The sequence below is a fragment of the Anabaena sp. FACHB-1237 genome, from assembly GCF_014696225.1.
Lineage (GTDB): Bacteria > Cyanobacteriota > Cyanobacteriia > Cyanobacteriales > Nostocaceae > FACHB-1237.
In genome coordinates, this window is record NZ_JACJPV010000001.1 from 57,672 (window position 1) to 115,342 (window position 57,671).

General features: G+C 34.4%; 45 protein-coding genes, 1 tRNA gene, 1 other RNA gene and 1 pseudogene (2 of these 48 cut by a window edge). 25 read left to right on the plus strand and 23 right to left on the minus strand.

The features are described 5' to 3' along the window. A protein-coding gene (locus H6F32_RS00305; RefSeq protein ID WP_190367347.1) for a DNA methyltransferase crosses the window boundary here: on the minus strand, nt 1–1,345 show its 5' portion. 143 nt of this gene lie to the left of the window's left edge; only the first 1,345 of its 1,488 coding nucleotides appear in the window; its start codon is at nt 1,343–1,345; its stop codon lies off the left edge, out of view. A 191-nt stretch (nt 1,346–1,536) separates the two neighbouring features. Between H6F32_RS00305 and H6F32_RS00310 the strand changes: the two genes are divergently transcribed. After that, nucleotides 1,537–2,928, plus strand: coding sequence for an NB-ARC domain-containing protein (locus H6F32_RS00310; RefSeq protein WP_242031003.1), 1,392 nt, complete (start codon nt 1,537–1,539; stop codon nt 2,926–2,928). Between the two features lie 304 nt (nt 2,929–3,232). After that, nucleotides 3,233–3,343 carry a hypothetical protein gene (locus H6F32_RS00315; protein ID WP_242031004.1) on the plus strand — a complete coding sequence of 37 codons (111 nt, stop codon included), beginning with the start codon at nt 3,233–3,235 and terminating at the stop codon, nt 3,341–3,343. A gap of 51 nt (nt 3,344–3,394) precedes the next feature. Here the strand turns inward: H6F32_RS00315 and H6F32_RS00320 are convergent, their stop codons facing one another. From H6F32_RS00320 to hemF, 3 genes are all read right to left on the minus strand, one after another. Then, a complete protein-coding gene (locus H6F32_RS00320) occupies nt 3,395–4,606 on the minus strand; it encodes an HhoA/HhoB/HtrA family serine endopeptidase (RefSeq protein WP_190367348.1) in 1,212 nt (403 codons plus the stop codon). Between the two features lie 253 nt (nt 4,607–4,859). After that, entirely contained in the window at nt 4,860–5,228 is a 369-nt protein-coding gene (locus H6F32_RS00325) for an STAS domain-containing protein (RefSeq protein ID WP_190367349.1), read from the minus strand. 280 nt (nt 5,229–5,508) lie between these two features. Beyond that, a complete protein-coding gene (hemF, locus tag H6F32_RS00330) occupies nt 5,509–6,549 on the minus strand; it encodes an oxygen-dependent coproporphyrinogen oxidase (RefSeq protein WP_190367350.1) in 1,041 nt (346 codons plus the stop codon). 416 nt (nt 6,550–6,965) lie between these two features. Between hemF and psb29 the strand changes: the two genes are divergently transcribed. Together psb29 and mutT are read left to right on the plus strand one after the other, a co-directional pair. Continuing rightward, nucleotides 6,966–7,652: a photosystem II biogenesis protein Psp29 gene (gene psb29, locus H6F32_RS00335; protein ID WP_190367351.1), complete on the plus strand. Its 687-nt coding sequence runs from the start codon at nt 6,966–6,968 to the stop codon at nt 7,650–7,652. A gap of 115 nt (nt 7,653–7,767) precedes the next feature. Next, nucleotides 7,768–8,181 (plus strand): 8-oxo-dGTP diphosphatase MutT, encoded by a 414-nt coding sequence (mutT, locus tag H6F32_RS00340; RefSeq protein ID WP_190367352.1) that lies wholly within the window; start codon nt 7,768–7,770, stop codon nt 8,179–8,181. An 81-nt stretch (nt 8,182–8,262) separates the two neighbouring features. Here the strand turns inward: mutT and H6F32_RS00345 are convergent, their stop codons facing one another. After that, entirely contained in the window at nt 8,263–8,829 is a 567-nt protein-coding gene (locus H6F32_RS00345; RefSeq protein WP_190367467.1) for a Uma2 family endonuclease, read from the minus strand. A gap of 447 nt (nt 8,830–9,276) precedes the next feature. Continuing rightward, nucleotides 9,277–12,249, minus strand: a complete 2,973-nt coding sequence (gene pruA / locus H6F32_RS00350) for an L-glutamate gamma-semialdehyde dehydrogenase (protein WP_190367353.1) — start codon at nt 12,247–12,249, stop codon at nt 9,277–9,279. Between the two features lie 205 nt (nt 12,250–12,454). On the opposite strand from pruA, the gene H6F32_RS00355 reads away from it, so the two are divergent. From H6F32_RS00355 to H6F32_RS00385, 7 genes are all read left to right on the plus strand, one after another. Next, nucleotides 12,455–12,688 (plus strand): hypothetical protein, encoded by a 234-nt coding sequence (locus tag H6F32_RS00355; RefSeq protein ID WP_190367354.1) that lies wholly within the window; start codon nt 12,455–12,457, stop codon nt 12,686–12,688. Nucleotides 12,689–13,393: 705 nt separating this feature from the next. Beyond that, complete coding sequence (gene gap, locus H6F32_RS00360; protein WP_190367468.1) at nt 13,394–14,413, plus strand: type I glyceraldehyde-3-phosphate dehydrogenase; 1,020 nt, start codon at nt 13,394–13,396, stop codon at nt 14,411–14,413. Between the two features lie 228 nt (nt 14,414–14,641). Then, complete coding sequence (gene pyk / locus H6F32_RS00365; protein ID WP_190367355.1) at nt 14,642–16,072, plus strand: pyruvate kinase; 1,431 nt, start codon at nt 14,642–14,644, stop codon at nt 16,070–16,072. Between the two features lie 118 nt (nt 16,073–16,190). Continuing rightward, nucleotides 16,191–17,192 (plus strand): transaldolase, encoded by a 1,002-nt coding sequence (locus H6F32_RS00370; protein ID WP_190367356.1) that lies wholly within the window; start codon nt 16,191–16,193, stop codon nt 17,190–17,192. A gap of 532 nt (nt 17,193–17,724) precedes the next feature. After that, nucleotides 17,725–18,510: a hypothetical protein gene (locus tag H6F32_RS00375; RefSeq protein ID WP_190367357.1), complete on the plus strand. Its 786-nt coding sequence runs from the start codon at nt 17,725–17,727 to the stop codon at nt 18,508–18,510. 170 nt (nt 18,511–18,680) lie between these two features. After that, on the plus strand, nt 18,681–20,522 hold the full coding sequence (gene ftsH3 / locus H6F32_RS00380) for an ATP-dependent zinc metalloprotease FtsH3 (protein WP_190367358.1): 1,842 nt from the start codon (nt 18,681–18,683) through the stop codon (nt 20,520–20,522). Between the two features lie 402 nt (nt 20,523–20,924). Continuing rightward, entirely contained in the window at nt 20,925–21,284 is a 360-nt protein-coding gene (locus tag H6F32_RS00385) for a DUF6464 family protein (protein WP_190367359.1), read from the plus strand. Nucleotides 21,285–21,622: 338 nt separating this feature from the next. Here the strand turns inward: H6F32_RS00385 and fmt are convergent, their stop codons facing one another. Next, complete coding sequence (gene fmt / locus H6F32_RS00390; protein WP_190367360.1) at nt 21,623–22,627, minus strand: methionyl-tRNA formyltransferase; 1,005 nt, start codon at nt 22,625–22,627, stop codon at nt 21,623–21,625. A gap of 1,235 nt (nt 22,628–23,862) precedes the next feature. Here fmt and H6F32_RS00395 point away from each other — a divergent pair. From H6F32_RS00395 to H6F32_RS00405, 3 genes and pseudogenes are all read left to right on the plus strand, one after another. Continuing rightward, nucleotides 23,863–25,191, plus strand: coding sequence for a hypothetical protein (locus H6F32_RS00395; protein WP_190367361.1), 1,329 nt, complete (start codon nt 23,863–23,865; stop codon nt 25,189–25,191). Nucleotides 25,192–25,637: 446 nt separating this feature from the next. After that, nucleotides 25,638–25,709, plus strand: a tRNA-Gln gene (locus H6F32_RS00400). A gap of 122 nt (nt 25,710–25,831) precedes the next feature. After that, nucleotides 25,832–26,577, plus strand: a pseudogene (locus tag H6F32_RS00405) (endonuclease V). On the opposite strand, the gene H6F32_RS00410 reads toward H6F32_RS00405, so the two are convergent. Next, nucleotides 26,496–26,660 carry a hypothetical protein gene (locus H6F32_RS00410; protein WP_190367477.1) on the minus strand — a complete coding sequence of 55 codons (165 nt, stop codon included), beginning with the start codon at nt 26,658–26,660 and terminating at the stop codon, nt 26,496–26,498. The pseudogene H6F32_RS00405 and the gene H6F32_RS00410 overlap by 82 nt on opposite strands. A 119-nt stretch (nt 26,661–26,779) precedes the next feature. On the opposite strand from H6F32_RS00410, the gene H6F32_RS00415 reads away from it, so the two are divergent. Both H6F32_RS00415 and H6F32_RS00420 read left to right on the plus strand, forming a co-directional pair. Continuing rightward, on the plus strand, nt 26,780–29,002 hold the full coding sequence (locus tag H6F32_RS00415) for a tyrosine-protein kinase domain-containing protein (RefSeq protein WP_190367362.1): 2,223 nt from the start codon (nt 26,780–26,782) through the stop codon (nt 29,000–29,002). Between the two features lie 151 nt (nt 29,003–29,153). Further along, nucleotides 29,154–30,299, plus strand: a complete 1,146-nt coding sequence (locus tag H6F32_RS00420; RefSeq protein ID WP_190367363.1) for a SpoIID/LytB domain-containing protein — start codon at nt 29,154–29,156, stop codon at nt 30,297–30,299. Nucleotides 30,300–30,363: 64 nt separating this feature from the next. On the opposite strand, the gene H6F32_RS00425 is transcribed toward H6F32_RS00420, so the two are convergent. The 4 genes from H6F32_RS00425 to H6F32_RS00440 form a co-directional block, all read right to left on the minus strand. Then, entirely contained in the window at nt 30,364–31,602 is a 1,239-nt protein-coding gene (locus H6F32_RS00425) for a hypothetical protein (protein ID WP_190367469.1), read from the minus strand. Between the two features lie 359 nt (nt 31,603–31,961). Beyond that, on the minus strand, nt 31,962–32,774 hold the full coding sequence (locus tag H6F32_RS00430) for a carbon-nitrogen hydrolase family protein (RefSeq protein ID WP_190367364.1): 813 nt from the start codon (nt 32,772–32,774) through the stop codon (nt 31,962–31,964). Nucleotides 32,775–33,288: 514 nt separating this feature from the next. Then, nucleotides 33,289–33,918 carry a biopolymer transporter ExbD gene (locus H6F32_RS00435; RefSeq protein ID WP_190367365.1) on the minus strand — a complete coding sequence of 210 codons (630 nt, stop codon included), beginning with the start codon at nt 33,916–33,918 and terminating at the stop codon, nt 33,289–33,291. Continuing rightward, the gene (locus tag H6F32_RS00440) at nt 33,908–34,669 is read right to left on the minus strand and encodes a MotA/TolQ/ExbB proton channel family protein (protein WP_190367366.1); all 762 of its coding nucleotides are present in this window, start codon (nt 34,667–34,669) and stop codon (nt 33,908–33,910) included. Before H6F32_RS00440 ends, H6F32_RS00435 begins: the two co-directional genes overlap by 11 nt. A 398-nt stretch (nt 34,670–35,067) precedes the next feature. On the opposite strand from H6F32_RS00440, the gene H6F32_RS00445 reads away from it, so the two are divergent. Next, complete coding sequence (locus H6F32_RS00445; protein ID WP_190367367.1) at nt 35,068–35,382, plus strand: YkvA family protein; 315 nt, start codon at nt 35,068–35,070, stop codon at nt 35,380–35,382. 251 nt (nt 35,383–35,633) lie between these two features. On the opposite strand, the gene H6F32_RS00450 is transcribed toward H6F32_RS00445, so the two are convergent. From H6F32_RS00450 to H6F32_RS00470, 5 genes are all read right to left on the minus strand, one after another. Further along, nucleotides 35,634–38,846 (minus strand): glycoside hydrolase family 15 protein, encoded by a 3,213-nt coding sequence (locus H6F32_RS00450; protein WP_190367368.1) that lies wholly within the window; start codon nt 38,844–38,846, stop codon nt 35,634–35,636. A gap of 341 nt (nt 38,847–39,187) precedes the next feature. Further along, the gene (locus tag H6F32_RS00455; RefSeq protein ID WP_190367369.1) at nt 39,188–42,250 is read right to left on the minus strand and encodes an Eco57I restriction-modification methylase domain-containing protein; all 3,063 of its coding nucleotides are present in this window, start codon (nt 42,248–42,250) and stop codon (nt 39,188–39,190) included. Between the two features lie 242 nt (nt 42,251–42,492). Beyond that, complete coding sequence (gene aroH, locus H6F32_RS00460; RefSeq protein WP_190367370.1) at nt 42,493–42,894, minus strand: chorismate mutase; 402 nt, start codon at nt 42,892–42,894, stop codon at nt 42,493–42,495. A 103-nt stretch (nt 42,895–42,997) separates the two neighbouring features. After that, nucleotides 42,998–43,819: a signal peptide peptidase SppA gene (gene sppA, locus H6F32_RS00465; RefSeq protein WP_190367371.1), complete on the minus strand. Its 822-nt coding sequence runs from the start codon at nt 43,817–43,819 to the stop codon at nt 42,998–43,000. A 265-nt stretch (nt 43,820–44,084) separates the two neighbouring features. Then, nucleotides 44,085–44,381 carry a hypothetical protein gene (locus H6F32_RS00470; RefSeq protein ID WP_190367372.1) on the minus strand — a complete coding sequence of 99 codons (297 nt, stop codon included), beginning with the start codon at nt 44,379–44,381 and terminating at the stop codon, nt 44,085–44,087. A gap of 343 nt (nt 44,382–44,724) precedes the next feature. Between H6F32_RS00470 and H6F32_RS00475 the strand changes: the two genes are divergently transcribed. Continuing rightward, nucleotides 44,725–45,501, plus strand: a complete 777-nt coding sequence (locus H6F32_RS00475) for an MlaE family lipid ABC transporter permease subunit (RefSeq protein WP_190367373.1) — start codon at nt 44,725–44,727, stop codon at nt 45,499–45,501. A 255-nt stretch (nt 45,502–45,756) separates the two neighbouring features. Here the strand turns inward: H6F32_RS00475 and H6F32_RS00480 are convergent, their stop codons facing one another. After that, entirely contained in the window at nt 45,757–46,140 is a 384-nt protein-coding gene (locus H6F32_RS00480) for a type II toxin-antitoxin system VapC family toxin (protein ID WP_190367374.1), read from the minus strand. Between the two features lie 90 nt (nt 46,141–46,230). On the opposite strand from H6F32_RS00480, the gene H6F32_RS00485 reads away from it, so the two are divergent. The 4 genes from H6F32_RS00485 to H6F32_RS00500 all read left to right on the plus strand — a co-directional run bounded on the left by H6F32_RS00485 (nt 46,231) and on the right by H6F32_RS00500 (nt 49,585). Continuing rightward, nucleotides 46,231–46,818 carry an AAA family ATPase gene (locus H6F32_RS00485; RefSeq protein ID WP_190367375.1) on the plus strand — a complete coding sequence of 196 codons (588 nt, stop codon included), beginning with the start codon at nt 46,231–46,233 and terminating at the stop codon, nt 46,816–46,818. Further along, nucleotides 46,815–47,312 carry a hypothetical protein gene (locus H6F32_RS00490; protein ID WP_190367376.1) on the plus strand — a complete coding sequence of 166 codons (498 nt, stop codon included), beginning with the start codon at nt 46,815–46,817 and terminating at the stop codon, nt 47,310–47,312. Before H6F32_RS00485 ends, H6F32_RS00490 begins: the two co-directional genes overlap by 4 nt. A gap of 13 nt (nt 47,313–47,325) precedes the next feature. Next, entirely contained in the window at nt 47,326–47,877 is a 552-nt protein-coding gene (locus H6F32_RS00495; RefSeq protein ID WP_190367377.1) for a nucleotide exchange factor GrpE, read from the plus strand. A 124-nt stretch (nt 47,878–48,001) separates the two neighbouring features. Beyond that, complete coding sequence (locus H6F32_RS00500; protein WP_190367378.1) at nt 48,002–49,585, plus strand: Hsp70 family protein; 1,584 nt, start codon at nt 48,002–48,004, stop codon at nt 49,583–49,585. 275 nt (nt 49,586–49,860) lie between these two features. On the opposite strand, the gene nagZ is transcribed toward H6F32_RS00500, so the two are convergent. The 5 genes from nagZ to H6F32_RS00525 form a co-directional block, all read right to left on the minus strand. Beyond that, a complete protein-coding gene (gene nagZ / locus H6F32_RS00505; protein WP_190367379.1) occupies nt 49,861–50,916 on the minus strand; it encodes a beta-N-acetylhexosaminidase in 1,056 nt (351 codons plus the stop codon). A 534-nt stretch (nt 50,917–51,450) separates the two neighbouring features. Then, entirely contained in the window at nt 51,451–52,746 is a 1,296-nt protein-coding gene (locus H6F32_RS00510; protein ID WP_190367380.1) for a pitrilysin family protein, read from the minus strand. Between the two features lie 530 nt (nt 52,747–53,276). Beyond that, nucleotides 53,277–53,460: non-coding RNA, 6S RNA (ssrS, locus tag H6F32_RS00515), on the minus strand. A 216-nt stretch (nt 53,461–53,676) separates the two neighbouring features. Beyond that, on the minus strand, nt 53,677–54,810 hold the full coding sequence (locus H6F32_RS00520) for a 5-(carboxyamino)imidazole ribonucleotide synthase (RefSeq protein ID WP_190367381.1): 1,134 nt from the start codon (nt 54,808–54,810) through the stop codon (nt 53,677–53,679). After that, nucleotides 54,801–55,289: a pentapeptide repeat-containing protein gene (locus H6F32_RS00525; protein WP_190367382.1), complete on the minus strand. Its 489-nt coding sequence runs from the start codon at nt 55,287–55,289 to the stop codon at nt 54,801–54,803. The genes H6F32_RS00520 and H6F32_RS00525 overlap by 10 nt, the downstream gene beginning before the upstream one ends. Before the next feature lie 486 nt (nt 55,290–55,775). Between H6F32_RS00525 and H6F32_RS00530 the strand changes: the two genes are divergently transcribed. From H6F32_RS00530 to trpE, 3 genes are all read left to right on the plus strand, one after another. Next, nucleotides 55,776–56,096 (plus strand): hypothetical protein, encoded by a 321-nt coding sequence (locus tag H6F32_RS00530; RefSeq protein WP_190367383.1) that lies wholly within the window; start codon nt 55,776–55,778, stop codon nt 56,094–56,096. A 165-nt stretch (nt 56,097–56,261) separates the two neighbouring features. Further along, nucleotides 56,262–56,678: a photosystem I reaction center subunit II PsaD gene (locus H6F32_RS00535; protein WP_190367384.1), complete on the plus strand. Its 417-nt coding sequence runs from the start codon at nt 56,262–56,264 to the stop codon at nt 56,676–56,678. A 139-nt stretch (nt 56,679–56,817) separates the two neighbouring features. Then, a protein-coding gene (gene trpE / locus H6F32_RS00540) for an anthranilate synthase component I (protein ID WP_190367385.1) crosses the window boundary here: on the plus strand, nt 56,818–57,671 show its 5' portion. Its footprint extends 658 nt past the window's final position; only the first 854 of its 1,512 coding nucleotides appear in the window; the start codon lies at nt 56,818–56,820; the stop codon falls past the right edge of the window.

Here is a 57,671-nt window from a genome sequence, read left to right on the forward strand (position 1 = left end):
TTTGAGTAAAGTATTTATTTTGATAAAATCCGGCTTTTTTAGCTGTGTTAATCATATCTTTAGTTGGATTTTCTAAGGTAATAAATATAGCAATACTGGCATTTTCTAAAGTCATTGTTCCTAATAAGTCTCTGATATCTTTTGATTGAACTTTACCTGATTTGACTTGAAAAATAATTTTTTCTTGTTTACCTTGATCTCCATTAAAATAAGCTGTTCCATCAATACCTTGATCTTTTCCTTTTTTGGTATTAATTACTGCGCGATTATTACTATAGGTTAAAATTGCCCATTTTTCAAATTCCTTACGAGTTCTATCGTCTTGTTTTTGTGCTAGGGCGATCGCGCTTTCCAAATCTTTAGGAATACCATGTAAGTTAATATTAGTTAAAACTTCTTTACCGAAAGTATCTTCTAATCTTCTTAAGATTAAACTTATACTTTGATAAGTAATATCTATTCCGATCCATTGACGATTTAATTTTTGAGCAACTGCAACGGTTGTACCACATCCGCAATAAGCATCTAATATGATATCATCTCCATTAGAACTTGCTTTAATTATTCTTTCTAATAATGCTTCTGGTTTTTGGGTAGGATATCCTAATCTTTCTCTACTAGAAGGCATTATAGGCTGAATTTCAAACCAATCTTCAGGATGTTTTCCCTTATCATTTTGTTGATAATTATCATATACTTTATCACCTCTAAAAGCTCTAGCTTTATATTTTAATCTTTCTTCACTATCTCCAGAATAAGGAATGCGAATATTATCAACATTAAAATAATAAATTTTTCCTTTAGAATACCTAAAAATAATATCATGTTTTCGTGCAAAATCTTTTTTAGGAACACCACCGCCACGATAACACCAAACAATCTCATTTAAAAAATCACCCCCTTGAGCGCAAAAAATTGCATCTAAAACTAATTTTAAATAATGACTAGCATTAGGATCACAATGTAAATAAAAACTCCCGGTTGACTTTAAAACTCGATGAATTTCTGTAATTCTTAAAGTCATACTAATTAAATACGCTAGTAAACTTCCCTTACCTAAAACATCAGTTAAACCATTAATTAAACTAATACATTGACGAGTAAATTTACCATCATAATTAGACAGAATTTCATCTAAACCATGATTAGCATGATTATCCCAAGTCCAAGTATCAATAAATGCTTGAGCTTGTGCCTTATCTTCTTGGCCAATATTATTATAAATTTGGTTATAATTACGCTTAGAATTAAACGGCGGATCAATATAACATAAATCTACCGATTCATCCTTGATATATTTGCGTAAATTTTCTAAATTATCACCATAATAAAGTTGATTAGCCATAGTTCTTATTCCATTAAATCCCGCATTTTATTGGTAAAATAAACCATTTTTACTCACTATGCGATGACAAAAGTTCGGATTTTTACGGCTGTTTTTACGGCTGTTTTTGACAAAATACCCATACAAAAAGCTAAAAAGTTCGGAAAAATCGGGATCAAATTAAGTTATAATAGTTGTCACCTTTACCCTATATGGCTTTTATGAATGTAACAGAAGTTTTACAATTTGTAGATCAGTTGGTTTTTGAACGTACTGGAAAACACTTAGATGATGTACAAAAAGCAGTAATTGAAGGTTCTTACAAAGGACAAACCTATCATGAGATTGCAGAAAATAATCATTTTAATAAAAGTCATGTGGGAGAAATAGGAGGAGAATTGTGGAAATTTTTATCTACCACATTAGGTGAAGATATTAAAAAAACTAATGTTCGTTCTACTTTTGAAAGATTACAAATAACAGCATTACCAATTATTATACAAAATAACAATAAGCAAAATAATAATCATACTTTTAATTTTAGTGTGCTTAATTCAGATCAAGCTATTCAAAAATATCAAGAAAAGGATACAGATACTAAATCTCAATCAGTTTACCACGATTTGACCTTAGCACCCCAAATCATCAAATTTCATAACCGAGAAACTGAATTACAAACCCTTTCTAAGTGGATATTAAATCAAAATATCTCTTTAATCTCAGTATTAGGATTATCAGGAATAGGTAAAACAACTTTATCTAGGAAATTTATTGATTTAAACTTAGATAAATTTGAAGTAATCATTTGGAAAAGTTTAAAATATCCTCAATCTTTAAACTCATTAATTACTGATTTATTAAATACTTATCAACAAAAATATGAAGAAACTCTACAAGCAAATCTAAAACAATTATTTGATATATTGATACAAAAAAGATGTTTAATCATTCTTGATAACATAGAAACTATCTTTACTAATGGCCAATTTGCTGGACAATATCAACCAGAATATCTGGATTATCAAAAGTTCTTTAAGATGATCACAGAAATAAATCATCAAAGTAGTGTTATGTTAATTAGTCAAGAAAAATGTCCTGAAATGAACTGTTTATATCAACAATTAAATCTAAGTCAATGTTTAGAATTATCAGGTTTAAATGATATTAATATTTTAGATAATATAGGTTTAAAAAATCAAGATAGTTGGTTACAACTTATTCAAATTTATGAAGGTAATGCTACTTACTTAAAAGATATTGTTATTTTAATTCAAGATGTTTATGATGGTGAAGTAACTGAATTTTTAGCAGAAAATAGCTTAATTATTACTCAAAATATGCAATCTCATTTTCACGATTTATTTAACAGACTATCAGCAATTGAAAAACAAATAATTTTAGAGTTAAGTAAATTAAATCAACCTATATCAAGAGATGACTTAAAACAAAATTTATCCTTATCTTCTGTGGAATTTGTTAAAGGTTTACAATCTTTACAACAACGGTATTTAGTAACGAAAATTAAAGAAGATAAAATCTTGTTTAAATTGTCTCCAGTTTTTAGACAATATGTGATCATCACAGGTGCTACAGGAAGTCCCTAAGAAAGTTGAATTAGCTGTTGATAGATGGTTAAAAAGTGATGTTAATGGTAAAAAATCAGGTAGCCCCAGATTTAAAGGTGCGGGGCAATACAAAACATTGACCTTTCCTCAATTCAAGCAACATCATTTTATCAACAACAGAATTACACTGTCTAAAATAGGTGATAAGCTAATGTGCAGCACTCACTGTATAATTAAAAAACCTGAAGTTACAGTAGCACAAGCATCTTGCTTGTATTAATTATTCAAGTTAAAGGCACAACAGCTTATTAAAGTAATAGTCAAAAAACCGCTATCTCAAAGAATGCACAATTGCCCTGTGTGTCATGCTAGTTTGTGCAGGGATTTGAATGGGGCTATAAATATCAAGAACCGTGGGAGACACGGTTTTAAAGCTCAGTCAATGTCTTCATAGAAGAGTGACTGAGAAGCCCACACTCACCTGAAAGGGAGTGTGTGGAGTGTGTCACGAAATGTCTTTAAGTTCCGCAGTACGTACTGATAAAACTTGTGTTTGATTTCCTCTTTGTATTTTCACTTGCAAGTTTTGTCCTAAAACACTATCTTCTACTACTGACTGTAATTGTTCAGCACTAGTAATGGACTGATTATCAACTTGTACAATTACATCACCACGACGGATACCTGCTTTTGCTGCTGGAGAATTTGGTACTACCCGCATGATTAAAACTCCTTTAACTTCGGGAATTTCAAACATGGAGTTAGGATCATCATTATTCTGTTTAGCTAATTCTGGTGTTAATGTCACCATTTGTACACCTAAATAGGGATGGGCGACTTTTCCATCTCGTTGTAATTGAGTAGCAATATTTTTAGCTTTATCAATGGGAATGGCAAAACCTATACCCATCGCATCAGCACGAATTGCTGTATTAATACCAATTACTTCCCCTTTGCCATTTAATAATGGTCCGCCCGAATTTCCAGGGTTAATAGCTGCATCTGTTTGAATAAAGTCTAAACGTTTATCACTGATTCCTACCTGTGCGCTAGACCGTTTTAATGTACTAACTATACCTAATGTTACAGTATTATCAAATCCTAATGGGTTGCCTACTGCGATCGCCCAATCTCCCACTTGAACATTTTTAGAAGATCCTAAAGGTGCTACTGGTAAATCATTACCTGCATTGATCTTAACCACAGCTAAATCTGTGACTTCATCAATACCTTGAACTTTACCTTGAAAAGTGCGACCATCTTTAAGTCTGACTGTAACTTTATCAGCTTTATCCACAACGTGAGCGTTGGTTAATATTACCCCACTTTTATCTAGTATAAACCCAGAACCTAATCCACGTAACTGTTCTGTTGGTGACTGTTGGGGTATATTTTCGCCAAAAAACCGCCTAAAAAATGGATCATCCATAAAAGGATCATTGCGACGGGTTACGGTTCTTTCTGTATCTATTCTTACTACCGCCGCACCTACACGATTTACTGCGGCTGTTACAAAACTGTCACTACTAACTATGGACGCAGCTTTAGATGGTTTTTGTGCAACTGTTGTTGATACTTCATTAGCCAATAATGGACCTGGTTCTGCGGAGGAGGGTAGAACTCGCAGTGAGCTAACAGTTAACACAGCACCTAGTACAACTGCTAAAATGTGGGTACTAACTTGTTTTAGGGAGCGGGGTAGTTTGGCAAATCGCATAATCATAACCTAATGTAAAATGGCTAAAGTAATGGTCAAAAAAAGTTAATGATTCTGTGGGAGTAATTACCAATTGATCTATATTATTTTTACAGATAATCTCAATGATGAATAAGTTGCTGATGATCGGTAATTACTAATTTTGAATTAGTGATATAGCGGTATTGGTATGATAGCTGCTATATCCAAATTACTTCACTTCTTGCAGATTAATTTCCAGATTGTTCTCCATTTTCCCATTAGCTATAATTATTTATAAAAATTGTTTTTTAGGAGTTGTTTGTAAAACCTGTTCTTCGGTTTCAAATATTTCAAATACTGTATCCATCATGGTTACTTCAAATACTAATTTTGCTTCAGGATGAATATTACAAATGCGGAAACTTCCTTTAAATTTATCAGCGTCACGCATTCCCGCTATTAAGGAGGTTAAGCCTGAACTATCAATGAAGTTAACTTTACTTAAGTTCACCACTACATGGGATGTATGTTTAGAAATACATTCTTGCAATTTTAGGCGAAATTGCCAGGCTGTGGTAATGTCTAAGCGTCCTTCAGGTGTTAATACCATGATGGTGTCACCATCCTTGGTTGTACAGGTTTTTTGGTCTATCTTGATCACTGAGCCTCTGTTATTTTTGTATATAAGTTTATTAATTTATTAGCAGTCAATATTTGACTATGTTTGACTATATTTTTGTGATTTAAACTCAATACTACTAATATAAAAGTCTTGAGTGTGAAAATATCAAAAATCCATAAAAATCGTTAAAAATCAGTAATAAACAATGAAAAATCAATAGAAAAAAATACAAAACAACAAGTCAAAAGCCTTTACTTGGAATACTTTTGACTTTTGACTTTTGACTTTTGACTTTTGACTTTTGACTTTTACATTCTTTCTAGGCTGGAGTATAGTTTATCCAATCTTGAGGTTTAAGGAAAGTCTCATACAACTGGGCTTCTGGTGTATTTGGTTCGGGTTGAAAACCATATTCCCAACGTACTAGGGGGGGTAGTGACATTAAAATTGATTCTGTACGACCGTTGGTTTGTAAACCAAAGATTGTACCTCTATCATACACTAGGTTAAATTCTACGTATCTACCCCGACGGTATAATTGGAAGTTACGTTGGCGATCGCCATATTCCATTTTATGACGTTTTTCTACTATGGGAACATAAGCTGGTAAAAATGCTCTACCACAGTCTTCTACTAAACTAAATATTTGTTCCCAGGTACGAGGTTCGGGTTCTCCTACTTGGTTGCTATAATTAGCTGCTGGTCCTTTAGGATCTGGTCCACGATAGATAGTACCTTGGCCGTCTTGATAGTCTAGGAATATACCTCCAATACCTCTAGTTTCTTGGCGATGTTTCAGATAAAAGTATTCATCACACCAACGTTTAAATATGGGATAATATTCTGGATGATGTTGATCACAGGTTTGTTTTAAAGTTTTATGAAAATGAATGGCATCTTCAGCAAAGGGATAGTAAGGTGTTAAATCTATACCGCCACCAAACCACCATACTGGACCTGCTTCAAAATAGCGATAGTTTAAATGTACTGTAGGTACATAAGGGTTGCGTGGATGCAATACTAAGGATGTACCAGTGGCATAAAAACCATGTCCTTCTGCTTCTGGACGTTGTACGAGGATGGAAGGGGGTAAATGAGAACCCCAAACCTCTGAAAAGTTTACTCCTGCTTGTTCAAAGATTGTACCATCACGCAGTACACGCGATCGCCCACCACCACCTTCAGGACGTTCCCAGCTATCTTGATGAAATGTACCGCTACCATCTAATTTTTCTAAACTTTGAGTAATTTCATCTTGTAAAGTTTGCATAAATTGGCTAACACGAGATTTAGCGTTAGCTGGAGGCAAAAAATGAGATGATTCTTTTGTAAGAGTGGGGGTTTGCAAGTTGGTTGACATAGATTCCCGAACCTAAAGTAACAATTTTCGAGCGGATAGGATTTTTGTGTACAATCTGTCAAGATTAAACATGATAGCTATTCTTGACTAGTCAGATTTCAAATATATAACCTCAAAGAAATTAGAAGGATGAGAGGGGTAAAGGGTAATGTTGATAGTTTTCCTAACTGACACCTAACTTACCTGCACAAGTCCAATTTTCAACTGTAGTAACTGAGGTTAAAGATCCTTAAATATCTGAACTACTGTAAATTGTGCCTTAAATGGGGATGTAGTTGTATATTTGTTAAGTTTATTTACGATTTTTGTTAAGAGTCAGAAGAAAGAACTTCCTCCTCCGCACTCAGGAGAAAGACCTATCATCTATCACCTATTCCCTGTTACTATAAATAATAAGTTTCGTTAATATTTTTTGCGTGAATAACGTCCGTACTGTATCTGATACAAAAAAAACCTTTTACTCCCTCCATACCCGCCCTATTAATACTATTTACCGTCGGGTTGTGGAAGAGTTGATGGTAGAAATGCACCTACTGTCAGTCAATGTAGATTTTAGTTACAATGGGATTTATGCTTTAGGCGTTGTTACTGCTTTTGATCGTTTTATGGATGGCTACCAACCAGAACGAGATAAAGAATCTATTTTCAACGCTATTTGTCGGGCTGTAGAACAAGATCCTCAACGTTATCGAGAAGATGCGTCGAGATTACAAAGTATAGCAGCTAGTTTACCAGGTCAGGATTTAATTGCTGGGTTGACACAATCAGCAACTTTACAAAATCAGGATTTGCAGGATCAACTACAAGGCATTATTGCCAATGCTAACTTTAAATATAGTCGCTTGTTAGCTATTGGTTTGTTTTCATTGTTAGAAAAGGCAGATCCAGAAATTGTCAAGGATGCTCAACAGCGTGCTGATACATTAAAAGCGATCGCTAATGGTTTACATCTATCCGAGGATAAACTAAGTAAAGATTTAGAATTGTATAGTTCTAATCTGGAAAAGATAGCGCAAGCATTAATTGTAATGGAAGATATACTTTCTGCTGATCGCAAAAAACGAGATAAGCGTCAACAGGAATTAAATACTTCTGCTAGTTAGGTAATATTCAGGTTGAGATCCCCGACTTCTTTAAGAAGTCGGGGATCTGACTATTTACTGTTATAATTGTTTATTACTTCCAGGATATCTACACTTATTTAATTATCTATTAATCATGAATCAAAAATCTAGTATTCCGCATAAAATTATTGGTGTTGCTGTTATTAGTAACGACAAGAATCAAATTTTAATTGATCGTCGTCTTCCTCAAGGTACAATGGCAGGGTTATGGGAATTTCCTGGGGGGAAAATTGAACCAGGGGAAACTATAGAAGAATGTATTGAACGGGAAATTTTAGAGGAATTAGGAATTAAGATTAAAGTGGGGGAACATTTGATTACTATTGATCATACTTATGAACATTTACGAGTTACTTTAAAGGTATATCTTTGTGATCATTTAATGGGTATTCCTCAAACTATAGAATGTGCGGAAATTCGCTGGGTAATGGTGGATGAGTTGGATAATTTTACTTTTCCAGCAGCGAATATAGAAATTATTGCGGCTTTGAAAAAGAGTAAAGGATAGGTATAATTTATCCGAGAATACCCGATTTGCTAAAGAATGCTAAAGAATTATGTTAGAAGTTGGAGATGTTGTTATGTATCCTTAATCAAAAATTTGGGATACTTGCAAATTTAGCTCATTAAATTGTGGAGATATAACTAAATCATCACCGGAGAAAACACCAATTTCATTATAAATCTCATTGATTAATTCTAATACTAATATAGTGCGATTTTGTGGATCAACAATCCAATATTCAGGAATACCACAATCTTGATATTGTAAACGTTTAGCAATAAAATCTCTATCTCTTTGTAATTCTCCAGGACTAACTACTTCAACTACTAATAAAGGTGGTAACATTGATAAACGAATTGTGTTACGGTTTGCTAATTGTTTAATATGTTCTTCTCTAATAATAGTTAGATCAGGATAACGGTTTCTAGGTTCTCCTCTTACTTCTAATTCCAAACCATGTCCCCGCACTCTTTTATAACCTAATAGTGATCCAAATTGAATTAATAAAAATGTGGCAATTTGCACATTAATTCCTGATTCTGGTGGCATTTCAATTAACTCCCCATTAAACAATTCATACAATTTATCTGTACCATCATCATAAGATAGATATTCTTCAAAACTTTGAAATTGATGTTTAACTTGTAGCATCATGATTACTCCGTTATTTTGAGTATAAGCAATTATAAATTGCGATTACAGCTAGTTATACTATAACACTGAACTATGGTTAATAATAATTGCGATCGCTTTTGTTGAATCTGATGAACTTGAATTTTTGTTTTCGTGGGAAGAAGATCAATCTTTAGTTACTGTCTAATTATCCAGAAAGGTAAAACTAATATTAAAAGTAAAGTCAACTTGTTTTCATTATCTTTTTCTCTGAACAATATTAAGTATAATTGTAGCTTTCTTGGTACACAAAGTCAATTACAGCAGATTCCTTTGTTATGAGGTAGAGTCAAACTTCTTGGTTTTTAACTCCTAATACTATGATATCGGGAAGTGCTGTATATCCCCAATCTCTTAAAAAAGTCGGGGATTTTTATACATTTATAAATGTATCGGGTTTAGCAGTGCTAAACCCCTACGAATTAATTATTCATTACCTTCTATCGGTGCAAAACCTTGACGTTGAATATTCTCCGTAATATGTCGCGGTTCTAAAAACTGTAATAAATAATCTGGTCCTCCTGCTTTTGAACCTACTCCAGAAAGTTTAAACCCACCAAACGGTTGACGCGCTACAATTGCTCCGGTAATAGTACGATTAATGTACAAATTACCAACTTCAAATTCTGCTTGCGCTTGTTCTATATGGGATGGTGTGCGAGAATATAATCCTCCTGTTAAGGCGTAATTGGTAGAGTTGGCAATTTCTAAAGCCTGTTGAAAATTATCTGCTTTAATTACTGCTAAAACTGGTCCAAATATTTCCTGTTGAGCGATCGCTGCATCTCCAGGAACGTCAGAAAAGATCACAGGTCCGATAAAATAACCTTGGGCTGGTGCATCTATCTGTAACGCCAGTGTTGCTTCTTGTTTTCCTTGTTCAATATATTCTAAAATCCGTTTCTGTGCCTGATCATCAATCACTGGTCCTACTTGGGTACTTGGTAATTCTGCTTCACCAATATTTAAAGATTTTGTCGCTTCTACTAATCTCTCCACAAATGTGTCATAAATTGGTGCAAGGACAATTACTCTCGAACAAGCTGAACATTTTTGTCCACTATACCCAAAAGCAGACTGTACAACTCCCATCACAGCTTGGTCTAAATCAGCACTTTCATCAATGATGATGCCATTTTTGCCTCCCATTTCCGCAATCACCTTTTTCAGATGCTTTTGACCAGGTTTTAATATGGACGCTTCTGCGTAAATTCTACATCCTACTTCCTGCGAACCTGTAAAAGCTATGACATGGGTATCAGGATGATTGACTAAATAAGCACCGACTTGAGAACCTTTACCGGGAACGTATTGAAATACACCTTTAGGTATTCCTGCCTCTATTAAGATATCTGTGAATTTTGCCGTGATCACAGTCGAGGTTTCCGCAGGTTTTAAAATTGTACAATTCCCGGAAACTAAAGCAGATACAGTCATTCCGCAAGCAATAGCAAGAGGAAAATTCCAGGGAGAAATAACCACCGCAATTCCTTTAGGCTGATAAATATACTTATTAGTTTCTCCAGAAACATCATAATTTATACCTTTGTCTAACCTTTCCATTTCCTCCGCATAATAGAGACAAAAATCTATAGCTTCGGATACTTCTGCATCAGCTTCTTTAACTGGTTTACCAACTTCTAATACTATCCAGGCTGATAATTCAGTGCGTTTAGCTTGCATTAATGCCGCAGCTTTACGTAAAATATCCGCCCTTTGTTTAACTGGAGTTTTCTTCCAAGCAGGAAAAGCAGCTTTAGCCGCCTTCATAGCTAACTCAGCTTGTTCAATACTTGCCAGTCCAATTTTACCAATTACTTGAGTAAATTTTGAAGGGTTTACAGAATCAATAATTGTCTCTGTATTCACATATTCCCCATTAATAAATGGTAAATGTAATTGTCCTAATTGTTGACGTACCTTAGCAAAAGCTGTATGAGACTTTTTCCGCTCCTCCTCAATTGCATAATCTGTATCAGCAACACCCTTAAACCCCTCATCCCCGCGACTCTGCGCCTCTGCGTGAGACATCAGAGGAGGCGCTAATAACTCATCCACGGGACGATTTTCTAAATTTTGCCGTAAAAAAGAACTATTTGCCGTATTTTCTAATAATCTGCGAATTAAATAGGCCATTCCTGGCAATAAATCACCATAAGGACAGTAAACCCGCACTCTGTAACCCTTGTCAACTAAACCTTTAGCGATTTTATCCCCCATACCATATAAAACCTGCATTTCTACGCAACGACGCGGAATTTGCAGCTTTTCGGCGATCGCTATAACTTTAGCTTGCGATCGCACGTTATGACTACCTATGGCAGAATACACATATTGATGATTTTCTAGCAATATTTGGGTAATTGTTTCAAAATTTGCATCAGTGGCAGACTTATCATTATAAACTGGTTGCGGCCAATGTTTTTGATTTGCTTTGATAGTTTCTTGATCCCAATAAGCACCTTTAACTAAACGAATTGTCAAAGGATAACCGCGTAATTTTAACCAAGCGATAATATCTCTAGCATCTTGTTCACTATCGCGTAAATAGGCTTGAATTGTCATACCTATATCTGTACGCTGTCTAAATTCTTCTTCTAAGAGTATTTTCTTGAGAATATTGAAAGTAATATTTTTATAGGCGTATTGTTCCATATCAAAATGAACTGCTGCGCCTAATTTTTGAGCGTGACGTAGTAAAATACGAATGCGATCGCTCACTTTCTTTTCGCTACCTTCTGCATCTAAAGGATCGAATTGGGAATAGAACGCGGTTAACTTTACTGAAACCTGTACTTTAGGAATACTTACGGCATCAGCTTCATCAATAGCGGGAATAGAGGACCAATTTTTAGAAGCTGCTACCAATTGGGTGATTAAATCCAGGTATCTTTGTAAATAGGATTCAGCCTCAGTTTCAGTAATTACCGCTTCTCCCAATAAATCAATAGTGAAAGACATCTTTTCTTTTCTGAGCTTTTCCACCGTTTTAATCACTTGGGAGATATTTTCCCCAGCAATATATTTATGTGCTAAAGTTTGCACAGCAGTCTCCACAGTAGTAGCTGCTACCTGTGCAGCCATAGAATCAGGATGAGCAAAATTTAACAATGCCTTCAGTGCTGATGGTAATTCTACGGAATCATCGCCTAAATATTCTTGCAAATGTGATGCAATTTCTGATTTACTATGAAGAGCAGGAAGTGTATCTATAAATCGGAATAATTGTACTCGTAAACCGGGGTTACTCATGGCCCAGGCTAAAAGTTTATCATCCCAGCGCATTTGGTCACGCAAAGAAGCAAAAAAAGATTGTTTCTCTTGTGTGGATATCAGCAATTGTTTAGCAATTTCCTGGGTTTTAGATTCGTAATTGCTGGTTTCTATTTGTAATACCATAAGTTTTTTAGTCTTTTAAGTCTTTTTGTTAGTAGTTTTAAAGTTCCATTTTTCTGGAGAAATGGGAAATGATGGTGTAAAAATGTCTTAGGGTGCTAATTTTAAGCATTTAGTAGAGCTAGTTTTTAAGTATTAGCTGATATTTGAATGCTGAATACTGTTATTTTTAACTTATTGATCTTGCAATTGTAAACAATCTCCAGTAATGATTGTGAAAGTGGTAGTTGTGAAAATTGAGAAAAAATTACAAAAATTAGGTCTACTATGGTTGGTGACATTTGTTAACTGGTTAGTAAGTTGTACAGAACAACCTACAAAGAACAATTGGCATTATGGCGCAAAAAAGCAAGATCCGGGAATTGTTTATGCATTTACAAAAGAAGCTGGTTTACAAAGAATTTGCTATATCATTGCTAATGATAGTCAGAATAGTTACTAAAAATATAGTCAAATATTTCTAGCTTGGTAAGGCCCTAAACCTTACAGGGCTAACTACAAGCCTCTAAGGTTGAGTTTCTATCAAAGATAGACTCACCAACTACTTTTCTTAGTCCGCTAAACTAACTAAAATTTTAGCAGGTGAAATAACACCAAAAATCAATTTATAAGCTAATGTGCAGCACTCACTGTATAATTAAAAAACCTGAAGTTACAGTAGCACAAGCATCTTGCTTGTATTAATTATTCAAGTTAAAAGCACAACAGCTTACTCTGCTAGAAGAAATGAAATCAAAGCAGCATTATAGCAATCTTAATTAAAATGTGAGAAAATACGGTCATCACCTTTGTGCCTTATGGAACGAATGGTTACGACTATGAATTACGATCAATATATCACTTCAACGGAAAAATCAAACATTATAGGGTATTAAAAATATCTTTTCTTAATTACGTATTTTATCATTAATAATTGAGGATTGCTGTAATTAATTTTGCATTAGTACTTAATTAACAACATTGAAAATCAGGACTTACAGGATTGTATCCATAAAAATCCTAACATTCACCATCACTTAATTACCCAAACCTTAAATTTTGCTTGTTAAATCCACAATATGCTGATTTTTCCTGTAAGAATCAGCTAAGTCAGATGACAATTAGCCCATTATTCCTCATTAGATTCATTACTACAGGAGATTTAACTTTGGCTAAATTAAAAGTAGCTATTAATGGTTTTGGTCGCATCGGTCGTCTAGTTCTACGCGCCGGAATAGATAACCCCAATATTGAGTTTGTTGGCATTAACGACCTAGTTCCACCAGATAATCTTGCATACCTATTAAAATACGATTCTACTCATGGCAAACTAAAATCCAACGTAGAAGCGAAAGAAGATGGGATGGTTATTGACAGCCATTTTATTCCTTGTGTATCTGTGCGTAATCCCGCAGAATTACCTTGGGGTAAACTAGGAGTAGATTATGTAGTAGAGTCTACAGGCTTATTTACTGACTTCGCGGGTGCAGAAAATCATCTTAAAGCTGGTGCAAGAAGAGTTATAATTTCCGCACCTACAAAAGATCCTGAAAGAGTAAAGACAATGGTGGTAGGTGTTAACCATCAAGACTTTGATCCTAGCAAAGATGTGATCGTTTCTAATGCTAGTTGTACTACAAATTGTCTCGCCCCCATCGCTAAAGTCATTCATGACAATTTTAGTTTAGCTGAAGGCTTAATGACTACAGTTCACGCTATGACAGCTACACAACCTACAGTAGATGGTCCAAGTAAAAAAGATTGGCGTGGTGGACGTGGTGCAGCGCAAAATATTATTCCTTCTTCCACAGGTGCAGCTAAAGCTGTAGCCTTAGTATTACCTGCATTAAAAGGTAAATTAACAGGTATGGCTTTCCGTGTTCCTACTCCTGATGTATCTGTAGTTGACTTAACCTTTAAAACTACAAAAGCCACCAGTTACAAAGAAATTTGTGCAGCTATGAAACAAGCGGCAGAAGGTGAATTAAAAGGTATTCTCGGTTACACTGATGCAGAAGTAGTTTCCACAGACTTTCAAGGAGATGCCCATTCTAGCATTTTTGATGCCGGCGCAGGAATTGAATTAAATGCTAACTTTTTTAAAGTTGTTTCCTGGTATGACAATGAATGGGGCTATTCTAATCGTGTCATTGATTTAATGTTATCTATGGCACAAAAAGAAGGGTAAATAATTGATAATTGACAATTGATACAGCAATTTACAGCTAGATGAGGTAAATATTTTACTGTGGTCATTTATCTATTATCATTTACCTCATTTAATTCTGTAATTAATTAAATGAAATTTGTTGTAGTTTTCAATTCTTGATTCTCAACTCTCAATTGTCCATTGTCAATTATATAGGGCTTAACGGGGTGCTTTTACCTTACCGTTATTCCCTATCTGAAAATATTTATGCGTCGCACCAAAATTGTTTGTACCGTTGGTCCTGCTACTTGCACTCCCGAAAAGTTAGAGGCTTTAGTAAAAGCTGGCATGAATATGGCACGCTTAAATTTTTCCCATGGTGCTTATGAATTTCATTCTCAAACTTTTCAAAATTTGCGACGCATTAGTGATAATCTTAAACAACCGATCGCTATCATGCAAGATTTATGTGGTCCAAAAATTCGCTTGGGCAAATTACCACCAGAAGGTATAATGTTAACCACAGGCCAAGAGGTGACATTTTTATTACAGGATAAGGGAGAAAATATTAATGAAATTCCCCTACCTTTACCTACTTTATTTGCCATGATGCGAGTTGGTGAGCGTATTTTAATTAATGACGGTCGGGTAAAATTAACTGTAACTAGTAGGGATGCGGATAAAATTCGGGCTGAGGTAAACATCGGTGGGTTAATTTCTTCCCACAAAGGTGTAAATTTACCAGCTACTCCTTTACCTGTCAGTTCTATTACAGAAAAGGACTTGATGGATTTACGTTTTGGCATTCAATTGGGTATAGACTGGGTAGCAGTTTCCTTTGTGCGATCGCCCCAAGACTTAGAACCTGCACAACGCATGATTGAAGGTGCAGGCGCGGATATTCGCATCATTGCAAAAATTGAACGCCCAGAAGCAGTAGAAAATCTTGACGAAATTCTTAAAATAGCTGATGCTATTATGATCGCCCGGGGTGACTTAGGCGTAGAAATGCCTATTCATCAAGTTCCCCTGATTCAAAAAGATATCACTCACCGATGCAATTTAGCTGGTAAACCTGTGATTACCGCCACGCAAATGTTAGAATCCATGATCAGTGCTCCAGATCCCACCCGCGCTGAAGCAACAGATGTGGCCAACTCCATATTAGATGGTACAGATGCCATCATGTTATCTGCAGAAACTGCCACCGGAGAATATCCCATTGCGGCGGTACAAACTATGCACAATATCGCCCTAGAAACGGAAAAAGCCCTGGAAGAAGCAGATAGACATTCTTGGAGTGATAGTGCCGGTAGTTTAACAGTAACAGAATCCGTAGCCCAAGCAGTTTGTCGCATCGCCTATGAAACCGGCGCTAAAGCTATTCTTTGTAATACTAGTTCAGGAAGTACCGCTAAACTAGTGTCTAAATATCGTCCCAGTACCCCCATTGTCGCCTTAACTTCCGAACCTACAGCCTATCGTCAAATGGCCTTATCTTGGGGTGTACAACCTTTATTAATTCCTCCGGTTCACACTGCTGAGGAAATGTTTACCCATGTAGTGAATACAGTAGTGGAACGTGGTTGTGTTCAAAAAGGTGACAAGGTGGTAATTACATCTGGTGTACCAATTGGTATGTCTGGTACAACAAGTTTAATTAAAGTGCATTCTATTGGACAACCTATCACTGCCTAAAAGTCTAGAATAGATGACAATTCTCTGTCTGATAGCGTAGCATGGCGCAAGCCATATTCGCATTTTTATCTGTAACCTATTCCCTGTCACCTAATTAAGCCTATTTTTGGAGTATTTTATGTCTAAGAATTTATTAGAACAATTGCGAGAGGTAACTGTTGTAGTTGCCGATACTGGCGATATTCAAGCAATTGAAAAGTTTAAGCCTCAAGATGCTACCACAAATCCTTCTTTGATTACAGCCGCAGCCCAAATGCCAGAATATCAGGATATTGTGGATCAAACTTTGATCCAGGCTAAAAAGGATGCTGGAAATAAAGCTAGTCAAGCGCAAGTGGTATCTTTAGCTTTCGATCGCTTGGCTGTTTCTTTCGGCTTAAAAATCTTGCAAATTATCCCTGGTCGAGTTTCTACAGAAGTTGATGCTCGTCTATCTTATGATACAGATGCTACTGTTGCTAAAGCTAGAGATTTAATTGCCCAATATAAAGCTGCTGGTATTGGTAAGGAGCGCGTCTTAATTAAAATCGCCGCTACTTGGGAAGGTATTAAAGCTGCCGAAGTATTGCAAAGGGAGGGTATTCACTGTAATTTAACTCTCTTATTTGGTATTCATCAAGCTATAGCCTGTGCTGAAGCTAAAGTTACTCTCATTTCTCCCTTCGTCGGCCGCATTCTCGACTGGTATAAAAAAGATACTGGCCGTGATAGCTATCCCCCATCGGAAGATCCTGGTGTATTATCTGTAACTAGAATTTATAACTACTACAAAAAGTTTGGTTATAAAACCGAGGTCATGGGCGCTAGTTTCCGTAACATCGGGGAAATTACTGAATTGGCAGGTTGTGATCTATTAACTATTTCTCCTGGCTTACTTACTGAGTTGCAAAATTCTACTGCGGCACTACCTCGCAAACTAGATGCGAATAATTCCGCTACTATGAGTATTGAAAAAATTACCATTGATAAGGCAACCTTTGATCAGATGCACGCTGCTGATCGTATGTCTTCTGATAAACTCGCAGAAGGTATTGATGGTTTCACCAAGGCTTTAATTACTTTGGAACAATTACTGGCCACAAGATTAGCACGTTTAGAAACTGAAATGGTAACAGCTTAAACGATCAGGGGGTTTCTACCATCATCCTCAGTAGCGTTATTAACGTTAAACTAGTTTTGATTGATTCCTTTGGCTAGGGATTAATTATTGGCGATCGCCCCATTTTTGTACTATCTTGCTTGGTACTCTATCTAGGCGATCGCTTTTTTCCACAATTATCCTTATTTGATAACTTAAACTTATATTTTATCTAAAAAATAATAAGTTTTTTTAAAGAAAAATCCTATTTTTGATGTTGTACTGGGGTTGTAATCTGGTATGATAGTCGTATTATAAATAATGGATTATACAGACATAAACTTTAGTGCTGATATTTCCATTATAAAAGTATCAGTTCCAGGAGAAAAAGTCAAGGGGTTGCAACCAAAAAAATGAAAATTTTTGTAAATTTATTTTGTAAATTTATATTGTTTTTGAGATGCTTAAAAATTTATTAACTCATAAATTTATGTAAGGTTTTAACAATGTTAAATCTCTACATACTCCTGAATCTTCTGACTCCTATTGAAAATATTCAAGAATCAAATTAACTATGTTACTATCCCGTGAAGCTATAATTACTCCCATAGTAGCTTTGACTTGTATGGTTAGTGTTAGCTTATTACAAGTACCAAAACTACAAAAACTTTTAGTTAGTCAAGAGTCAAGTTCCATTGAAGAACTAAAAAAAGATGAACAAAAAGAAAGTTTACGCTTAGAATTATTAGAGACACTACCCAGCTTCACCTATAAAAACCTAATTTCCGATTGGGTATATATAGACTTTCTGCAATACTTTGGAGATGACCAAGTTAGAGATAAAATAGGGTACAGTATTAGTCCAGAATACTTCGATATTATTCTCACCAGAGATCCCCGCTTTTTAGAAGCATATCTGGGGTTGTCCGTGAGTACCTCCCTATATGCAGGAATGCCAGAAAAAACTATTTCCATCATGGAGAATAATCTTAAGTCCTTATCACCCCGACTACCGCCCAGATCCTACTATATATGGAGATATAAAGGTACAGACGAACTATTATTTATGGGCAATGCTCAAAAAGCATCACAATCATTTTCACAAGCTGCTAATTGGGCTAGTACCTATAATGACGAAGAAAGTAAAAACGTAGTATCTATTTCCCGACAAACCGCCGCATTTCTGAGTAAAAACCCTGCTAGTAAAGCAGCACGAGTAGCAACATGGACAATGGTTTTACAGAATAAACTAGATGAAAAGACTCAAAAACGAGCCATCAAAGAAATAGAAGCATTAGGAGGGCAATTGATCAAGCGACCTGATGGCAGTTATGGTGTTACATTACCAGAACAAGACTGATGGAGTGATCTGCAAGTGATCAGCAGGTGTGGAAATCTCGTCCATACCTATCATCATAGTGAAGAAATTTGGGATTATCTTAAAATAAGTTAATATAATTCTCATAACAGCCACTCTCTCAAAAAAAGCTACGCTCAAAAATATCAAAAATATTAGGAGAACAAACCTCGGTGAATAAAAAATGGAGAAATACAGGACTATACGCGCTATTGTTAATAGTAGTGATTGCATTAGGAACAACATTCTTTGAAAAGCAACCACAAACTCAAGAAACATGGCGTTATAGTCAATTTATTCAAGAAGTAGAAAAAGGTAGCGTGGAAAAGGTCAGCTTAAGCCCAGACCGTTCTACAGCACTAGTAACACCTAAATATGAACCCAATAAGAAAATTGTCACTTTAGTCAATGATCCAGACTTAATCAATACCTTAACAGCTAGAGGAGTGGATATTTCCGTTCTTCCCCAAGCGGATGAAGGTATGTGGTTTAAAGCTCTGAGTGGGTTATTCTTACCTGTGTTACTATTAGTAGGATTATTTTTCTTACTGCGTCGCGCTCAAGCAGGACCTGGTAGTCAGGCCATGAACTTTGGTAAGTCTAAAGCTAGAGTGCAAATGGAACCACAAACACAAGTTACCTTTGGGGATGTGGCAGGTATTGACCAAGCTAAATTAGAATTAAACGAAGTTGTAGACTTTTTAAAGAATGCCGATCGCTTTACTGCCATTGGTGCGAAAATTCCTAAAGGTGTACTGTTAGTTGGACCTCCAGGTACAGGTAAAACTTTACTAGCTCGCGCTGTAGCTGGAGAAGCCGGAGTACCATTTTTCAGTATTTCTGGTTCTGAGTTTGTAGAAATGTTTGTGGGTGTAGGTGCGTCCCGTGTCCGTGACCTGTTTGAACAAGCAAAAACTAATGCTCCTTGTATCGTCTTTATTGATGAAATTGACGCAGTAGGTCGTCAAAGAGGTGCTGGTTTAGGAGGAGGTAACGACGAACGGGAACAAACCCTCAACCAGTTATTAACTGAAATGGATGGTTTTGAAGGTAATACTGGTATTATCATCATCGCAGCTACAAACCGTCCTGATGTATTGGATGCGGCTTTATTACGTCCTGGTCGTTTTGATCGTCAAGTAGTAGTTGATCGTCCTGACTATTCTGGACGCAGTGAAATATTGAGAGTTCATGCGCGTGGTAAAACCCTATCTAAAGATGTGGACTTGGATAAAATTGCCCGACGTACTCCTGGTTTTACAGGTGCAGACTTATCAAACTTGTTGAATGAAGCCGCTATTTTAGCAGCACGTCGGAATTTAACCGAAATTTCTATGGATGAGATTAATGACGCTATTGATCGTGTATTAGCAGGTCCAGAGAAGAAAGATCGGGTAATGAGTGAAAAGCGTAAAACCTTGGTAGCTTATCATGAAGCGGGTCATGCTTTAGTGGGTGCATTAATGCCTGATTATGACCCAGTACAAAAAATTAGTATTATTCCTCGTGGACGTGCAGGTGGTTTAACTTGGTTTACTCCCAGTGAGGACCGCATGGATACAGGTTTATACAGTCGTGCGTATTTAGAAAATCAAATGGCCGTAGCTTTAGGTGGTCGTCTTGCTGAAGAGATTATCTTTGGTGAAGAAGAAGTTACTACAGGTGCTTCTAATGATCTACAACAAGTAGCTAGAGTAGCAAAACAAATGATTACTCGCTTTGGAATGAGCGATCGCTTAGGACCAGTTGCTTTAGGTCGTCAACAAGGTAATATGTTTCTGGGTAGAGATATCATGTCAGAACGAGATTTCTCTGAAGAAACTGCTGCTGCAATTGATGAAGAAGTACGCAAATTAGTAGATACTGCCTACAGTCGAGCTAGGGATGTACTAGTTAGCAACCGTCACGTTTTAGATCAAATAGCACAAATGTTGATTGATAAAGAAACCGTAGATGCAGAAGAATTGCAGGAAATTCTCGCTAACAATGATGTGAAAATGGCAGCTTTCGCCTAGTTTTAGCTAAATAAAATCCGCTAAAATTATCAGATCCCCGAACTCTTGAATTCGGGGATCTTTTTGTGATAATTGAGCCCGGTTTTCCTTTGTAGCACGTTCATCACCAGTCAGCAGAACTTGGCCATCTTGAGTACACCAACGTAACCAATTATCCTGTTTTCACCGGCTAACATCTGGAATATCATAATCCTCAACATCATCAACATTGATTAAAAGTTGTTCAACCATGATTTTACCCATTCATTAAGAGGGTTGTTTATAGATTAACTTATTTGAGTGGATAGTATATGACCTAAACTTGATCAGATTTTAGCTGCAATTAATTGGTTAATTAGCAAAATGTTTGATATCATAACCACTTAACAATAATATTCTCAATAATTAATATCAAATTCAATCATGGAAATATCCAATTTACCCACAGAGGTAATTTTAACAAACTCCCGTCAGTCACTAGGAAAATTACAACTTGACTGGATACCACAACCAGGAAATTATCTTGATGTTGACGGTAAAACATACACAGTTTTAGAACGCCGTCATCGCTATCAATTAAAATTAGGACGTTATCATTTACATGATATTGCTATTTACGTACAAAAAGTCACCTATCCCTTAGAAAAAAGCCTATTTGCTGGACGTTGGGTAATTGGTGATGCTACTTGTAATTATAACGCTCACTCGGAAATTATCCGTTGCGCTGTCAACCCAGAAGGTCCTTGTAATTCTTGTAAATATTATGAAAGGAATAATAAATAATATTAACTAATAGTAAATAATAATGTGCATTAATAAAAAAAATCTAATTCTATTAGGACTTACGCAAGTGTCACACTAAAAAATCTGTTGTAGTTGTAGGATACGTCAGATATCAAAAATCTGTTTATTTGCAAGATTTATACTCTCTGACGTAGTTGATGAGCTTGTCGAACCACACCCTACGAATGTTTCATCTGCGTAAGTCCTGCCTATATGGGATGCAAATCACATATACTCTATCTATACTCTATCAATTTTCAATGATTAGGTGCGATCGCTAATGATAAGATTTCTGTAGTGTGGGCATCTTGCCCCCTAATACCATACTTGATCGAGTATTAATTTTCTATTGTCAATTTTTCCCCCAACACTAAACGACTACCATTGACAAAATCCCATCCTGAATAGGGACGTTTTCCAGTTAGTTGGACTTCTAATAGTAGCAATAAACCTAATCCTGTTTGTACTACCGCTCCCACTCCTTTAATAATAGCGACTATTTCACCAGGTTCACCAGAAATAGTTGACAAATTAGCCGTTTTATGTATTTTATCTTGTAATTGTTGTGGTAATGCCTGGATATATTCAGTTTCTAGGGGAATAGTGGCCATGATTTTTAGTGGTTGGTTGCGAAACCTAGTTACACAATGAGGATAAAATCCTCTAATTTGATTATGTAATGCGATCGCAGTTCTCCACCAGTCTAAATTATAATCATTCTTAGTAATCAAAGATGCGTAAGTTGCTAAATTATGATCCTGGGAAATCCCTGTTATTTCCTGATTCTCTAATTTTAAAGCAGTTTCTATTAATAAGTCTGCACCAATCACAGCTAACCTATCTGCTAAAGTTTCGGCGTTATCTAGTGGATTAATAAATGTAGTGGCTTTTAGCAACATATCCCCTGTATCCATACCCCTATCCATTAACATGGTAGTAATCCCTGTTTCTGCTTCTCCATGATACAAACACCATTGAATAGGTGCTGCACCTCGGTATTGGGGCAAAATGGAACCATGTACATTCACACAACCAAACTTAGGCATATTTAATATCTTTTGAGATAATATTTGCCCATAAGCAACCACTACAAAAATATCCGCTTCTAGTTGTTTAAGTTTAGTCAACGTTTCCACATCTTTTTTAATTCTTTCTGGTTGCCATACTGGTATATGATGATTTATAGCCAGAATTTTTACAGGTGAAGGTGTCATTTTATTGCCGCGTTCTCGGCGTTTATCCGGTTGAGTAACAACAGCAGATACTTGAAAATTCTCATCTTGAATTAATCTTTCCAACGTAGGAACAGCAAAATCAGGAGTACCAAAAAAAACTATTTTCATTAAGTTTCATTAAGGGTTAGTAGTAAATGATCAGTAATATATGAACAATTAAGACTAGATCAGTTCTTAATTGCTGATAATTGACAACACCAACAATCTTAATCAAATATTCTTCAATATTTTTTCTCTGCGAGGGATAATTTTAGAAGTTTGATGGTATATTGTTGAATGTTAGTTAAATTTTAGCAAAACTGTCTAAGATCATTGCCCTAAAATAGTTTACTACCTTGCACTGAAAAAACAAAGTGTATAATTTGTATCTACCAATAGTAATTTCAAAAATCAAGTTGTATAGTTTGCTACTAAATAACTTTTGTAGAATTAAGTCCAAGTTAATTAGACTGAAGTGGGATTTTTTTGTTTTGTAAAATTGTGTAAGATATTCAAGGGGATTAGTGAGTGGGAGGAAAAATATATTAAAAATATATTAATATTTACAGAATTTCTTTATTATTTAGGACTTACGCAAGATTGGACTGAACACCTGATTCTTGCGTAGAGGTAGTTCCCGAATTACCCCTACTTTAGTTCTGTTTTGTGTCAGTCCTGTTATTGATCATGTGTTAAGCTAGGTTAAACTTTTAGAAAACAAACAGTTTTTGATCTTGAGCAGCAAAGAGTATTTTTTCTTATGAAATGAATACCTAGTGTATAACTAGTACAGCTTGGCGTAAATAAACTAACCATTCTAAATCGTCCAAAAGCCTACACTGTCTTCGTTTTGACTTTTGAATGCATGACCTACGTCCTGTGGTACTAAGCCCAGTATATTGAGTATAATGGATTTATAAACACGAACTCTGTTCATGATCGCTAAATTATCAAGTCTAAAGTACCTAATCATAATTATTGAATAAGCTAGTTTTGCTCATCTTGACTATTATTCATACTAGTGATGGTCTGTAGTCAACTATTTTATTCAATAGACATTTCCAAGAATTAAAATCTTATTACAGTAGATAAGGCTTATAGTCTGATTTCTACAAAATTTATCGTGCTAAAAAACTACCTAAGTTATGATGAACGTCTGTAATTATCTGTAGTTCATGCTGTCTATTTTTTACAAAATTTTCAGATATAAATAATAAAATGAGAAGTTTTGTAAAGTGATGCAAAATTTGGATAAATTATCTAGAAAGAGTTCTGAATTTATTGATATACATAATAGTCATAACTTGATCTGATCCTACATAAAAATTGCCTGCCCCTAGCTACTGCCCCTGGAGAATATCAATATGCTTAAACATTTTTTTGTATCAGGATGGTTCCGTCTTCAACCATTTGTCAAATACGTTTTTATTTTAATTATGCTTTCTCCCCTAGCAGGAGAATCTGTTAATAGTATTGCAGCCAAACAATTAGAAAAAGGAAATATCAAAGTAGAGTATGGAAAATCAAGATATAAATGGGAAAGTTCCATTCAACAAAATTCTAGTTCTCCACAAGAGGTATTAAAATTTAACAAGTATTTTCTCCTGAATGAAGTTAGTTTATCAAAAGGAAATACTGTTGTTGAACCAATTATCAAAGATAATAATCAAACTGGAAAATATTCAGGAGTAAAAGGGACAAAAGTAGAAAATTCTTCAGGGATGTTTGAAGCCATACAATTAAAGATATTACCATCACAAAAAGATGATAAATCTTCTAGCATTAAGTCCAATAGACTAGAAAATAATCATTCTCATACTTCAGAAGAATTAAAAGATCCTCAAAGGAATCAGCCCATTCAGGGAGTAGATGAAAATTCTAACTCTCAAGCCTTGCCAAATGTGAGGGTTTTACCTAATAATGCTAGAGGATTAGAAACACCTGTAAATGAACAAATAACTACAGATCAACCACCAGAAAATGGGGAAATGGTACAAAATGATCCCATTGGTAGTCCCCATCCTATTCCTTGGCAATGGATCATGAAAACCCAGGAAAATGTAGGGGGTAAAGGTAATTCTGGTGTGCGGTATTACCGCAGTATTCCTGTGGTTTCAACAGATGGTAGATATGCAATTTATAGTCGAGTAGAAATGACCGTTAAACCAGAAATGCACAATAGTCGAGTTAATAGTGCTTTGTTTATTGAAGATAGAAAAACCAAACAGTTAAAAGTATTATTGACAACTAATCAAATTAATGATCCTTTATTGAAAAAACAGGAGAAATTAACTGAGGAAATGCCAGAGGATGGGAAAATTGCTGTGTTAGTACCTGTGAGTTGGTCCAAAACAGGCGATCGCTTTTTAGCTAGAAAATTTGTAGCACTTTTTAATACAGCAGACGCTACAGATCAAGCAGTAATTTGGCATCGTCAACATAATCAGATCAATACTATTGCTCCCCATCAAGAACAAGAAGATCGTGAGAAGATAGCGATCTTATTAGGTTGGAGTAAAAATGAACCCAACAGTGTATTATTCCGTTCAGGAGAACTTGGTGAGGAAAATTGGCCGTTAGTACAAGTTAATAACGATGGTAAAACCATAGAACTGGCAGCAGAAGCAGATCAAGCGGTAACATTTGGTAATAGGGGCAAAATTTGGGCTGATCCACAACTTGCTTCTCGATAAAATCACGATCCCCGAATTTTTTTATCATTATGGCAAAATTCGGGGATATTTTTCTTGATCACTACTTAGTACGGGATGGATATCTATCGGGTAAAAACAAACAATACAAATTTAATAAATAAGCTGATGTGCAGCACTCACTGTATAACTAAAAAACCTAAAATTATTGTAGTACAAGCATCTTGCTTGCATCCATGATCTAAATTCAAGGCACAATAGCTTAATAATGTATTAAATATTACAGATACAAAGTATATACAAAAATGTATAAGGATAGCTATTATCAAATACTATCTACAGCAGCAAAAGTCTGAAAGCACTATTAATTAAGACTTTTGGATAAACAACCTACCTCAAAAAAATTTCTCAAATTTCTCAAAAAATTTTTGCCAAAACACTTGACAAAAACCCTAGTGGTAATGCTATATTATTTAAAGTGAAATTGTTGGGGCGTAGCCAAGCGGTAAGGCAGCGGGTTTTGGTCCCGCCATCCCTAGGTTCGAATCCTAGCGCCCCAGTTAAAACCCAGTTAAAAATATAAAACGGTTTACTAGTGTAAACTAGCTATTAAATCACTTATGTGTTTGGTTTTTGAGGAAATGCTACCCTAGAATAGACTAGTTTTACCTTATTCCTAGTTATGAAAATTCCTCAATTGGATAACTGGCCAAGCAATATAAAAGCGGCTAAGGCTATTCAAGAAAACCTGAGAAAACAAGTAATTACTGTTGTAGATCAATTGCCTGAAAAGATCCACTATATAGCAGGTGTGGATATGGGCTTTTTAGAAGATGGTAAAACCTGTGGCGCAGCAGTGGCGGTACTGAGTTTTCCTGATTTACAACTAGTAGAAACTAGTTTAGCGTATCTTCCCACCAGTTTCCCCTATATTCCTGGATATCTTTCCTTTCGAGAAATACCTGCTATTATTGATACTTTAAAAAACTACAAACTATCCCAAATATAATTATTTGTGATGGACAGGGAATAGCACATCCGCGCAGATTTGGTATTGCTTCTCACTTGGGTTTATTAATAGATATACCTACAATTGGTGTAGCTAAATCCTGGTTAATTGGTGAATATGCACAGTTAGGAGAAAATAGAGGAAATTGGCAACCTATGACAGATGCAGGAGAAATGCAGTACAGCACATTCCATCTACATGAGGTACACTATGAACACAGCAAGATGCCTGTATTACAAGGGTTTTATCATTAACATCTGTACCTCATAATAACGGAAACTGCTATAAAACCTGTATATGTTTCCATTGGTTATCGTATTAGTTTAACAACAGCAATTCAATATGTGTTAGATTGTACTCCTAAATATCGTTTACCAGAAACTACTCGTGTGGCTGATAAACTAGCATCAGATAGGTAAATAATAGATGAATAATGGATAAATAATGGATAAATTTTTGCACAAAATTTATCTTTTTTATATTCATCATACTGATGCAGCATAAATATCTATGAAATTAAGAAATAAGAATTTAAGCACTACTGGAAAATCTAAAAAATTAGGTTTTTATCCCCAGCTAGATATATTGTAAAAATTGTCAGAGTTAATAAGGAATGTAATTATGAATAGCAATAGTATCCCTGTTCAACAACAACTTGGTAGTTCTATAACAACAGTCACTAACTTAAAAAAAATACCTCCTATTATCTTACGTCATCCTGTACCTATTTTGGGTATTTCTTGTGTAGTTATTTCCTTGACTACTATGTTTGCTATTACTACTAAACAGATATATCAAAGTAGTATGCAAATATTAATCAGTTATAAATTAGATCAGTCTGTAAATAATAATTCAGAAAAACAAAAGTTGGAATTATCCAAACAATCCGGATTAAAAAATATTGATGATAATATTAATTATGACAGTCAAATGAAATTAATGTTAAGTGATAAATTATTACAGAAAGCTGTATTTTTACTAAAAAAAGATTATCCAAATATCACAATACAAGATATTAAAGATATTAATGGTCAAAATAAAACTCGTCAACAATCATTTTTAGAATTATATAAATTAGTTAATAAGTCTCCAAATGGTCAAGATTTAAGTCAGGTATTTGTAGTTTCATTTCAAGATCGTGATCCCTTAAAAACGAAAAGGATTTTACAAGCATTACAAAAAGTCTATCAGGATTATAATACTGAGCGAAAAAATCAGCGTGTCAATCAAGGTTTAGCTTTTATTAATCATCATCTTCCTAAATTACAAGATGATTTAATCAAAACAGAAGAAAAACTCCAAAAATTCCGCAAGAACAATAATTTAATTGATCCTGTTTTACAAAGTCAGATTTTAGTAAAATCTCTAGGAGATATTCAAAAACAAAGACAAACTATTAAAGCACAAATAAAAGACATAGAAAGTCGTAATCAAAATTTAAGACAAGCGATTTCTTCATCCGCTCAACTTGATAATATAGCAGTTAATCCTGTTACGGAATCTGATAATAGTCAGTATCGAAATTTAGTTAATGAAGTGAAAAAAACCGAACAAGAATTAGCTAGATTTCGTGTACTTTATACAGAGACACATCCAATTATTCAACAGTTGAAACAGCGACAAACAGTTATTAATAAACTTTTAGCAGAATATAATAATCAAAACAAAAATCAAGCAAATAATCAGCCACAATTAGCTAAAATTAGTTCTCAGTTAGAGCAGGAATTAACACAGTTAAAGATTAAGTATTCAGGATTAATTGCTAATGATAATGCTTTGGGAAGTTCTGAGGAAGAAATTAAGAAAAAATTAGAGAAATATCCTAGTTTAATTGCTGAGTATAAAGCGTTGATTTCTGAGTTAGAAACTAATCGAAAAACACGGGATCAATTATTACAATTGCAGAATTTTTTAGGAGTTAAAATTGCTCAAGAAGGGTTTGACTGGCAGATATTAACAGAACCAGATTTAGGAATATCTATAGGTCATCGGAGATGGTTCATAATTATTGGTGGTATTTTCCTTGGACCAATTTTAGGAATAACCTTTTTGTGGTTATGGGAAAAATTAAATCAGAAGATTTTATCGGTACAAGAATTACAGCAAGTGACACATTTAAGGTTATTAGGTTCTGTACCTAAGCTGCTTAATAATCAATCTGTTAGTCAGACTAAATTGCCATTTATTTGGGGAAGTAAAGATATAAGTAATGATAACAGTGTGGCAATTAGTAAGTTACAAAGTCTCCAGGAATTGCCTAAACATGAAACTTTAGATATTATTTATCAAAATCTTCAGATATTAAATAATTGTCTGCCTTTGAAGTCTATTATGTTAACTTCATCTGTACCAGGAGAAGGTAAAACTACTTTAGCTTTAGGTTTAGGTGCGAGTGCGGCAAATATGCACCAAAGAGTCTTATTAATTGATGCTAATTTGCGTTCTCCTAGTTTACATAAAACGTTAGATATATCTAATGATTGGGGATTATCTTTGTTATTAGTTGATGATATTTATACTCCGTTAGATAATTATATTCAACCGATTCATCCAGCGATTGATGTATTAACTGCTGGTCCAATATCAGAAGATGCAGTTAATCTTTTAAGTTCTCAAAGAATGAAAGAATTAATTGTGTTATTTGAAAGCAAATATGATCTGGTTTTAATAGATGCTCCTTCAGTTTTAGATACTGTGGATGGAAGAATTATTGCCAGTTTATGCAATAGTATTGTTATGGTAGGGAGAATAGGTAAAGTTAGTCCTGAGCAATTACGAGAAGCTACGGAAATTTTGAGTCACTTAAATTTAATTGGTATTGTTGGTAACGAATTTTGCCTATGAATTGATTTACCTATTCAAGATCCCCGACTTCTTTAAGAAGTCGGGGATCTAAATCTTGTTTTTCCTGATTTATGTTGCTAAATGTGAATCACAAATAAGGCATAATAAGAAAATGGTGACAGTAGTAGATGCTGGTAATTAAACTGTGAGTATGAAATTGCAATTGTTGTTAAGTTCTTTATTCTCGAAAATTCAAGGTAAACATTGGTTACTGGGTGTAATTTTGTGGTTTACTTTACTTGCTCCTGCTCAAGCATCTGTAATTTTGCGTGTAGCAATTGAAAGAGGTGTTAAACAAGTCAAGGTCGGTGCTTCTACCACTGCTATTGTCAAGGATAGTAGTGGCCGGACTTTGGGACAATTACCGGGAATGAGTGCTTTTGCGGCTCAGTCTGTACCTGGAGGTATCGCTTTAGACCGATGGCAGTCGGGGTTATTTTGGATTGAACCGACGAATAAGGGATATGTTTATATAGGCGATCGCTGGTTTCGCGGCAGAATTTTAGTTGTACCTACAGATAAGGGCTTAACTGCGGTTAATTGGGTAGATTTAGAAGAATATCTATACAGTGTAATTGGTGGGGAAATGGACTCGCGCTGGCCAGATGAAGCACTAAAAGCGCAGGCGATCGCCGCTCGAACTTATGCACTTTATGAGCGTCAAAAACAAAGAAAAAATCCTGTTTATGACTTAGGAGATAGTCCTGATCGCTGGCAAATTTATAAAGGCGTAAGTAGTGAATCTGCGAGAACTTATAACGCAGTAGATAGTACCGCAGGCCAAGTTTTAACTTATCAAAATCAAATTATTCTTTCGGTTTTTCATGCTTGTTCTGGTGGACATACAGAAAATGTAGAAGATGTGTGGGGAAATACTCTTCCTTATTTACGAGCAGTTCCTGATTTTGATCAAGATATCAAAGAATGTAATTGGATAAAAACCTTTACACCTCAAGAAATTAGTTCCAGAATTGCTGGAGTTGGTAATATCAAAAGCATGAATATCGAAAGTCTTTCACCATTTAAAAGTGTCAAATCTTTAAAAATTATAGGTGATAAAGGTACTAAAATTTTAGAAGGTGAACAAGTACGTACTGCACTAAAATTAAGAAGTACCAGATTTACCGTTAGTAAAGATGCAAACGGGAATTTTGTTTTACAAGGTTTAGGTTTTGGTCATGCTTTGGGAATGAGTCAATGGGGAGCTTATAATTTAGCCCAACGTGGTGCAAATCACTTGCAAATTTTAGGTTATTATTATCGAGGTGTGGCTTTAACTGGTATTCAAGCCAAATAATTGATAATTGACAATTGATAATTATTAATTATTAATTATTAATTATTAATTATTAATTGTCAATTTATTCAAATTCCTGTTCTAATAAATCTCTATCTGAAGAATATATAGAATCATATTCACTAATCACTTTCTCTTTACCAAATTCACGAGCAAAAGCCATTTTTATTTGTAAATTATTATCTGCATTAGCTAATAATCTCGCCCTAATTTGACGTTCTTTATTTCGATTATTAATTTTACCATTTTGATTTTTAATCCAAAAATAGCGAATTATTGGTATCGCTAAAAATCCGATTCCATAAATTAATAATAAACCATAAATCCCTTGGACAAAAGCTACTAAACCACCAATTTTAGCCCCAATTACACCATTTCCCAATAGAACTCCTAAAAATATAGCACCCACAAAATTAATAACACCTAAACCTGCACTTAACATAATTTGCCCAGAACTTGCTTGACTAAAACGCCAGGAAAACTCATGTAGATACTCAGAAATTGAACGACGTTCTTTTTTACTAGCTTTAACTTGTAACTCAGGAAAATAATATATTATTTGTCCTTGATCACTTACCTCTGGTTTACCATTAAACTTCACCAAAATAGGTAACATATAATCTTCATATTCCTGTTGATATTTCGGGCCAATATCATCTAAATAAGGTGTTATTTGTTCCGCCACAATTGCACCTTTATTAGCCCTAATAACAGTACCAATTTCTTGCCAACGACGTGCTTCTAAATTAGCATTGGGATTACCATCACCAAATAAAAATGAAAATACAGCTTCTAAAAAATTCATCTCATAATTTTCCACTCTTTCTTTTCTTCTTTCCTGTTGTCTATCTTCATAACCAGGAGTGAAATACCAAAATAAATCAGGAAAAAAGAAGAAATTAAACCCGCGAAAACTGCTATTTCTATCATCATTATCCCTATCAGAACTAGCAGTTAAAATAATAGTAATAGTTACAGTAATTAAAATAATAGAAATAATCAAAAATATGCCGAAAGAAATCCTAATTAAGTAAAATAATACAGACCAAATTTTTTCCCACCATTCCTTTAATCTAATTTGTAAATATTTGTTACGTAAAATATCTCGAAAATTCTGAGGAAATTGATAGACTATATCACCTGTATCTGCAACTTGTAAATGTCCACCGGCTTGTGATGCTAAAACCAATAAATTTTGATTCACTTCAGCTATATTTAATCCTATCTGACTAGCGACATCTCCAGCAGTGACACGATAGCCTAATTTTTCAACAGTTCCCATAATGGCAGGATTAGTGGTAATCATATTTCCATCCTGTGGTATTTTAACTAACTTTATTTTAGTATAGCATTTAGGGGTAGGGGTTTTAGCAATGATTACAGGTGTCCAATTAAACTACAAATCGCTGATTTGTTTATTTACAGATAACAACATTAGTAATATAGCTTTTTCCAGTCTAATAGATATCTGGTGGTAATTCCATGTCCACCTGCCTGTCGGCAGACAGGTGATTTAAAATCCTTGTAGGGACAATTCATGAATTGTCCCTACATTCTTTTCACTCCTATGTCTAATTTATATGGTATATGGTTGATATAGCGATCGCCATTTATATGGTATATGGTTGATATAGCGATCGCGGGCAAGATGCCCGCACTACATTAAAATACGCGATGTTGTAAAGATGGCATTTGCCGCCGTACTTGTTCTAGTCTAGATGGTTTAATTTCAGCGATCGCTATTCCTGGTTTTTCTCCCGCATCAGCTAATATTGTTCCCCAAGGATCTACAATCATCGCGTGTCCGTGAGTTTGACGACGATCATAATTAGTACCCGTTTGTGCAGGTGCAATGACATAACAGGTATTTTCTATAGCTCTAGCCTGTAACAATACTTGCCAGTGATCCTTACCAGTAAACGCTGTAAAAGCGGCAGGGACAAATAATACATCTGCGCCTTTTTTGGATAAATAGCGGTATAATTCGGGAAAACGGACATCATAACAAATAGATAGACCAATATTACCTAAATCTGGAGAACTGTACACCGGGGGTAATTCCTGGCCAGCCATTACCGTACTAGATTCTCGATAGGTGTTACCATCAGGAACATTAACATCAAATAAATGTACTTTTTGATAGCGAGCAAGTTCTTCACCATTGCTATCTATCAATAAAGCAGTATTATAAACCTTACCAGTATTTTCTACAGGAATGGGAAAACCGCCTCCGAGAATAGTGACTTGAAAGCGTTGCGCCATTTTTCTCAAGAAAGTTTGTGTTTCCTGGGCGATTTTATCTCCTTGAGCGAGTTTATCCCGTTCTTCCCCCATAAATGAGAAATTTTCTGGTAAACCCACCAATTCTGCACCTTGACGCACCGCTAGATCAATTAATTCTTCGGCCTGGATCAAGTTTTGAGAGAGATCCGGTACAGTAGTCATTTGAATAGCAGCAGCTAAATAAGATTTCATAGACTCAACAGCAAGAAACAGTGGAATAGAACATAGATTTTCCAATATATCGCTATATCCACTCCATTTGAACATAAGAACAATAGCGATCGCAAGTAGTAGCCCAAATTGCTAGTTAGGAGTTACAACAGTTTCCCAACAACCGTGGCACAGATTAAAATGAGCAAAACTAGTACAGCTTGGTATAAATAAACCAACCATTCTAAATCGTCCAAAAGCCTATACCGTCTTGGTTTTGAATGCATGACTTCCGTCCTGCGGTACCAGTTCTAGACTTCGTTGTGGAATTTATTTTCGTAGCAAGTTTGATCTCAAATTGCTTAGGACTTACGCAAGTGTCACACTAAAAAATCTCTTGTATGGTCCGTCAGATATCAACAATTTGGTTATTTACATGATTTATACTGTCTGACGTGGTTGGTGAGCTTGTCGAACCACACCCTACCAATGTGCCAGTTGCGTAAGTCCTGTTGCTATAAAACAACTAAAACGATTAAATAAGCAACAAATCCCACTAATTTCGAGCAGGGGAATTATTATTCTGGGAATTATTTCCCGGTGCTACAGGTAATTGTGGTACTGTATTTTGCGGTACATTATTAGGAACTATAGGAATTTCATTAGAATTAGATGGTAATGAAGGGTTAGTATTTATTGGTTGATTATTAGGTAAACCTGGCTGTGAATTTGGTAAAGTTTGTAAATTATTTACCCCATTAGAACTACCAGGAATAATCCCTAAAGAAACTCGACTTCCGCCCACTTTTCGCAACAAATCCAATGTTTCAATCACATTATTATAAGTAGCAGTCCGTGAGGCATTTAAAACTAAAATTCCATTGGGGTTATTTGTGACATATTGCCTTAACCGCACTTCCAGATCCTCTTTTTTTACAGGTTCTTTTTCAATGTAAGTTAAACCTACAGCGTCAATAGTTACTGGTAAAATATTCTGGCGATTTTGGCCATTAGCGGCCGAGCTTGTGCCTGTACTCGCTTTAGGTAAATCAACATTAATAGCTTGTTGTCGAGTAAATTGTACAGCCGCTAATAGAAAAAATGTCAAAATGCAAAAAATCACATCTATCAAAGGAATAATAGAAATTTGGACATCTTCATTAATACTATCTAGCTTAACTTTCATCTTCTTGGTTTGTTGGATTAAAATTGGTATAATTCTCAGCATCATCTATGGACAAATTACTATTCTTACTCAAGATATTTGTCACTAATTCTGGCTCTTCATTGAATATTTCTGAAGTTGTAGTTTTTGCTATTGGTGGATATTGACGATAAATTAATTCTAGGTCATTTCCTGCCTTATTAAAAATTTTGACTTGTTGCACTACAAAACTTTGAAATAGGCGGTAAAATGCTAAACTAAAAATCGCCACTATTAAACCTGATGCGGTACTAATTAAAGATTCTCCAATACCAGTAGTCACACCAGCAGCAGATTCTGTACCTAAATCACCAATTCTAATGGAACCTAAAGAATGAATCAAACCTAATACCGTCCCTAGCAATCCTAACAGTGGTGAAAGAGCAATTACAGCTTCTAACAGTTTTTCACCTCTTCGCATTCCCGCAATTTCATCGGCTGCGGTAGATTCTAGTGCTAATCTAAATATTTCGGTATCTTGTTTTTCCAGCTTTAAGGGAGCATAGAGAAAACGCCCAATGGGTTGATTTCTCGCTTGTTGTGCTATGGTTGTCGCTATTTCCCAATCTTCACCCGCCGCATCCAGAACACGATTTACTATTTCCCTTTCCTGGCTGATAATTCTTAACCAGAACCATAAACGCTCAAAAATCACGCTTAATGACAGGATAGATAAAACTAGTAAAGGCCACATGGCTAGACCGCCTTTCTTAAACAAGTCTATAATATCCACTGTGTAGGTTTCCTCACTCCATTACTTACTTTTCTTAGCATTTTTTATTATAAAGACTAACTGCCATTTAGATAACTGAATAATTGACAATTAATCATTGATAATTAACAATTATAGGACTTACGCAAGTGTCACACTAAAAAATCTATTGTAGGGTGCGTCAGATATCAACAATTTGGTTATTTACATGATTTATGCTGTCTGACGTGGTTGGTGAGCTTGTCGAACCACGCCCTACCAATGTGCCAGTTGTGTAAGTCCTGAATTAATCAGAATTTTTTCCTAGACTCCGCACTCCACACCCTGATGTATACATAAAGGACGGTTATTCCCACCGGGAGTTTAGAAAAATATTTGTCACAATCAGAGTTAATTACAGATATTTACAGGTGAATACTATGAATTTCTCCATCCAATCTCTTTATACTTGGTATCGTAATGTGCTTCGTAACCCTAAATATAGATGGTGGGTAATTATTGGTACAATTGTTTATCTCATCAGCCCTATAGATATTTCTCCCGACTTTATTCCCATTATTGGACAAGTTGATGATGTTTTATTATTAACTTTGTTTGTTACGGAAGTTTCTGGACTAGTTATTGATGGTTGGAAGGCTAAAAAAGGTCCTAGGGATTATAATAACACTAATACAGTTAATCAAACATCCACTACATCTGAAACTGTAGATGTGGATGTGGTGGATATTAAGTAAGCTGATGTGCAGCAGTCACTGTATAACTAAAAAACCTAAAATTACTGTAGTGCAAGCAAGATGCTTGCATCTATTATCCAAATTAAAAGCACAACAGCTTAGAATAGGTGAGAGGGAATAGGGAATAGGGAATAGGGTTATTATCAGGTTTATTTATAAAATCAGGCAAATAACAGGCGATCGCTCATCATCTAAATTCTATAATGTTCGCCTATTTTTGCCCATTTCATATTTAACCCACATTACTAAAATTAAACCTCCTGAACAAACTCACTCAAGAATCTAAATGCTTTCAAAATAAAATTAGCACAGTCTCTAGGCGATGTTTCATAAAAAGATGGCCAAGCGCTAGTTTTATCCTCATCATAATTTTTCACACGATGGGGATATTTTTCCAACCATGCTAACCTGACAGCATGACCAATTAACACATCTAATACTATATATTCCTCAATTTGTAAAGTCGGGTTATTAGCAACTATTACCCCTAATTCCATTAACGCTTCCACGTTAACTTGACGATATTCTGGTGCATCAATTTTATTCAACAAATGTTCAATTCTCAACGCAAAATTTCTTTCTCCTGCTGTCATTTCTGACACCATAACTTCACTTTCTAAACGGTTGCGTCGTTCTAATTTATCCCCAATAACTATACCTTTACAATGCTGCATTAACAACCAAACCTGTTTAAAAAAGTCTTTAGGAACACGGTTTAAAGCACCTTCTCCTTGACGATATCTGCGCCAACCTCCCAGAGGAATTTCCGTTTCCTCCATTGTACTTGGTAACACAACCCAAGCAATATCACTTTCTTTCTGTTTAACGTGCAATAATTCCTGTTGTTTTAATAAACTACTCACTCCACTATATCCTGTGAGAACATGACGCAAACGAATTTTGACCTCAAAAGGCGATAATTGCATTAATTGTTCATAAGCCTCATCTTGAGTAACTTCTAATTCCCTAGCTAATTCACTTGTAATTAATAATATTAAATAGCCTACTCTTAATGTTAACAAACCTTGGAATAATTTGGGTTCAGATTTAATTAATACTCCCAAATATATTAATATTTCTTGTGTTAAAACACGATCCCGAATATCTTCCCGACAAAAATTATTAATTTTTTCTGCAATTTCATTGTGAGACATAGGAACAGTTATCAACGAAGCCTCACTGTAAGCTCTACCCACTGCAATTTGCTTACCTCTAACCAAAATACTTGTTACCGCATCCGATAAACCAATATCCACCATTTGACGTAAACCAGCAGCACGACGCACTACCGCCCATATACCTAAATCACCAGCTTTATTATATACTTCATCTAGTAAATCTCCCACAGTTACAGGATAATTTGGACCACCATAACCTGTATCAAACTCTAAACCTTTTAATCTCGTTAAAGTTTGTAATAATTCAATTTGTTCATAAATATTTTCTGAGGATCTTAAATATGTTAACAACAATTGCAAATTAGTTTCACATTCCATTTGAAATTCTTGGGTATGTCCTAAAGACCAACTTTTTTCTAAATCAGATGTGAGATAATAACAACGTATTCCTTGGGTGGGAATGAAAGACGGCGATAATTTTACATCTTCCAAAAAGTCTATCCTCTGAATAGCTGCTGTGAGCATTAACTGATTTAATTTTCCTAACTTAACCTTGACACTATTACAAATACCATCTTTTAATTCTTGCATTAAAGACAATAATGCTTCTGCACCAGTTTCTAGCATAGTTCTAGTAATCATTAATGTCAAGGTTGGTCTTCCTAAATCACTCCAATATTTTTGAATATAGGCTAATTCTCCCCTAATTTGATCTACTAAAAAATGATAATCTAAGGTTAAATAAAATTGTTTAGAGTCAAGAAATGATGGTAAAAATACTACAGTTGCATCCTGTATTTTAAATATTCTCGATGTGGTTAAACTTCTTAATCTTCTCAAGGGACGACCTGTTAAACTTAATTTATCATTGCGGCCAATTTGTCCATAAATACGCGATAATTCTCCTGCTTTTCTAATTTTAATTGGGGCTATTTGTTTAATTGTTTGCGTTTCAATTCCGTAAACTTCTAATTCTTTTTGTAATTCTTCATCTTCTGTTAATAACGCAATTTGCACAATAGCATCACGTTTTTTACCTAAGCATAAATGTCTTCCTAAAGGATCAATATCCCCTACAGAAATTAAACCTTCACTTAACATTTGTCCTAAATAATATAAACTTTGCGCCCAAACTAGGGGAATATTTTCATTAGGTAATCTTTTTTGACTTTGTGGTGCTGCTTTTTCTGCTTCTATCTTGTCTTCAGGAACATAATATAATTCTGGTAACAAGGGTAAATTTGTCTCCTCTTCGTTAACTAATAGTGACTGTAAAAGTTCTTGATATTTGGCCACTTGTTGGGGACGGTTTAAACATAAACCATCTAACATTAAATAAGTGAAAAACAATGGCCATTCACATTCAATATTTTCAAATTGTTTTAATTCCCAAGGTTCATAATGTAATCTTTGGGTATCTTCTAAAACTGTTTGATGTCCATCTCGTAAAAATCTTTTACAACCATATTTTCCCTCTAATTTATTGATAATTTCTTGAAAGGTTCTTTCTCTTAATTGTTCATCTTCCACCGCAAACGCAGGATAACTAATTATACTTAATAATGCAGCGTCAATTTCTTTAGAAGCTGACTCTCTGGGTAATAATGATTCTAGGGTAATTCTCGCTCTAGCAATTTCATCAGGTAACACATGAATTACTGAGGTTTGACTACCATAAACTCCAAATAAGTTTAATCCGTTCATGGCTTCTAATGCAGCTTTGGCCATCCCCAAGGAACTGGCGTTTAATTCCGCGCTACCATGATTGATTTTATTTCCTCTTTCCCAAATTCCATAGTCAGGAGTGCGGTAAGCTCTACCAATGTAATAGACTAAGTTTTGAATAAAGTTAACTTCGTCTATGGTGTAAATAATTGATAAGCCGGAAACTGTCATCTGTGCTAACATTAACAAGAAGATAGATGTCGCATCTAATTGTAAATGTCCCCATTCATCATCACCTACTACTACATCTCCTGTGGATGTATTGTATTTGGCATGAAGTCCATCCAGTAATGACTGAGTATGTTTGAATGTTTCTACTTTATGGGATTGTCGCATCATGGCAAATAATAGGCCACGCATTAATTTAATTACGCTATGTTCTAATTCATATACTCTGCCATTATCTTGATCTAATTTTTTATAAGCTAAACCTAATCCCCACACCGCTAATATACTATATACATTATCTCTTACCCAGGCATCAGTATAATCACCATGAGCATTAACGGCTGTACTTGCTGGTAATAAGCCAGTAATGGGATTTTGACGCGCTAAAATAATGGTTGTGATTTGCTGATAGTAATAGTCTAGGCGAGATGGCGATAATGCGGATTTATTCATGGTGTTTATCAGTAAGTTCAAGGATAATTATACTCAAATATATATGTTGTTTAAAAATTTACAAGTTCAGTAGATCAGTAGAATTTATATACTGACTTTATAAAATCTTTGTTAAGATTATAGCAAGAAAGGAAAAAAAGAGCTATTTCCTAGCTGACAATTTTATCAAGGATTTGGCAAGATTATTCATAGTTTGATATTTTTGCGGAGATTTAACCAGGTACTGTATGTATGAGTGGTTAAATCTTTGTTTGATTGTATTAGTAAATGTTATGAAACTAAGGAATACAAGCAAGATGCTTGTGCTACTATAATTTATCAAATATCTTCAGATATATAAGTTAGCTATTTTCAACAATATGAATTTCTTTATCTGTTAATTCATATAATTGATAAACTAATTGATTAATTTGTCTATCAGTTGCTTTAATTTGTTGTTGAATCATTTTTTGTTGTGGTGGTGTTTGTGCTGTGGTAAGTCTTTGATGGAGAGTTAATATTTGTTCCACAAGTTGTACCATTCGTTGATGTTTTGTCACTTCTCTTACATCATCGAAATTAATAGTATAAATTGGAAATGGTTTAATATAATTTGTTTTGAATCGGAAATAACCACCACGTAAAACATTACCTGTATTAGCCAAAAACCACCACATTAATTTTGAGTTAAACAAACCTAACCAATATAAATAGTTTTCTTGACATTCTTTTGAAGGAATCAAACTATAAACAGTAGTATTATGATAAGATTGATGCCTATCTAACATCATATTACAACCCAAACTTATTTCTGCACAAATAATTTTTTGAGATTCAAAATCAATAATTGAACGTCCTCTATGACAAGCATACCAATACATTGGATTTGTTTTATATTTAATTCTTAATTTTGTTATCTCCTCCCGATATTGACTCAAATATTGATAAGCAAGAGGAAACTTATCTCTGAAATAATTTTCCTTTAAACAAACAGTTTTATTCCCTTTTAATTGATATGGATAGATACAATAATACTGATAATTAGGAACTATATAACGATGAACATCATCATTTTTTAGTATTGGTTTAACTATTTCTCTTTCTATTAAAATATTTCTGTGATCACGTTGAGAAAAAACCTCGATTATTTTATTGTCATCTAATTCATTATTAATTTTTTTTAATAGATATATTTCATCTATTCCCGTGACAATACCTTGAAAAACACTTGAAAATTTATCACCAATTGTAGCGTTTCCATTTTTAAGTTTTTCTAAAAGTAGGTTGTTAATATTGCTACTTAAAATCCAAGGTTGATCATTAAAATTCTCTAAAGCAAATTGACTAAAATTACTATCATCTAATTGGAAAAGTTGCACAGATAATTCTGAAGATTTTAAAGATGGAAATTCATAATATTTCAAATATGTATTTTTAACCTTTGAAAGAAGTATAATTCCTGTATATGTTGAAACTTGATTAAAAATCAGATTATTTCCAAAACTGACTAATGTGTTTACTGATCTTTGAGAACTTAAAAGATGTCGCAATCGTGATCCAAAGTCAGCATGAGTAAACTTATGAGGACATATATAACTTAAAACACCATTATCAGATAGTAATTGTAGTCCTTTTTCAATAAATAGGCAATATAAATCAAACCTTTTGATGGCGGTTTGATATTTTTGCTTAAAATATAATATCTCTTGCTTGTAATATTCCTGAATTCCTTGTATTCTTAAATATGGAGGATTTCCAATAATCGCATCAAATCCTCCACGTTGTATAATCTTTTTAAAAGCATCATGCCAATCAAAAACATTTATGCGATATATGTCGTCTTCATCTAATAAATTTATCTGCACATTTTCATAAAATTCTCCATCTATTAAAGAATTACCACAGAAAATATTGCTATCTAAATCAGGTAATGCACGTTCTTTAAGTAGTTGTAATTGTCTGGTAATAGTTTCGCCAGATTCACCTTCTAAAACTTTCAATAATAAAGATAATTTAGTGGTTTCTACAGCTTGTTGATCAATATCAACACCATAAATATGAGTTAATAAAATTCGTTTGCGTTCCTGGGAAGTTAACCGCCAATGTGTGCTAGATATTTGATAAAATTTATCTCGGTATTTTTGAGGATTTTGCAGATATTGTTGTAAATACCAATCTAGTAAAAATTGATAAGCAACAATTAAAAATGAACCTGAACCACAAGCAGGATCGAGAATTGTAATTTCTTGAACTTTCTCTGGTTTTTTACCTGCTAAAATTTTACCAATGGTCTGTTTAATAATATAATCAACTATATAACTAGGAGTATAATAAACCCCTCCTGCTTTTCTGACTTCTGGTTTATCTTCAACAACTGCTTGACGACTAGCAGATATTTTAATTACTTTACCTAAAAACTGTTCATAAACTTGTCCTAGAATTTCCACAGGAATTACAGAAAATTCATAGGGACTTTCAGGAGGATATAGTTTTCTGAGAATAGCTTTTAAAATACTATCATCAATTTGTAAACTAAGGGTAAAATCATCTGGTTTTTCTCTACCTTTTTCATTTTGAAAGTGGAATAAACCAGAGTTATAACGATAGTCTGCATTAATAAATAAACGTCCTAATTCTTGATAGATATTTTCAAATTTTAGTAAAGTATATAGTTGTTGATAAGGTTCAATTTCTCTATCTTCACAGATGCGTAAAAATATCATTCTATTAATTGTCATCTGGACGGCAAAATTTAACTCTCTAGGATTAATTTGAGGGTTACGCCACACAATATTAGCAGCTAAATTTTCCCGCCAAATTTCAATTTCTTGTAAAAATGCCTGATCAACGGTAATTTCTCCTTTAATTTGAGATTCTGCAAATTTTTCTAATGCACTATTTAATACTGCTTCTTTAGAGAAAAGATTATATATTTCTTGCCATTTTTCTACATATTCTGTATAATGAAAATATTTTACTCTAGCTACAGATGCTTGATCATTTTTATGAGGCATTATCCGACAATCATAAACAGAAAATTCCTCAAAATCTGTTAAAATACTTAAATTTAATTTAGCTGACCATCCATAGCGACGTAATTGAAAAGCTGCACTAATATTTTTACCAACATTAACAGATGGTTTTTTTGCTTCTACAAAGAACTTTCTTGCTCCTCCAATACGAAAACTATAATCAGGTGCTTTTGCTTTATTTGTATCACTAATTTTTAAACTTGCTTCATGAATAACTTCTTGATAAATATTATTGGTATGTTGTTGGTTTCGCACATCCCAACCTAATGCTTCAAAAAAAGGATCAATAAATTGAATCCGCGTTTGGGTTTCATTTAACCCTCCTGTATGATATACTTCTATTTGTTGATGGAAATTTTCAACTAGTTGAATAATTTGTGATGGTGTGTTCATGTTTAGGTAAATAGTTGAATAATTTATTGATTATATAATAAATAGTAATTGGCAAACTCCAGGTACTTACAAAAAAGGTCTAGCATCAAGCTAAACCTTTATATAAAGCAGTTATTCGACACACTAGTTTTAACATAAATATAAGACTGCTAATTTACATCTTTCTCAAGATTGTGTTGAATAATGTTTGGATATATTAGGAATCAAAAGAGTGCTGATATCTCACTGCTAACTACTTAAAGCTAATTAACATGATGTGTAGCTGATATTTTTTGGGGCAAACCCCAGTCAGGACGCAATTTAGCGGCATTACGCAAATAAATATGATGTACAGATGCAGTAGTAGGTAAATAAGCATGAATCAGGAAACGCACACAACGCTGTAAACTACCTTCAACGTGCATTTGTTGAACATCTAACATAGCAACACTATCCCATAAAGGACGACTGCGAGCGATCGCTGCGGGAAAAATAGCATCTAAATCTTTAGTAACAGAGAAAGTCACACTAATCATTTCTGTAGGTTTAAGTTCGTTACGATTTTCTAACTCGTCTAATAATTCTGTTACTGCTTCTTTAATTGCTTCCACACTATTTTCAGCAACAGTTGTTGCTCCACGAATCGCTCGCATTTGCCATTCCATAGGTTCTTTACTAGTTAATATAATAGTTAGTGATTAGTTAGTGATTGATATACGCCCTTTTTGCCATACCCCATCTTCCCCATCTTCCCTGTATTTTATTATTTTATGGCCTATATAACCACAAAGGTAAACCGTTAGTAGAAACTTCAAATTCTAACCAATTAATTCCTGCACCAAGGCGGGATTTTTGCTGACGATTCCCTGGTAAAATACGAGTTAATAATGGTTTTCTTTCTTCTATTGTATAGCAGGGTGTTTTTTCTGGATCAAGTCCTACTAATTCTGCTGTCCAGCGTCTTGCATCTTCTTCGGTTCCCAGTTTGTCTACTACTCCTAACTGTAACGCTTGTTCTCCTGTAAAAATTCTTCCATCTGCAAAACTTTTTACCGTTTCTACTTCTAAAAAGCGAGACTCAGCTACAGTTTTTACAAATTGGTTATAACTAACATCTATTAATTCCTGCAAAATTGTTTGTTCTGCTTCTGTTAGTTCTCTGTCAAAGGATAATATATCTTTGTAAGGTCCTGATTTAATCACTTTGAAAGATACACCAATTTTTTCTAGGAGACGTTCTAGGTTATTTCCTCGTAAAATTACACCTATACTACCCGTAATTGTCCCAGGGTTAGCCATGATATGTTCTGCTCCCATACCAATATAAACCCCCCCAGAAGCCGAAATATTACCAAAACTAGCCACAATTTTTGTCTTTTGTCGCAGTCGTTTCAGGGCACTATAAATTTCTTGGGAGTCTCCTACTGTACCTCCAGGACTATCTATACGTAGGAGTAATGCGGGAAATTTTTTCTCTTCTACTGTTTTTAGGGCTTCTAAAATGTGCTTTCTTGTACCACCAGCGATCGCACCAGTAATTTCAATCCGTGCTATTTGTTTACTAAACTTAGGCTTAAACGGCCAAATCATATATACTTGTCACTTACTTATTAGTTGTAGTATCTTTGTTCCCTAAGACAACTTTCTATGGTTGTCAATTAGATAATAAGGGTTTAGCAATGCTAAACCCTTACGGGAATCAGGAGTTCAATAAGTTAGTGTACCAAGAATTTAACTTTATTTCCCAACTATATAAGAAAATTTATAATAAGTATTAAATATAAATAATTACAAATAGATTACATTAGAAACAAGCAGACATATAAACACCTCATGAATGACTGCTGATAGTTACTTATAAATCTAAATGTAAAATTTGATAGCGATAAAAAGCATAAACATCAAATAAACCACCAACAAAACCCCAGGTTAAACTAATAACTAGTAAACCATTCATAGGACTACCAGTACCAAAGGTAGCTAGAAAATGGATGATTTGTGTCAGCATCGCGCCAATTATACCTTGTAAACCAGGAACATAGGCAAATATAGATAGAAACAGGAAAACACTACCAACAATGAGTATAGGAGCAATAAAACTCAAGATTGCAGCAAGTAGCAGAGAACGCAGGAAATGAGTTAAGATAGTCATGTCTAGTATGAGTAGGTAGGTGGAACAACTTCAAAAGACATTTAATGTCATCTTCTACAATAATGGCGATCGCCCCTAAAAAATTGATTTTGTTAGAAATCTTAAATTTTGATTAAAAAATACGGGTAATAGTTATCTCTTGTGCATTGGATATCATCGAGGTAAAAACATCTCCAAGACAGAGTAGATGAGAATTTCTACCTCAGTGTATAATCTTAGCCAAGATCATCACCTGGAGAAAGGCAAGTTAATTTTTCAGGATTAGAGTTAAAATAAATTAATATTTGCTGATATTTGCTAATATTTGCAGATGTAAAACCTCAAAAATTATCAGAAATTAGTAATGACCAAATCAAGTTTAGGAGTGTGGAGTCAAAGACTAGTATCCGCCATATTTTTGGGTGGACAAGTGTTTGTACATCTGATTACAGGTAAAGTAAATTATCGTAATACTTTAGAACAATTAGCTATAGTTGGACCAGATTCATTATTTATTGCTTTACTTACTGCTGTATTTGTTGGTGCAGTATTTACTATTCAAGTTGCAAGAGAATTTATTACATTTGGTGCTGGAAACCTAGTGGGAGGAGTATTAGCAGTAGCATTAACAAGAGAACTGACTCCTGTGCTAACCGCAGTAATTTTAGCAGGAAGAGTAGGTTCAGCCTTTGCGGCAGAAATTGGTACAATGAAAGTCACAGAACAAATAGATGCACTGTTAATGCTAAAAACAGATCCCATAGATTATTTAGTAATCCCAAGAATTTTAGCCTGTTTAATCATGTTACCAGCGCTAACATTACTATCCTTAATCACAGGAATGACTGGAGGACTGATTATAGCAACAAATATTTACAATCTTGCCGAGAACGTATTTTTGGACTCGGCGCGAAACTTCCTAGATATTTGGGACATTGCCAGCGCTATCATTAAAGCCTGTTGTTTTGGTATATTAATTGCTATTATTGGTTGTAGTTGGGGTTTAACCACTACAGGAGGAGCTAAAGGTGTGGGACAATCAACTACAACAGCTGTAGTGACTGCATTATTAGTCATATTTATTAGTAACTTCTTTTTATCATGGTTAATGTTTCAAGGTGCAGGAAGTGGTTTAAGATAAATTATCAGTAGTTAGTGGGGTTTAGGACTGCTAAACCCCTGTGAGTTGATTTAGTGCAGTCCCTAATTAGGGTGGGTTAGGAGCGCCAAAATTTCATTAAATATTTATTAAGTAAATACGCGACGTAACGCACCGATATTGATTAAAAAATTAAACTCATTCAAGGTGCGTTACGAATACAGCTAACACACCCTACGATTAGGCAATTAAAAACTTTTTTTGTCAGAATCAGGATAACCAGGATTAGAGGATTAATCAATTAGCAAAAGGATTTACTATTTTTAATTCTGTAATTGCCTGAAAATCACTAATATTTCTTGTCACTAAAATAGCGTTTTGATTTATTGCTGTAGCAGCGATAATTGCATCAGGAAGTTTAATTTTGTAATTTCGCTTTAATTGGATGGTTTTATCTTCAATCTCTTGTGATAATGGAACTACTGTAAACTGAGATAACAAATCTTCAATACATTCCTCTTCTTCCTGTGACAAACCAGCAAAACTCAGTAATTCAATACGGATAATTGGTGAAAGTATAATTTCGTGTACATTCACAAATTCTTCTGTAAACCATGAATCAACTACTGTATCATCGGCTAAATAGTAAATAAAAATATTTGTATCAAATATTTGTATCATAAAGATATCTCATTTATCCCACTCCTGACGCAGATGATCTAAATGAGCTAACATAGCAGATTTTTTATTCTATCACCTATTCCCAGTTTAATGACTGGAAATTCCCATAGTGAAACCTTAGAACCAAAGCGAGATGGTTCAGATATTGGAGAATGGCTTTGTGGAATACTTGGTCGTTATCCTGCCTCCTATAGAGAAATTGACAAATATCTCCGAGAGATTATGGAAGACTTCCAAGATTTTGTCAATGAAATTATTGGTAAAGAATTAAAAAGTCTTGTGGTTAGATTTGAGAAAAATAAGGCAACTTTGAATGTTGATTTTCAAGATTTATCAGATGGTGAAAAATGCTTTTTTCTTTGTGCTTTAGTTTTAGCTGCTAATAAATTCTATGGACCTATTTTCTGTTTTTGGGATGAACCTGATAATTATCTTTCTCTATCAATAGTAGGTCATTTTATGATTTCTCTACAACGTTCATTTATAAAAAATGGACAAATTTTAGTAACTTCTCATAATCCTGAAGCAATCAGAAAATTCTCTGATGAAAATACCTTTTTCCTCGATAAAAAAAGTCACTTAGAACCAACTCTAATTAGATTACTTAGTGAAATACCCGGTCGTGGAGATCGAGTTGATCTAATTAATGACTTAATTTGTGGAGACATAGAATTATGAGTCCCAATGACTATAGACCACAGCTTATTGTTTTAGTAGAAGATGATGCTCATCGTCAGATTGTTAACGTATTTTGTCTAGATTTAAACGTGGCTATTGATAGGATTCACCTTTTACAAGAAGCTCGTGGATGGGTAAACGTTAAAGATGAATTTAAAGAAAAATATATTCAAAAACTGCGACAAAATGTTAATAAACATATATTATTAATTATTGATCGTGATGTTTATCAAAATAGAGAAATTCATGTACGAGAGTGTATTCCTGAAGATATAAAAAACAGAGTATTTATTTTGGTGTTCAACCCTAATCCAGAAACGCTTAAAGATAATAAAAAGGATATTCAAAAAAGTTTTAAGAATATCGGAAAAGCACTTGCTAAAGCTTGCTCTGAAAGGGAAAATGGATTGTGGGAACATCCTGTTCTCATAGACAATAAACCTGAGTTAGAACGAATGATTATATCTGTTAAACCATTTCTGTTTACAAATTAGACTAAAAAACAATATGTTAGCACAAATTAATCAAGTCGCTTTTGCTGTAATTCTCGTAATCATTGTTTATCTTATTCTGCGGTTTTTATTCCCAGCAAATAATCAAGATATACCTATTAATAATGAATCTGTAACTTCTCCAGACACAGAACAGAAGATTAAAGAGTTAGAATTTCAATGTCAACGACTCAGGGAGGAATTAAAACAACAATCTCAACAATTACAAACTGATTTTCAAGAGGAAACTTTTACCTACTTACAAACTTTACTCGCTAACTATCCCACAGTTAAAAAAATGGCTTTAGCTAAACCAGAGTTACCAGCTAAAAACCTGGTTTCTCTATTTACATCTTTAGATAATCTAATTACTAATTGGGGTTATACTGTGATTGGGGAAACCTGGGAACAGGTTAATTATAATCCCCAATTACATCAAGCTGATAGTGATGACATTCAAGAGGGGGAATTAGTCTATATTCGTTTTATTGGTTATCAAGATGGTGATAAAGTTCTCTATCCTGCAAAAGTTAGTCGCACTTTACCAGCAGGGTTTGATAATCATTGAATGATAATATCATAGGTTGGGTTAAGCAAAGCGCAACCCAACAAAACAGAGAAATAATAAATGTTGGGTTTCATTCTTCAACCCAACCTACTATTAATGATTAATGAATAATGATTAATGAATTATGACGACTATCGCAATTGATTTTGGCACAAGTAATACTGTAATCAGTATTTTAGAAGCTGATACTCAACAACCTAAAAGTTTACGTTTCCCTAATTTATCCCGTGTCTTTGTAGGTGTGACTCCTCACGGTGAAAGAGTAGAATATCCTGTTATTCCTAGTTTAATGTTTATTAAACCAGGTAATAATATTATATTAGGTGAAGGTGTGAGAAGTCAACGTTTAGGACTTTCTCAAAGTTATCCTCCTGAACGGTTATTTAAAAAGTTTAAACGCGATTTGGCGGGAGATTATCAACCTCCAGCAATCCAAATTGATGGTATAAATTATCATACTGTTTCTATTTCTGAGTTATTTATGCAAACTATTTGGACAGAAATTAAACAGCAGAATATTGAACCCAGTCATTTGATTTTTACTGTTCCCGTTGGTGCTTTTGAGCGTTATTTAGATTGGTTTCGAGATTTAGGAAAAAAGTTAAATGTTCCAAAGGTATCTATCGTTGATGAATCTACTGCTGCGGCTTTAGGATATGCTATAAAACACCCTGGTAAGTTAATTTTAGTAGTAGATTTTGGTGGGGGAACTCTTGATTTAAGTTTAGTTAAAACTGTAACTAATTCTGATGCAAATAATAGTCTACGCGCTGAGGTTTTAGCTAAGTCGGAAGCATACATAGGTGGTGAAGATATTGATGTTTGGATAGTTGATGATTATTTACGTTCTCAAAAACTCACTCCTGAACAAGTTGGTAAAATCAGTTATCAAAATCTTTTAGAAATTGCTGAACGTTTAAAAATTCAACTTTCTAAAAATCAATCTGTTTCTGAAAGTTGGTTTGATGATGAATCTTTTATGTCTTATGAGTTAAAAATCACCCGTGAAAAATTAGAAGAAATTTTGGAGTATCGGCAATTTTTACAACAGTTACGAGATGCGTTAGATGAGGTTTTAACTTTTGCACTGAGAAAAGGTATTGCTAAAAATGATATTGAACAAGTTTTATTAGTGGGAGGAAGTTGTTTAATTCCCGCAGTTCAACAATTAATTATTTCTTATTTTGGTAAAAGTAAGGTAAAATTAAATAAACCCTTTGATGCTGTATGTCACGGTGCGTTAGCAATTACCCAAATTACAGAAATAGATGATTTTTTGCGTCATAGTTACGCGATTCGTTTATGGGATAATTTCAGCAAAAGTTATATTTATCATCCTATATTTACTAAAGGTACAAAATATCCTTGTCAAAGTTCCCAATGGTTAACCTTACAAACTGCAAATAATGGACAAACAGAAATTCGTTTAGATATTGGTGAAGTTGGTGATATGACACAAACAGAAATTGCTTTTGATGCGTTAGGAAGAATGACTTCTAGCACTATCCAACATCAAGAAAGTTACCGTTCCCTAGATACTCAACATCAACAGGTATGTGTAGCAAAACTTAACCCTCCAGGAGCAGCAGGATTTGATAGAATATCCGTGTTATTTGAGGTAGATTCACGACGGATTTTATTAGCAACAGTCAAAGACTTATTAACAGGAGAGATGTTAATTAATAGAGGTGAAATTTATAACTTGTAAATTGAGGTAAGATAATATCTCTAAGCGTTCTCAGAAGACAGGAGTAGAGTACGGGTTTTAGCGATACGTAGCTACACAAATTTTATTTAGGGTTTGCTGAAAAAGTCTTTCCGTGGTGACAGGTGACAGTTTCAGCTATTCGTCATCCCCAAAGTTGCTGATTTTTTAGACCCAAAATGTACACTCTCTTTGGGTGTACCCTGGAAGATCCTGGAACTTTCTTTTTGTGTGTTTATCAACCTCAAACCTTTCATTTGTCAAGGTTTTGCCTTTATTCAGCAAACCCTATGTAATTGCTGAATTGAATATTGAGGTGTTAGTTCTAATAACTGATTAATTCTTGTTTGTGCTACTGTCAAAATTTCATGATTTAAACTACCATCTTCATAACATTTCACAAAATCTTCTGCAATTTTATAGGTTCGGGTTAAACAAGATGAATTAATATTGCGAGAAACAATAAATAAATCACATCCAGCATGAATAGATTTAGCAATTGTTCCCGATTTCATAAACATTTCTGCCACTGCTTTCATATCTAAATCATCAGAAATAACCACACCTTTAAAACCTAATTCCTGACGTAAAACATCGCTTAAAATTGTTTTTGATAATGTTGCTGGTACTTCTGGATCAATTTGTGGGAATAATATATGTGCTGTCATAATTAGCGGTATTCCTGCATTAATTAATCTTTGAAAAGGTATTAATTCCCGTTTTCTTAAATCTGCTAAACTTAAGTTTAAAATTGGTAATTCTAAATGAGAATCTGTGCTAGTATCTCCATGACCAGGAAAATGTTTAGCAGTACCTAATATTCCTTCTGCTTTTAGTCCTTGATAATACTTTTCTGCACCCATACTAGCCGTTTCCGCAGTATTTCCAAATGCACGAGGTCCAATAATCGGATTTTCAGGATTAGAAAAAATGTCTGCAACGGGAGCAAAAGAAAGATTAATTCCTAATGATTTTAATTCTTTACCTGTAGCTTTAGCAACTTCTAATATCTCTTCATTTTTCAATAAATATGGGTAAGGAAATCGTGTTATTGGTGCAGGTGTTCTTACTACTCTGCCACCTTCATGATCTATACTCATGAACATTAAATCTCGTTCTGTATATTCTCTGATTTGCTGATTTAATATTTGGAATTGCGCTAACCAAGTGGGATAATCTACATCTTGTAAAAAGTTTTTAGCAAAAAATATGATTCCCACAGGTTGCAGTTGGTTTAGGGCTTTTTTATCATCATCATTTAAGGTTGTACCGGATATACCCATAATCAGATGATTACCAAATCTTGCCAATTTATTTTGATGAAATCTGGTCATTTTGTTAATTTTCTTGTTAATTTTTTACTAAGCTGTTACATTTTGATTTGGATAGTAGATGCAAGCAAGATGCTTACGCTACTGTTACCTTTTGATTTAGATAGTAGATGCAAGCAAGATGCTTACGCTACTGTTACCTTTTGATTTGGATAGTATATGCAAGCAAGATGCTTACGCTACTGTTACCTTTTGATTTAGATAGTAGATGCAAGCAAGATGCTTACGCTACTGTTACCTTTTGATTTGGATAGTAGATGCAAGCAAGATGCTTACGCTACTGTTACCTTTTGATTTGGATAGTAGATGCAAGCAAGATGCTTACGCTACTGTTACCTTTTGATTTGGATAGTAGATGCAAGCAAGATGCTTACGCTACTGTTACCTTTTGATTTGGATAGTAGATGCAAGCAAGATGCTTACGCTACTGTTACCTTTTGATTTGGATAGTAGATGCAAGCAAGATGCTTACGCTACATTTTGTCAGTGGATGTGTATTTTCATAAATTTGCCTATATGAAATTGTTTAGCAATTGTTTAGCTTAAATGTTGCATAATAATCTGAATTGCTGTTTCTGGTCCAACTAATGATAAATAGGGATCTTGTAAATATTTATTTGCTACTACCATCAAATCTTGACTTGTGACATGATTAATAATTTGGGGAAATTTCTGATCAAATTCTATACCCAAACCTAAAATTTCATACCATCCATATATGTAGGCTATACTAGCATTTGTTTGTTTACCTAAAGCATATTGCCCAATTATTTTGTTTTTAGCGGTTTGTAATGCTTCCGCTGATAGTTCCTGTTGAGATAATAAAGCTACTTCTTCATATAGTCCCTGATAAGCAACAAGAGTATTTTCTGGTGCAGTACCAATATACACTATAAAAGATGCAGGAAATAATCTGGTGGAATACATTGCAGATACATCATAAGCTAACCCTTGTCTTTCTCGTAACTCTACAAATAAGCGACTAGAAAGACCATTTCCTAAATAGGTTGCTAATACTTTTAATGCTGCAAAATTAGGATCTTTTACTGATGTTCCCATATAACCTAAAATAATAATTGATTGTTGGGTGGTCATGGGATATAAGCATTTTTTGGGATTAATATTATTAATATTAATATTAATTGCAGGTAAATTTAAACTCGGTTTGGGTTCTGGAGGTATTTGCCAATTTTTGAAAGTATTGTTAACTAGTTCTTCTGCTTGTAAAGGGGTAATTTTCCCAGCAATACTAATAACTATTTGATCGGAACGGAAATGAGTTTGATGATATGCTATTAAGTCATCACGAGTAATGTTGTTAATGCTATTTTCTGTGCCTAAAACTGATATCCCATAGGGATGATCTGCATACATTACTTCTCGTAATTTTTCAAAAGCAATGCTAAAAGGTTGTTCTTTTTGTGAACGAATATCTTGCAATGCTAATTTTTTTTCTAATTCTATTTGTTGGGGAGGAAATGTAGGCGATCGCAATATTTTTTCCCCTAAGGTAAATATGTCTAAAAAATCAGCACTGACAGTTTTTAATGATAGAACAAAATAGTCTGTACCTGCATCTGTACTTAAACTTGCACCTACAGATTCTATAGTTTCCGCAATTTCCACGCTAGATAAATCTGCACATCCTTTGGTCATTAAAGATGCTAATAAATTTAGCAAACCTGCTTTTTCTTTCGGTTCATAACAACTACCAGTACGGATAAAAATACGACCAGCTATAATATCAGAACCTTGATTTTCTGATACTAATAAAACTATGCCATTATCTAATACTGTACGATGGATTAAATTATCAATAAGAGCAGTTTTCATAGTGTATTATAGAGATCATCAGTTAACAATTAGAAATCACAAAGGTTAGAAATAACGAGAGATAAATTATAAACTTATAAACTTATAAACTTATAAACTTTATCATGTTTTGTCATGTACAGGACTTACACAACTGGCACATTGGTAGGGTGTGGTTCGACAAGCTCACCAACCACTTCAGACAGTATAAATCATGTAAATAACCAAATTGTTGATAAGCTAATGTGCAGCACTCACTGTATAATTAAAAAACCTGAAGTTACAGTAGCACAAGCATCTTGCTTGTATTAATTATTTAAGTTAAAAGCACAACAGCTTATCTGACGCACCCTACAACAGATTTTTTAGTGTGACACTTGTGTAAGTCCTAATGTATTTACAATTAATCTTGTTTGTAGAGATGTTTGATAAAAACCTTTTAAATCATATAAATAACATCTCTACATATTAAAAAAATATTAATCATTAGTAACCAACAGTTATGGGGTTTAGCATTGCTAAACCCCTACAAAATGCTGATAAAATGTTTTAAGCTCACCGCAACGCCGTTTTACCTCAGTTTATGACCTGGTTAAACCAGGGGGGAACAGGTTGTTCTTGTTTAAAGTTTCTGGGTACAAGCCCAGTTTACTGCCACGAGAATTGTTAGCTCCCTTTTTCTTAAAGACATAGATCAAAAAACTTGATGGCAGTCACCAATCGTTGCAGTGGAACTTAAATCATTATAACCGATAAAACAAATTTGTCTATATTTTCCCCAAAAATTTTTAGTTTAGCTGTCAGCTATCAGCTATCAGTTATGAAGATCACCTACTTCTTTAATCTTCTTAATACTTATGAGTGAAAATTATCCTAGGGACAATTCATGAATTGTCCCTACAAGGTTTTGGTGGTTATGTACATTTCATTACCACAAGATGCCTAAGTGGTTTAAGGATACCAAATTGATTCGATTTGCTGTATAATACCTTCTATTTGCTGTTGATTATTCTCAGACAATAAAACCGTAATATGTCCCAACTTACGACTAGGACGAGATTCCGTTTTACCATACCAATGAATGGTACTTTGGGGTATTTTTGCTAATTCTTGACGTTGCTTTTGATATGAATCAAAAGATGTTTCATATCCTAATAAATTAACCATCACAGCACTAGCACAATTTAATTCTGTTTTACCTAATTCTAAACCGCAAACAGTTCTTAAATGTTGTTCAAATTGGGATGTTGCACAAGCCTCTATAGAAAAATGTCCTGAGTTGTGAGTTCTTGGTGCTATTTCATTGATGAGGATTTTACCATCATTTGTAAGAAATAACTCAATACCGAGAACGCCAATAAATTGCAGACTATTCAATAGTTTATGAGCGATCGCTACAATTTCCTCATTTTGTGTTTTACTGATATCTGCTGGGGCGATAACAGTGCGACATACTTGATCTTTTTGTCGCGTTTCTACCACTGGATAAGTAACTATTTCTCCTGTTACAGAACGGGCAGCAATTATAGCTAATTCCTTAGTAAAAGGCACAAATTTTTCTACCAAAAAACGGCTTTGATTATGATTAATTGTACTTGCTAATTGTGCCAATTCAGAAATAATAAAAGTTCCTTGTCCATCATATCCATGTCGTCTAGTTTTGATGACTACAGGTAAACCCAATTGCGTAATTTTATCAGCAATATTTTCCTGTTCTATAAAATCGAAAAAATTAGGAACAGGTAAACCTAAACTTTGTAAATAACAACGTTGTTCATATTTATCTAACAAAGGAGATAAGGCTGATAAACTAGGACGAAAACAAACATTTTGCTTTTCTAATAATGATAATGCTGGCAAATTTACAAACTCATTTTCAAAAGTAATAACATCACATTTTTTAGCCAAGACTTCTGTAGCATAATGATCATTTACCACACTCAAAATTACATCCTTAGCAATAGATACAGCCGGATCATTTTGACTAGGAGTTTGAATAATTAACTCTACTCCTAATTTTTTAGCTGCATCACTCATCATCCAAGCTAGTTGTCCACCACCGATTATACCAAGTTTTATTGACATCCTAATGACTCACGAGTTTCTATACCTGTTTGTGAATTTACTCCTTTGGCTTGTTTACAGAGTGCTTTAATTTGTGAACCATCTAAAATTGCATCTGTAAAATCTGCACCTTCGATGTTAACACGTTTAAAGTCTGTACGCAATAAAAGAGCTTCTCTTAAAATAGCATCACTTAAATCAGCACCATCTAATTTTACACTATCAATCATGGCATTAGTTAAATTTGCTTTATGTAATTTTGCCTGTGTCATCACAGAAGCACTTAAAACTGCTCCCCGTAAGTCAGCATTGGTAAAATTGGCCAATTCTAAATTAGCATTAGAAAATTCTGCTGCTTGTAAACTTTCTCCTGAAAAATCATGTCTGGATAGTTCTGCATTACTAAATGATAGGGGATGAGTCCAATCTGCTAGTGCTGGAAATGTGATACACCAAAGTATAATTGATAGGATCAATGTGATTGTTGGTTTATAAAACATGATTTGGTATTTGGTAATTGGTAATTGTCAATTCTTAACATTGTTAATATTCCTAAATAAAACTTAGTAAATGATTTACAAAAGTTGATATTGAACATTAACAAGTAAAGTTTGTTGTAGTTGTGGTTGCGATTTTACTTTATGCTGCTAGTCTAATATTTATGGGACATTTAAACTAGAAACAACTGATGGCTTAGATCACTTATCACTTAATTTAAGTAATGGATGGATTTAGAGGCTGATGTTTTCCCTATGAGAAAACAAGTTAATATAAAGTTAATATTATCAGCTTTTTGATCAGATTTTTTAACTTTTATTTTAACTTTTTATCTATCTAAATCCTCATATATAGCAAAGGATCAGTTAGTGAGAAAATTAATTGATGATCAAGACATAAAACTGGTTAAAAACTGTTAAGTGTCAAGGATCATCTAACTAAAAACCTAGAAGCTGTAAAACATATACGCAATTGGAAAGTAAAATTATATGATAAATCGTTACTCTATGCAATGGATTGAAGAATGGTGTGTAGAAAATGGCTGGACAGACTTATTTATGGAAAGAAGAGATAATTTTTGGGCGTTTCCTCCGGGGGGAGTAATGCCAGAACCCATACCAGTTCATGTATTGCAAGTAATTAAGGAAGAAAATGGTTTAACTAATACAGAGATGTTTTTAGCATTTGCGGCAGTTTCAACGACGATTTTAGCGATAATTACAACGTTTTGGTTAAGATGTCCTATGCCCTTGGTTTTGTCTTTTGGGTTTAATGCTTTTACCGTAGCCCAGTTTGAACCAGAAGGGTAACGGGGAGTAGTAGGGAGTAGGGAGAAAATTTCTTATTCTGACTCCTGACTCCTGACTCCTATTAAAGAAATTTTAACAAGTGTTACAGTCTATGACGCGATCGCAACATAAGTTAGGTTAGGGTGTTATTATGCCTTAAAAACATTGAGAGATAACCTTCAGCCTATGGCAACTCTAACTGGACAAATGCCCATTTTCGGCGGTAGCACTGGCGGTCTGCTCACCAAAGCAGATGTAGAAGAAAAATATGCTATCACTTGGACTAGCCCCAAGGAGCAAGTTTTTGAAATGCCTACTGGTGGTGCAGCAACAATGCGTAAAGGCGAAAACTTGTTGTACATTGCTCGTAAAGAGTATGGTATTGCATTAGGCGCACAATTACGCAAGTTCAAAATCACTGATTACAAAGTTTACCGCATTTTACCAAGTGGAGAAACCACTGCTATTCATCCTGCTGATGGTGTATTTCCTGAAAAAGTTAATGCTGGTCGTCAAATGGTTCGCCACGTACCTCGCAGTATTGGTAAAAACCCCAGTCCTGCACAAGTTAAGTTCAGTGGTAAAGCTACTCACGACGTATAATTAGGAGTAGGGGCGAACGGCCGTTCGCCCCTTCCTCAAAATCCCCGAATTCTTAAAGATCCCCGAATTCTCAAAGATCCCCGACTTCTCAAAGAAGTCGGGGATCTGAAAATTATCAATTATCAATTATCAATTATTTATGATTTTCCCTAATTTTCAACAATTCACAGAATTAGCTAAAAAAGGTAATTTTATTCCTCTATATCAAGAATGGGTTGCTGATTTAGATACACCTGTTTCCGCTTGGTATAAGGTATGTGCAGCAGAACCCTATAGCTTTTTATTAGAGTCAGTTGAAGGGGGGGAAAAAATTGGACGTTATAGTTTATTAGGTTGTGATCCTTTATGGACTTTAGAAGCACGAGGAAATACAACTACTCAAACTTTTAGAGATGGGAAAAAACAAGTTTTTACAGGTGATCCTTTTGCGGTTTTAGGTGAATGTCTTGCACCTTATCATCCAGTAAAATTGTCAGAATTACCGTCAGGAATTGGGGGGTTATTTGGATTTTGGGGTTATGAATTAATTAATTGGATAGAACCTCGTGTACCTATTCATCCCCAAGATGAAAGAAATATTCCCGATGGGTTATGGATGCAGGTAGATCAATTGTTGATTTTTGATCAGGTAAAACGCAAAATTTGGGCGATCGCTTATGCTGATTTAAGAAATGCCGAAAGTTTAGAAGTGGCCTATCAAAAAGCGAGCGATCACATTGAAAAAATGGTACATAAATTATCATTACCATTATCATCAGAAAATACTCAATTATCTTGGCAACCTCCAGGAAGTAAACCAAAAGCTGGGATAGATGAATATGAAACTAATTTCACCAAATCACAATTTTGTGCCAGTGTGGAAAAAGCCAAAGAATATATCAAAGCAGGTGATATTTTCCAAGTTGTCATATCCCAAAGATTATCTACCAAATATATAGGAAATCCCTTTGCATTATATCGTTCTTTAAGGCAAATTAACCCTTCCCCTTATAT

Excerpts from the sequence above, each read along its gene's own strand:
- H6F32_RS00410 (WP_190367477.1), bottom strand. The coding sequence starts at position 26,660 with ATGCTGCATCAGTATGATGAATATAAAAAAGATAAATTTTGTGCAAAA.
- H6F32_RS00430 (WP_190367364.1), bottom strand. The coding sequence starts at position 32,774 with ATGAAATCTTATTTAGCTGCTGCTATTCAAATGACTACTGTACCGGAT.
- pruA (WP_190367353.1), bottom strand. The coding sequence starts at position 12,249 with ATGGTATTACAAATAGAAACCAGCAATTACGAATCTAAAACCCAGGAA.
- H6F32_RS00500 (WP_190367378.1), top strand. The coding sequence starts at position 48,002 with ATGACGACTATCGCAATTGATTTTGGCACAAGTAATACTGTAATCAGT.
- mutT (WP_190367352.1), top strand. The coding sequence starts at position 7,768 with ATGAATCAAAAATCTAGTATTCCGCATAAAATTATTGGTGTTGCTGTT.
- H6F32_RS00470 (WP_190367372.1), bottom strand. The coding sequence starts at position 44,381 with ATGACTATCTTAACTCATTTCCTGCGTTCTCTGCTACTTGCTGCAATC.
- H6F32_RS00450 (WP_190367368.1), bottom strand. The coding sequence starts at position 38,846 with ATGAATAAATCCGCATTATCGCCATCTCGCCTAGACTATTACTATCAG.
- aroH (WP_190367370.1), bottom strand. The coding sequence starts at position 42,894 with ATGGAATGGCAAATGCGAGCGATTCGTGGAGCAACAACTGTTGCTGAA.
- H6F32_RS00525 (WP_190367382.1), bottom strand. The coding sequence starts at position 55,289 with ATGTTTTATAAACCAACAATCACATTGATCCTATCAATTATACTTTGG.
- H6F32_RS00495 (WP_190367377.1), top strand. The coding sequence starts at position 47,326 with ATGTTAGCACAAATTAATCAAGTCGCTTTTGCTGTAATTCTCGTAATC.
- H6F32_RS00520 (WP_190367381.1), bottom strand. The coding sequence starts at position 54,810 with ATGTCAATAAAACTTGGTATAATCGGTGGTGGACAACTAGCTTGGATG.
- H6F32_RS00475 (WP_190367373.1), top strand. The coding sequence starts at position 44,725 with ATGACCAAATCAAGTTTAGGAGTGTGGAGTCAAAGACTAGTATCCGCC.
- H6F32_RS00490 (WP_190367376.1), top strand. The coding sequence starts at position 46,815 with ATGAGTCCCAATGACTATAGACCACAGCTTATTGTTTTAGTAGAAGAT.
- H6F32_RS00480 (WP_190367374.1), bottom strand. The coding sequence starts at position 46,140 with ATGATACAAATATTTGATACAAATATTTTTATTTACTATTTAGCCGAT.
- nagZ (WP_190367379.1), bottom strand. The coding sequence starts at position 50,916 with ATGACCAGATTTCATCAAAATAAATTGGCAAGATTTGGTAATCATCTG.
- hemF (WP_190367350.1), bottom strand. The coding sequence starts at position 6,549 with ATGTCAACCAACTTGCAAACCCCCACTCTTACAAAAGAATCATCTCAT.
- sppA (WP_190367371.1), bottom strand. The coding sequence starts at position 43,819 with ATGATTTGGCCGTTTAAGCCTAAGTTTAGTAAACAAATAGCACGGATT.
- H6F32_RS00535 (WP_190367384.1), top strand. The coding sequence starts at position 56,262 with ATGGCAACTCTAACTGGACAAATGCCCATTTTCGGCGGTAGCACTGGC.
- H6F32_RS00420 (WP_190367363.1), top strand. The coding sequence starts at position 29,154 with ATGAAATTGCAATTGTTGTTAAGTTCTTTATTCTCGAAAATTCAAGGT.
- H6F32_RS00370 (WP_190367356.1), top strand. The coding sequence starts at position 16,191 with ATGTCTAAGAATTTATTAGAACAATTGCGAGAGGTAACTGTTGTAGTT.
- H6F32_RS00435 (WP_190367365.1), bottom strand. The coding sequence starts at position 33,918 with ATGAAAGTTAAGCTAGATAGTATTAATGAAGATGTCCAAATTTCTATT.
- H6F32_RS00485 (WP_190367375.1), top strand. The coding sequence starts at position 46,231 with ATGACTGGAAATTCCCATAGTGAAACCTTAGAACCAAAGCGAGATGGT.
- H6F32_RS00455 (WP_190367369.1), bottom strand. The coding sequence starts at position 42,250 with ATGAACACACCATCACAAATTATTCAACTAGTTGAAAATTTCCATCAA.
- H6F32_RS00345 (WP_190367467.1), bottom strand. The coding sequence starts at position 8,829 with ATGCTACAAGTTAAACATCAATTTCAAAGTTTTGAAGAATATCTATCT.
- fmt (WP_190367360.1), bottom strand. The coding sequence starts at position 22,627 with ATGAAAATAGTTTTTTTTGGTACTCCTGATTTTGCTGTTCCTACGTTG.
- H6F32_RS00385 (WP_190367359.1), top strand. The coding sequence starts at position 20,925 with ATGGAAATATCCAATTTACCCACAGAGGTAATTTTAACAAACTCCCGT.
- H6F32_RS00320 (WP_190367348.1), bottom strand. The coding sequence starts at position 4,606 with ATGCGATTTGCCAAACTACCCCGCTCCCTAAAACAAGTTAGTACCCAC.
- H6F32_RS00415 (WP_190367362.1), top strand. The coding sequence starts at position 26,780 with ATGAATAGCAATAGTATCCCTGTTCAACAACAACTTGGTAGTTCTATA.
- pyk (WP_190367355.1), top strand. The coding sequence starts at position 14,642 with ATGCGTCGCACCAAAATTGTTTGTACCGTTGGTCCTGCTACTTGCACT.
- H6F32_RS00310 (WP_242031003.1), top strand. The coding sequence starts at position 1,537 with ATGGCTTTTATGAATGTAACAGAAGTTTTACAATTTGTAGATCAGTTG.
- H6F32_RS00315 (WP_242031004.1), top strand. The coding sequence starts at position 3,233 with ATGCACAATTGCCCTGTGTGTCATGCTAGTTTGTGCAGGGATTTGAAT.
- H6F32_RS00375 (WP_190367357.1), top strand. The coding sequence starts at position 17,725 with ATGTTACTATCCCGTGAAGCTATAATTACTCCCATAGTAGCTTTGACT.
- H6F32_RS00530 (WP_190367383.1), top strand. The coding sequence starts at position 55,776 with ATGATAAATCGTTACTCTATGCAATGGATTGAAGAATGGTGTGTAGAA.
- H6F32_RS00445 (WP_190367367.1), top strand. The coding sequence starts at position 35,068 with ATGAATTTCTCCATCCAATCTCTTTATACTTGGTATCGTAATGTGCTT.
- H6F32_RS00510 (WP_190367380.1), bottom strand. The coding sequence starts at position 52,746 with ATGAAAACTGCTCTTATTGATAATTTAATCCATCGTACAGTATTAGAT.
- H6F32_RS00355 (WP_190367354.1), top strand. The coding sequence starts at position 12,455 with ATGATTGTGAAAGTGGTAGTTGTGAAAATTGAGAAAAAATTACAAAAA.
- H6F32_RS00395 (WP_190367361.1), top strand. The coding sequence starts at position 23,863 with ATGCTTAAACATTTTTTTGTATCAGGATGGTTCCGTCTTCAACCATTT.